Consider the following 57,671-nt stretch of genomic DNA (forward strand, 5'->3'; position numbering starts at 1 on the left):
ACCTGCTGGAAATACGCGCTCCGCTTGCGGGCAGAATAGAGTGGAAGGGAAGTTGCGGCTGCCCTCTTCTATCCTATTGCACCGCCAGCGCCGTCACTTCCCGCCGGAAAGGCAGGGCGTCACCAATATCGGCCTCGTCCAGCTCGCGGGCGAAGCGGTGGCCGGCATAGGTTGCCCAAGCAATCGGCCCCGGCGCTTCGGCATCGCCGATAACCTTGATCGAACGGATGCCGTTGCCGGCCCACTCGGTCTCCCGGGCTTTCAGCTCGCGCCAGACGGCATCGTCCTGATTGCGCGACGTGACCAGGACGACGGCGTCGGCGGCCAGTTCCCGCCGCCCGCCGGTATAGACGCAGGCCGTGACGACGCCGCCGGACGCGATGCTCGTGACGGTTCTGTTGAGGACGATATCAACGCCCAGGTCCGCCAGCCGGCGGTGGATAGCCCCCTGCTCCAGCGTGTTGCGGGTCCAGTCCGAGACATAGGCCGACGGCGTCACCAGCGTCACCTTCGCGCCCCGGCGCGCTATCAGCTCGGCAAGCACGCCGCCCATGTAGTAATGGTCGTCGTCGAACAGCACGACATTGCCGGAAGCCACCTTGCCTCCCATCAGATCGTCGGGCGTGTAGACCGGCATAGCGGCGTCGATCGGCATCGGCACGACATGGGCGCGCGCCACGCCGTCGCGCCGCCAAGTCGATCCGGTGGCGATGGCAACGTTCTGGAAGCCGAAGGACAGGACCTCGTCCGCCGACAGCCGGCTTTCAAAATAGATGTCGACATTCGGCATCTGGCTGAGCTGATACTGGCGATAGTCGCGCACCCTGCCCCAGGCCGAGAGACCCGGAAGCAGGCATTCGCGCGCCACGCGCCCGCCAAGCGCGGTGCCGGCTTCCGCTATCGCCACGTGATAGCCGCGCAGGCCTAGCGCGCGGGCGGCCTCCAGTCCAGCAGGCCCAGCGCCGACGATCAGCACGCTGTCGCTATCGCCTTTGGCCTGCATGCGCTCCGGATGCCAGCCCTTGCGCCATTCCTCCATGAAGGTCGGGTTCTGCGTGCAGCGCGAGATCGACATTGTCATGTCACCGGTGATGCAGATGTTGCAGCCGATGCATTCGCGGATGTCCTCGATGCGGCCCTCCTCGACCTTCCTTGGTAGGAAAGGATCGGCGATCGACGGGCGAGCGCAGCCGATGAAATCGAGCGTGCCTGATTTGATCATCCTCACCATCACGTCCGGCGAGGTGAAGCGGCCGACGCCGACGACCGGCTTCGAGGTAAGCTTTTTGATGCCAGAGACCAGGCTTTCCTGCGCCGCCTCTTCCTTGAAGCGCGACGGCCCGGAGCAATCCTCCCAGGCGCCGTGGGCGAGGTCCCAAAGATCAGGCAGCTCAGCATGCATCTCGATCATGTCACGGACTTCCGAATTGGCGAAGCCAAGCTCGCCGATCATCTCGTCCAGCGACAGCCTGAGCGTCAGGCCGCACGTGTCGCCGATCGCGTCGCGCCCTTCCTCGATCAGCTCGCGCATCAGTCGCGAGCGGTTTTCCAGCGAGCCGCCATATTCGTCGCTGCGCTGATTGGTGGCGGTCGACAGGAAATGCTGGATGATGCCGAAGCCATGCGCGCCGTAGAGGCACACTAGGTCGAACCCCGCCTGCTTGGCGCGCTTGAAGGCATTGCGGTGCCAACGGCGCAGGTCGCGGATATCCTGCTTGTCCATAGCGCGCGCCTGCACCGGATCGTTGGTGAAGGTGCGGATCGGCAAGGCCGACGGCCCGCGCGGCACCTCCTTGGTGTAGAGGTTGGGACCGTTGATGCCGGAATAGGCAAGCTGGATGCCAGCCAGCGCGCCATATTCGTGCATGGCTTTTGCCATCTTGGCCAGGGCCGGAATGTCGGCGTCGTCCCACAGCCTGAGCTCGATGAAAGGCGTGATCTCGGAGGTGTGGTGCATCTCTGTCTGCTCGGTGAAGATGACGCCCCATCCGCCTTCGGACTTCATGCGGCGCATCTCGGCCGCGGCCGACGGATCCCGATAGCCGCCGCCATTGCAATGCGGAACTTGGTAGAAGCGGTTCTTGGCGGTCACCGGACCGATCTTCATCGGCTCGAACAGAATGTCGTAGCGTGGGTCGCGCATAGTAGCTTCCTTCATGCCGGCTGCTCCGGAGATTACCCATAAGTTGGCGCGTGCGCGGGAAAACTACGGAATTCTTCTGTGCGGATTAGGGCGCGCCTAATCGCCCTTGCATGGATTAGCCTCAGGTGAAGCGAGGCTGAGAGAAATGCGACTTCAGGACCGCTGCGGCGCGATGTAGAGAGAACGGCTGCCGCAATGGGACCGGACAGGAATGGACAGCGTCAGAATACTCGAGCGGTTGATCGCCTTCCCGACGGTGAGCCGCGACTCGAACCTCGACCTCATCAGCTATGCGGTGGACCTGCTTCGAGCAGACGGCATCGCCTCCCAGATCATCCACAGCGCCGACGGGCACAAGGCCAATCTTTTCGCCACCATCGGCCCGGCCGATACGCACGGCATCATGCTCTCCGGTCACACGGACGTCGTTCCCGTCGATGGCCAGAACTGGACGCTGCCGCCATTCGCGATGACCGAGCGTGACGGCAGGCTTTATGGGCGCGGCGCGGCGGACATGAAGGGCTTTGTGGCCTCGGCTCTCGCGGCATGTCTCAAGGCCTCGAAGATGACGCTGCGCACGCCCTTGCATCTGGCGCTCTCCTACGACGAAGAAGTCGGCTGCCTGGGCGTCCGCGACCTGATCGAAATGCTAAGCGCGGCACCCCAACGCCCGCTGCTGTGCATCGTCGGCGAGCCGACCAACATGCAGGTGGCGACCGGGCACAAGGGCAAGCTTGCGGCGCGCGCCATCTGCAAGGGACGCGAAGGCCATTCGGCGCTTGCTCCGCTGGCACTCAACGCCATCCATCTCGGTTGCGATTTCGTGCGGGCGCTGCGCGACGAACAGGACCGGCTGGCCCGCGAAGGCGCCCGCGACGGCGACTACGACATTCCCTACACGACGGTGCATGTCGGCAAGATCAATGCCGGCGTGGCGCTCAACATCGTCCCCAACCTTTGCCAGGTCGATTTCGAGATCCGCAACGTCGCCGCCGACGATGCCGCCGGCATTCTCGACAGGCTGCGCGGTGCCGCGGCGCGCATTGCCGCCGACGCCGCTTTGATCGCGCCCGAAGCCGCGATCGACATCGAGGTCACCAACACCTATCCGGGTCTCGACACGCCGGCCGCTTCGGAAGCCGTCGCCTTCGTCAAATCGCTGACCGGCGCCAACAGCACCATGAAGGTCGCTTTCGGCACGGAAGGCGGATTGTTCAGCCGCGATCTCGGCACGCCCGCCGTCGTCTGCGGACCGGGCTCGATGGCGCAGGGGCACAAGCCGGACGAATTCGTCAGCGTCGAACAATTGCGGCGTTGCGACGAGATGCTGGAGAGGCTGTTGTCGCGGCTCGCCGACGGCTGGCCGTGACCCTCCTCATTTGACAATGCGTTCGGTGCCGAAGACGCCTTGCTCGACGACGAAGCGGCGGCAATGGTCGATGAAGGCCTGCACCGTCAGCGTGCGATGCTCGGCGTTCGGCAGCGCAATTCCCATGGTCAGCGGCCTGATGTCTCCCAGCAAGGGCACGAAGACCAGCAGCTTGCCGTCCGGCGACATGGTGTTGAGCGGCCGCATGTTGGCTATGCCGTAGCCGAAGCCATTGGCGACCATCGAGCGCATCACGGCGATGTCGCCGGTGCGCTCGGCGATCTTTGGCCGCAGGCCCTTGGGCTGGAAAGCCGACAGGAAATATTCGCGGCTATAGGGCAGATCGAGCAGCACCATCGGCTCATCGACCAGCTCCTCCGGCGTGATGCCCGCCCTCCCCGCCAGGCGATGCGCGGCCGGCAGCATCACATAGGCCGGCAGCTGCATCAGCGGCTCGAAGGTCATGTCCTGCGACAATTCGAGGTCGTAGGTCAGTGCTGCGTCTATTTCGCCACGCTGCAGCATCTCGAACAACTGACCCTGGTTGCGCTCGAACTGCCTGACGCGCACATCCGGATAGGCGTCCTCGAATTTCCGGCGCAGCGCCGGCAGCACGATCTGCGCGAAAGTCAGCAGGCAGCCGATCGCCAGCGGTCCGCGCACCTTTTCAGCGATATCGCCGGCAATGTCGTGCAGCGCATCCGCATCGTTGAGCAGCCGCGCGGCTTCCTTGAGGAACAGACGCCCGCCCGCCGTCAGGGCAAGCGCGTGCGAGTGCTTGCGCACGAAGAGCTGGACGCCGAACTCCGCCTCGAGCTGGGCGATCGAAGCCGAGATCGACGGCGGCGAGACATTGACCTGCTCGGCCGCCTTGGCGATAGAGCCCGCCTCGCCGACGGCGACGAAGTACTCGAGTTGTCTGAGTGTGAAACGAAGCGGCATGGGCTTCTATGATGCCCGTTTGGTCGCTGCAATCAAGTCGCGGCCGCTCCTCAGTACTTGATCCAGGTGGTCTTCAGCGCGGTGTATTTGTCGAGCGCGTGCAGCGACAGATCGCGCCCGAAGCCGGACTGCTTGAAGCCGCCGAAGGGCGTCATCGGGCTCAGCGCGTCGACGGTGTTCACCGAAACCGTGCCCACCCGCAGTCTTTCCGCGATACGGTGTGCCCGCGACAGGCTGTCGGTCCAAAGCGATGCCGCAAGGCCGTAGACGCTGTCATTGGCAATCCGCAGCGCCTCCTCTTCGCTATCGAAGGCGATGACCGACAGCACCGGACCGAATATCTCGTCGCGGGCGAGCGGATCCTCGGGCGAGACATTGTCGAAGATCGTCGGCTGCACGAAGCTGCCGCGCCCGTCGACGGCCACCCGGCGGCCTCCGGCGACCAGTCGGGCTGACTTCCTGCCGCCATCGATAAAACGCATGACCGTCGCCGCATGCCGCGCATCCACCATCGCACCCATCCTGGATGCCGGGTCGAGGGGATCGCCGGGTTGCGTCGCCGCCACGCGCTCGGCCAGTTTCTCGACCAGCGCGTCCTTGATGCCGCGCTCCACCAGAAGCCGGGAATTGGCTGAGCAGACCTGACCCTGGTTGAAGAAGATGCCGAAGGCGGCCATGTCGGCAGCCGCGTCCAGGTCGGCGCAATCCGCGAACACCAGATTGGGGCTCTTGCCGCCGGTCTCCAGCCAGACCTGCTTCATATTCGACTGGCCGGAATATTGCAGGAACAGCTTGCCGACCGCGGGCGACCCGGTGAAGGCGAGGCAATCCACATCCATATGCCGCCCAAGCGCCTGGCCGGCGGTCTCACCCAGGCCCGGCACCACATTGAGCACGCCGGCGGGCAGGCCCGCTTCCATGGCGAGTTCCGCCAGCCTGAGTGCCGAGGAAGGCGATTGCTCGGCGGGTTTCAGCACCACCGAATTGCCCGCCGCCAGCGCAGGCGCGCATTTCCAGGTGGCCATGTCGAGCGGAAAATTCCATGGCACGACGGCGCCGACGACGCCAACCGGCTCGCGCCGCACCAGAGCTAGGTCACCCTGGCCCGTCGGCGCCACCTCGTCATAGATCTTGTCGATCGCTTCGGCGTACCACTGGAAGATCGCCGCCGAGCCCGGCACGTCGATGGTGGCGGCATCCTTGACCAGCTTGCCCATATCCAGCGATTCCAGCAGCGCGAGCTCCTGCAGGTTCTCGCGCAGCAACTCCGCCAGCCGCAGCAGCACCTGCTTGCGATGCTGGGGACTCGTTCGGGACCAGACGCCGGCCTCAAAACTACGCCGCGCCGCCGCGACGGCGAAATCGATATCCTCCTCCCCGCAGGAGGCGACTTCGGCGAGCGTCGCTCCCGTGGCCGGATTGACGCTGGCGAAGGTCCGGCCGGAGCGCGCCGGCACCGGCTTGCCGTCGATGAACGCCTTGTCGCGGAAGCGAATCGCGGACGCCTTGCCGACCCACTCCTTGTGGCTGAGTTCGCTCATGCTCGCTCCAGAACTGGTCGGACTACTCGTCACCGGGGACGCCGTAGCTCGGCGCGTCGGACGGATTGAGGGCGCGGGTGACATAGGCATCGAGCTGTGGCTTGTAGATCTCCCACAGCGTTGCCAGCTGCTCGATCGGACACGCTTCGGTCCAGTCGCAACGCAGGTCGGCGACGGGCCAGGACACATCGCGGACCAGCTTCATGCCGGCGGAGCGGACAGGCCCCGCCTCGCCGCCGGCATGAAGCGCGGCGCGCATCGTGACGATCAGCCGGTCGCCGAGATGGCCTTCGGAAGCAAGGAAGGCGTCGACCATGGCACGCGAGATGCCGTCATTCGCGAGCAGGTTGCCTCCGCAGGCAACGTCCTCGCCGTGCGCCTCGGCCCAGATGCCGAGCGCTTTCGGCCCGGAGTGGATCGCGCTGACGCCTGCGGCGTCGACCGCCAGCACCTGACGGTATTCACTGAAGGCGGCCGTGCGCTTCAGGATCGCGACAGCCTCCGCGGCGGAGGCGCCGCGCGCCATCAATTCCAATGCCCGCGGCCCGAGTGTCGGGTCAGTGACGTTCTGGCTGGCGACCGCGCCGACGCCCGCCTGCGCATAGGCGCAACGCGCCGCGACCGCGGGAGACGACGACGACACCGCCACGCCGAACATGCCTGTGCGCCTGCAGCGCGCGACGATGGAGAAGGTCATGGCGCTTAGTCCGGAATGACGGCGGTGCCGTCGATCTCGACCAGCCATTCCGGCCGCGCGAGCGCCGACACGACCAGGCCGGTCGAAACCGGGTGGACGCCCTTGATGTACTCGCCCATCGTCCGGTAGACAGCCTCGCGATGGCGGACATCGGTGATGTAGACAACCACCTTCACCAGATGCTCCATCGTGCCGCCGCATTCCTCGATGAGCTGCCTGATGTTCTGCATGACCTTGTGGGTCTGCTCGACCGGATCGTGGCTGTCGATGTTCTTGGCCGTGTCGAGGTCCTGCGGGCACTGTCCCCGCAGATAGACGGTGCGGCCGCCGCGCGTGACGACCGCCTGGCAGAGATCGTTGTCGAGCTTCTGCTCGGGATAGGTGTCCTTGGTGTTGAATTTGCGAATTCGCGTATGCGCCATCTTGGTCTCCATCAGGGATCGGGCTCGCAGCTTTGATCAGGCGTCCACGGTCTCGCGCGTCGCGGCGGCGTGGTAGGCGAGATATTTGCGCTGCGTCGAAATACGGTCGGCCACGTGTTTGGCATCGTGCCAGACGCCCCAGATGAAGCTCGAGCCTCTGCGCGACTGCCAGGGCAGACCCAGGAAATAGATTCCGGGCTCTGTCGAGACGCCGCGCTGATGCCTTGGTCGGCCCCTCTCGTCGAAAGCGTCGACCTTCAGCCAGCTGTAATCGACGGCGAAGCCCGTCGCCCAAATGATCGTCGCTACCCCGGCTTCGGCAAGATCGAGCTTGAGGATCGGATTGGTCACGCATTCCGGGTCGGAATCGATTTTGCGAAGATCAGGTTCTTCCGGAAGGTCGAGACCATTGCGCTCGACATAGGCGTCGGCCTCGTCCAGCAGCGACATCAGGCTGGCATCGCCCCTGGCAATGTTCTTCGCAAGATCCGGCGCGAAACTCATCACGCCGTCCTGGTACGTCTTTGTCATGCCGACAAGCGTAAGCCCCTCCGCCGCCAGACGGCGGAAATCGATCGTCTCGCCGCCGCGCGCGCCGCTCACCGCGATCGTGACATGCTCCGTGCCGGGCCCTGGCGTTTCGAGATCCCATTTGCCGAGGACGCCCAGCCACCAGCAGAAGTCGCGCCCGCGATAGGCGCGCGGCGGACGATCGTGCGGGCCGACCGAGAGATAGACGCGCCTGCCTGAGCGCTGCAACTCATCGGCAATCTGCACGCCCGAGGATCCCGCTCCGACCACCAGCACCGCGCCCTTCGGCAATTGCGCCGGGTTGCGATAGGCGCTGGAGTGGATTTGCAGGATGCCGGCATCGGCAGGAACGAGCGGTGGGATGACCGGGACCTGGAAAGGCCCGGTCGCGGCCACGACGCTGTTGGCTTCGATCACCCCATCCGAGGTCTCGACACTAAATCCAGGACGGCCGACATTCCTTTGCACGAGCTTGACCTCCACGCCGCAGCGGATCGGCGCATTGATCTGCTTTGCATAGGCGACGAAATACTCGGCGACCTCCTCCTTGGGAGGAAAACCGTCGGGACCCGTCACCGGAAACTCCATGCCCGGAAACCGGTCATGCCAGGCCGGGCCATTGGCGACCAGGGAGTCCCATCGCTGCGAGCGCCAGCGCTCGGCGATCCGGCCGCGCTCAAGCACAAGATGAGGCACCCCGCATTTGCTCAGATGCTCGCTCATCGCCACCCCGGCCTGGCCGCCGCCGACGACGAGCGTGTCTACCTTCTCAACCGACATGCTCGGTCCTCTTCTGACCATCCGACAGCTTTCGCCGCGTGGGATGAAAACGATCTCCGGCAGTTGGTGGATGCAGCCAGGCTGCGCCATCCCACCGCTCCTCTGCTGGCGCTCACAAGTAGCAGCACGTGCCGGCGGGCGCCCATAACGAATCTCCGAAGTCACGCGTAACCATTTCCGAATTTCTCGCACCGATAGACGCACCTAGAGTCCCGGCGGTCGGATCGACAGCGCTGCATGAGGTGGCGGGCGAAGCCGGACATGTGTCCGCGCGGAACTGGTTCCGGAACAAGGATACGCCTTCGCGGCGGCCGGTTCTGCCATGCCTCGAGCGCCGGCATTCTCGAGGGGCTGGGCATGAAAACCGAAAGCTTTGACTACATCGTCGTTGGCGCCGGCTCGGCCGGTTGCGTGGTCGCCAATCGGCTGAGCGCCGATCCGTCGGTCACAGTGTGCCTGATCGAGGCCGGCGGCAGCGACAACAGTCTGCGCGTCAAGGTGCCGGCGGGCATCCTCTCGCTCTACGGCAACCCGAACTACGACTATTGTTTCGTCGGCGTGCCGCAGCCCCACCTCAACAACCGCAGCATTCCGGTCAACCGCGGCAAGGCGCTGGGCGGATCGAGCTCGATCAATTCGATGGTCTATATTCGCGGCGCCGCCCAGGACTATGACGAGTGGGCCGAACTCGGCTGCGCCGGCTGGGCTTATGACGATGTGCTGCCGGTATTCAAGAAATTGGAGCGCAACCTGCTTGCCCAGGACCCACGCTATCACGGCAGCGACGGCGAGCTTTTGGTCGACAATCCCCGTGATCCGAACGAGCTTTCCGCCATGTTCGTGAAAGCTGGCGCAAGCGCCGGTCTGCCTGCCAACACCGACTTCAATGCCGCAAGCCAGTTCGGCCTCGGGATCTACAACGTCACGCAGGATCGTGGACAGCGCTTCAGCAGCTTCAGCGCCTTCATGCGTCCCGTCCTCGATCGCAAGAACCTGACGCTGCTCAGCCAATGCGAGGTGATCGACCTTGTCATCGCCGGGGGTCGCGCCACGGGAATGCGCGTGCGGCACGAGGGCCAGCAGAAGCAGCTCTCGGCCAACCGCGAGATCGTGCTGTCGGCCGGCGCCATCAACTCGCCCAAGATCCTGATGGCATCCGGCATCGGGTCGGCAGCCGAGCTCAAGCAGATCGGCATCGCGCCGATCCTCGACCTGCCGGGCGTCGGCAAGAACCTGCAGGACCATGTCGATGGCATGATCACCGTGCGGTCCAGAAGCACCAGGACGCTCGGCCTCTCACTCGCCAACCTGCCGCGCATGGCAGCGGCGCCCTTCCAGTATTTCGCCCGCCGCAAGGGCATGCTCACCACCAACTACGTCGAAGCCGGTGGCTTTGCGAAGACCAAGCACGCGAACGGCCTGCCCGACATTCAGTTCCATTTCGTGCCGGGCTATCGCAGCCATCGCGGCAGGCTGATCGAATACGGCCACGGCTACGCCATTCACACTTGCGTGCTCAGACCGAAAAGCGTGGGCGAGATCAGGTTGTCGCGCGACAATTCTCGCCGCGACGTCCTGATCGACCACCGCTTTTTCACGCATGAAGACGACGCCATGGTGCTGGTGGAGGGCATCAAGATCGCGCGCCGGATTTTTGCCTCGTCCGAGTTCGACGCGGTGCGCGGCCAGGAGATGCTGCCGGGCAAGGATGTCCGAACCGACGACGAGATCCTGGCCTATCTGCGCGCCGAGGCGCTGACCGTCTATCACCCGGTCGGAACCTGCAAGATGGGAACGGACGACATGGCCGTCGTCGATCCGGCGACACTCAAGGTGCGAGGCGTGGACGGACTCCGGGTCGCCGATGCCTCCGTCATGCCGAAGCTGATCGGCGGCAACACCAACGCGCCAAGCATGATGATCGGGCAAAAGGCTTCGGAGATGATCCTCGGCCCGGCGCGCAACGGCGAAAGGTAGAGGCCGTCTCACCCTTCAACATCGGGGCAGATCGGCGTTCAGCACTGCTGGACTGCCTCGACTTTTGCTCTTGGAAATTGCGCTCAGTGATCCTCGTCGATCTCGTCGTGCAGAAGGCCAAGGATACGGCGCTTGAGCGCGATGAAGTCGGGTTCGAGGATGACGTCCATCGAACGCGGCCGTGGGATGTCGACTTTGATCTCGGCCTTGATCTTGCCGGGCCTTGCCGTCATCACCAGAACGCGGTCGCCGAGCACCAGCGCCTCGTCGATATCATGAGTGACGAAGAGCACCGTCTTCTGCTGCCGCTCCCAGACGCGCAGAAGCAGCTTCTGCATGGTGCCGCGCGTCTGGCTGTCGAGCGCGCCGAACGGCTCGTCCATCAACAGGACAGCCGGGTCATTGGCCAGGGCGCGCGCGATCGCCACGCGCTGCTTCATGCCGCCCGACAACTGGGCGGGGTAGTGGTCCGCAAAGGACGCGAGGCCGACCTCGTTGAGATACTGGTCGACGATCTGCTTGCGCTGCTCCGCAGGCAGCCCCTTGCGCTTCGGCCCGTATTCGATGTTGGCGCGCACCGTGAGCCACGGGAACAAGGTGTAGCTCTGGAAGACCATGCCTCTGTCGGCGCCGGGTTCGATCACTTCCCGGCCGTCGACCTTGATGCTGCCCGAGGTCGCGTCATTGAGGCCGGCGGCGAGGTAGAGCAGGCTGGATTTGCCGCATCCCGAAGGACCGACGATCACGCAGAATTCGTTCTTGGCCACCTTCAGCGACACATCGTCCAGCGCCAGCACGCCATTGGCATCGCCATAGCGCAATGTCACGTCCTCGATGGCCATCGTGGTGCCGGCCGAACGCGGATCGCCGGCCGCATGGGCCGTGCCGGCCAAATTGTTCGCCTTGACGGTTTCGGTCATCACTACCCTTGATCCGGCTGCGTTTTGCGAGGATGCGTTCAAGATCAAGGTGCCCATGGCGCGACCCTTGCCCGGAGAATGCGGAATGCCGTGTCGGTGATCAGGCCCAGAAGCCCGATTGCGGCGATCGCCATGAAGATCACATCCACCTGGAAGCCGCGCATTGCCTTGAGGCTGATATAGCCGAGGCCGCTCGACGCGGCGACGAGCTCGGCAACGACCAGATAGGTCCAGGCCCAACCCATGGTGACGCGAAGCGTGTCGAGGATCGCCGGAAGCGCTGCGGGGAAAATGACGTGCCACACCGCTTCTGAGCGCTTGGTGCCCAAAGTGTAGGAGGCGTTGACCAGGTCCCTGGAGACGCTGCGGGCGCAGTCGGAGATCATCACCAGCTGCTGGAAGAACGTGCCGAAGAAGATAACCGCTATGCGCTGTTCGATGCCGATGCCGATCCAAAGGATGAACAGCGGCACGAAGGAGGTCACCGGCAGGTAGCGGATGAAGTTGACCAGCGGCTCCAGCGGCGCCTGCACCGCCCGGTAGGTGCCCATCCACAGTCCCAGCGGCACCGCGATCAGTGACGACACGATGAAGCCCAGGATGACCACTTTGGCGCTGGTCAGCGTGTGGTAGAAGAGGCTGCCGTCGAGCGACATGCGGTAGGCCGTCTCGAGCACGGTTCCGGGCGTCGGCAGGAACATGTTCGGCACGACGCGGCCATAGGACAGCAAGGCCCAGCCGCCGATCACGACGACCCACATCGCCAAAGCGAGCGTGGTTGCCGTGCTGGCGGGGATATTGGCGAATGGAGTCGTCAGGCGCGTCCACGCCGTCCGCCTTTGTGCCATAAGATGGCCTCCGTGATTTAAGCGCGAAGCTGAAGCTTTCGGGAAAAGGGAGGCCGGCCCCGGAGAGGCCGACCAGATCCGGCTTTGGGAAGATGGGACCGGCCCGGCCGGGCGGGCCCCGCCATTCCGATGGCTCACTGTTCCTTGATGAAATCGGTGTCGAGGATGGTTTTCGAGTCGATCGTCATCTTGAGCTTGCCGGCCTTGCCCCAGACGTCCTGCGCGAAGTTCACCAGGTCGGCCGCTTCGCTCTTCTGCGGCGTGCCGAAGAATTCCAGGTTGCGGGCGCGGTCGTAGTAGCGCACGCCCTTGGCGCCGGCCGCGAAATCCTCAGGCTTCTCGAGATAGCCGCCAATGCCCTTGGCCATGATCTCATAGGCCTTGTCCGGGTTGGTCTTGATGTATTCGACCGCCTTGTAATAGCCCTTGACGAGGGCCTTCACGTCCTCGGGGTGCTTCTCGATCAGGTCGCATTTGAGCGCGATCACATCGACGATCAGGCCGGGCGTGGTCGTGGAGTCGATCAGCACCTTGCCCTTGCCGCCCTTGCGGACTTCGGTGAGGTGCGGCTCCCAGGTCACCGCGGCGGGAACCTGTCCGGCGATGAAGGCCGTCGCGGCGTCATCGGCGGTCATGTTGGTGACGCTGACATCGTCCTCGGTCATGCCTTCCTTTTTCAGGAGCACATTGAACCAGAATTCGGAAACGGAGCCCTCGTTCAGGGCGACGGGCTGGCCCTTCAGATCCTTGAGCGACTTGACGTCGGCCTGCGTGACGACGCCGTCGCCGCCATGGCTGTCGTCGAGCGCCACGACATATTTGAAGCAGAGCTCGTCGGAGCGGTATTTCATGAGCTCGTCGACGGTGGAGGCAGCGCCGTCGAGATCGCCGCCGGCAACCGCCGCCATGTAAAGCGCCGATTCTTCGATGACCTTCAGGTCGACATCGACGCCGGCCTCCTTGAAATAGCCGAGGTCGCGGGCGAGAAACAGTGGCCCATAACCCACCCAGGTGGTCATGCCGAGGCGAATGGCGCCGGCATTGGCGGGAGCGGCAAGCCCCAGGCTGAGCAGGCCTGCGCTGACCGCCGTCATCAGGCAATTGCGGAATGTCTTCATTGTCGTGGTTCCCCATGGCTGTTGCCGGCATCGGCCCCTTTCAAGCGGCCTATGCCAGGCGGCGTTTTGCGGCCGCTCTCTTGTTATGCGTCGCCTCCCGGGCGCGCCTTATGTGTTCTAGACCTGCAAAAGAGCATCCGGGCCGGATCGCCAAAAGAAGTCTTTTTCTGTCCTTTGCTTCGCCGAAACCGAAGCAGCGGCGATCTTGGCTCACTTGTAAAGCGAAGCAGCGAAGGAGCCTGGCCGACAGGCCGACATCATGACTGGAAGCTTTTGAGATGGATCAGCGACTTTCCAAGCGTCGCGGGTCTTGAGATGCCGATTGATTCCCTTGAGACGCCGACGCAGGCTTTTCGAGCAGCAATGTATTTTTTGCCGGTCATCTGTTCAACAAGATATCCGCTGCTGACGCTGGAGGCCTGGAACAAATCCATCGCCGTCAACCTGACCAGCGTGATGCTCAGCGTGCGCGCCTTCCGCCCGACAATGCGCGATGGCGGCGCGATCGTGCTCCTGTCAAGCCCGGCAAACCTTTCCCTAAGCGCCATGACAGTGGCTAGATCAGCTTCTTGAATCAACTTTGGCGAACTGCTTCGTAATCCCTTGGCGAATAAGATTTTGTCAGTCGCCGAGGGTCGTCGTTTTCTGCCGGAAATCAATCAGTTGGCGGGTGGTTCGCCCATCCGTTTCCTTCGTATGTTCTCGTATTCGGTGGCGAACCCAAGAACAATTGAGCTCGAATATGCCATGCGGACGTTTGGCTTCATGCGTCTGGTTGGGCATGGTCTCTATTGCAACTCCACACCGTATATTGCGCGACGTCGGACGTCCGCTAGCCGACGCATGAAATAATCGCGGGGCTTGCGCTGACGGCAGGTAGTGCGGCTAGTATGCGTCGCCCGATCGAACAAGGTCGGGAATGTCGTGGCGAGCAACGGTCCGACAAAAGGGATGTAGTTAAGCGCAAAGGCGATTGCCGCCCACGCGCTGGCGATCTCGAGCCCTGCGGCAAGCGCAAACACCCACACGACCAGGCCCGTCACAATGCAGGCAATGCTGCGCACAATCATGAAGCGGCGAATCTTGACGCCAACTTCCCGGCCGATATGCAAGAGGAGTTCGCCTTGCGGTTGGACCGGCGACGAACGCAGCCGACGCTCAAGGTCGTCGGCCTCCGACAGGCCCAGCATAACAAAAATGAAGGCCAAAACGGCAAAGCCGGCGACGCTGTTCAGCCGTGTGACCAAGCTATGGGTCAGGGCAATCAGCCGGGACATGCTGAATAGTTCGCCGAGCGGGCCGACGACCGCAATTCCATGATTATCCAGCCAATCCGCCCAGAGGGCGTAGGTCGCCTGCAATCGGCTAGCATTGTAGAACAACCATTGCGATAGTTCCCCGAGACCCCCGACAATCGCCGAGCCCACGACTACGATCACCAGAACGGTGAGCATAAGGGTGATCAACAGCGCTCCCGATCCGCCGTTGCAGGGCCGCCTGAATTGGCCATACCAATGCGATCACGAACAGCGAGAATGCAAAGGGCATGAGAATCGCTCTAGCGAAGTACAAAGCGGCGAGAACGAGGATGCCGGTCGCAACCGGGTTGACCACAAGGTGATCGCTCGTTTCTGCCACATTTGTCTTTTCGTTTCTCGAGCGCGACCGCTGCGATCTTGTTTCACTCGCGGGTGATGGCATTCCAACAGAGGCTCGTGCCCACATGCAGCGGACGTCCCTGCGAGGGGGAAAGCACTTCAATCCCTTTGGCTCAGCGACAGCGGCCTGCGTGAACAGGCCGGAAGCCGTCGGCACGGGCCAGGCATGCGTTGGAAAACGTACGAAAGCGTCCGCTGCTGGTCGCACAAACCGGAGCAAACTGGAGGGTGCAGGCTGCTGGCGGCGTAGGTCGCGACATGCGGCACTCACCCTTTCTGACGATTTGGTATCCTTGGGCGCGGGCCATGCAGGCGTTGCCAAATGTCCGCAGCCTGTCGCCCCGTCGGCCACAAACAGGCGTATGTACCAAGCTGCAAGCTTGCGGCCGCCTCGGAACAGGACGTGCCTGATCGACGGCGACGGTGCATGCCGACAACAATGCAACGACCAGCAACCATGTGCTAGGGCGGGCAAACAGGCCTCGTACCTGCGTCATCTCATTTCTCGTCCACGTTGTCAGGCGATCGCTCACGCGATTCCAGAGCGGCAACTGAGCTCATCTAGGCGGCCGCGGCTGCCTGGCTAAGCGCGTCGCGCAGGATCTGCTCCTTCGTCTCGTCCAACGATGTCTTGAGCACGACGCCACCAAATCCCTTGATCGCGTCCAGCACCTTGTCCGCTGTCATTCCGTGAGCGAGCACAAACAAGGCGGCATTTCCAGGCTGCAGGCTGGCCGAGAGATCTTTCATGAAGGCATCGTTTATTCCCACATCCGTCAACGCACCGCCGAGCGCGCCGGAAGCGGCGCCAATTGCAGCACCGATCACCGGGTTGAGAAAAATGACGCCGATAAGCAAGCCCCAGAAGCTGCCCGACACGGCACCGGCGACGGTCGTGTTCATGACTTGATTGAGCTTCACGTTGCCGGCTTCCGTTTTGGTTGCGATCACCGCATCACCGATGTTGATGAGGTATTCCTTCTGCAATGCAAACAGACGCTGGCGCACCTCTTCTGCCTTGGCCTCCGCAGGGTAGACTATGACGACGAGAGCGGACATGGGACCTCCACAATCGATGGCATCGAAATGCTTCCACAGACTTCCAGATTCCATTTTATGTCTCAGTCGCAGCGAAGAAATTAGCCGGAAATCCCGGGCCTTTGCGCTCCGTCTCTTTTTGATTGTAACTGAGGACCGCAGCAATTCTTCGACCTGCGCCGGTTGATCACCGTACGCAATTACTGCACCCCAATGGTTCGCAGTCGTCATGAAGCCGGCTACCTGGAGGTTTGCTGCCACGATATGCGCATTCGCGCCCGCCTCTCGGACCCGGGCTCGCCGCCGCCATACGCGACCACCCTCTGGTCAACGTGGCGGTCGCGTTGGGAGGACGGCAATTCGCATTAGCAGCGCTCTGACTTGGTTCCGTCAATTAAAGGGATGCCAGCGCTTTGGACATGCGCTCCAGCCCCCGACGCAGCAACGCACGCGGACAGCCGACATTCAGGCGGATGAAGCCTTCGCCGCCAGGACCATACACGCGACCGTCGTAAAGATTGACCCCAGCGTTATCGACAAGGAACTTCTGAACTCCACCCACTCTGCGATCGAGCTCGCGCGCATCCAACCACACCAGAAACGATGCGTCGGGCCGCATCGGCGTAATGCCAGGAAGGTATTGGTCCGCGAATTCACAAACCAGATCGAGGTTTCCGGCAATGTAGCCCGTGAGCTGGTCCAGCCATGGCGCACCGGTATCGTAAGCAACCTCCAGAGCAAGGCGGCCGAAGAAGTTCGCGTTCACCATGAATGTGGCCTGCATCGCGGCAAGAAGCTTGTCGCGGCGCTTTTTGTTCGCCACCGAAATCGTTGCCGAAGGAACCCCGGCCAGGTTGAAGGTTTTGGTCGGAGCGGTGCAGATGAAGGATTTCTCCGCGGCATCATCCGAGATGGAGGAGAAGACGATGTGGGGCCGATCCGACAACCTTATGTCGCAGTGAATGTCGTCGGATATCACCAAAACTCCGTGGCGCTCGCAAATGTCGTTCAGCGCCGTCAATTCTTGGAGTGTCCACGCTTTTCCGGCAGGGTTGTGCGGATTGCAGAGCAAGAACACTTTTGCGCCGCTAGCGGCCAGTTTCTCGAAGTCTTCCAGATCGAGCTCATATCTGTTGTCTTGCAGCGTCAGCCGGTTAGTGAGCAGGACACGCCCGTTTCCCTGAATCACTTCGAAATATGGGGAGTATACAGGCGACTGCACGATGACGCCGTCGCCGGGCTTCGTGAAGGTTCGCAGAATCGCAGCGACTGACGGCATGATCGCAGGGGCTGGAAGCAGGGTCCCCAGCGCGGGGGACCAATTGTGACGGCGTGTGAACCACGATTGCACGATCTCATAGTGGCGCGCATCGCGGCGGGTATAGCCGTAAATCCCATGGTCCGCGGCTTCGCGCAGCCGCGCGATGACGGTTTCCGGGGCACGAAAATCCATATCCGCTGTCCATAGAGACAGCAGGTCCCTGCCCTCGACGCGCGGAGAGAACTCATCCCATTGGTTGGCCCATTTAACGGATCCAAATTGCTGGCGGTCGTGGATTTGGTCGAAATCAATCCCCCCAACACTTCTTTGCCCAGCCGCTGATGCGGGCGTGTCTGCACAAGCCATTTGATAATCACCTGGGAAATCTGTTGCCACGATTACGGCCGCTTCGGCTTCGCGACCGTCTCTATTTGAGGATTTGCGCCAGAAACTGCCGCGTCCGTTCCGATCGGGAGTTGGTGAAGAACTGATGGGGCGTGTTCGTTTCAACGATCTCCCCGCGGTCCATGAACACCACACGATCGGCGACCTCCCGCGCGAAGCCCATTTCGTGCGTCACGCACAGCATCGTCATGCCCTCGCTGGCAAGCGTTACCATCGTGTCCAGGACCTCTTTGACCATCTCCGGATCCAAGGCCGAGGTCGGTTCGTCGAAGAGCATGATCTTTGGGGTCATGCAGAGAGCCCGGGCAATTGCAGCGCGTTGCTGCTGGCCACCCGACAGCTGCCCTGGGTAGCTGTCCGCCTTCTCCGTAATTCTGACGCGCTCCAGATAGTGGCGCGCCAATTGCTCAGCCGCTGCCCGCGGCATCTTCCTCACCCAAACCGGCGCAAGCGTGCAATGCTCAAGCACCGTAAGGTGCGGAAACAGATTGAAATGCTGAAAGACCATTCCAACATTGCTGCGGACTTCGTCGATCTGGCGCAGATCCTCACTTAGCGCATTGCCCTCGACGATGATCTCGCCTGACTGGTGCTCCTCGAGATGGTTGATGCATCGGATCATCGTCGATTTGCCCGACCCGGAGGGGCCGCAGATCACGATGCGCTGACCACGAGGCACCGAGAGGTTGATGTTCTTCAGCGCATGAAATGAACCGAACCATTTGTTGACGTCACGCAACTCGACGGCGATGGCCTGGTTATAGGGCGCTCTTTTCGTCGATGCGTACATTGGTTGGGACATCTTCGTCGCTTTCTAGGATTTGTGGCCGTGCGCCAATCGGCGCTCCATCGATTGCGAATAACGGGACATGCCGAAGCAGAAGCCCCAGTAGACCAATCCCGCAAAGAGGTAGCCGGTTGAGGAGATCGTCGGACCTGCCCAGTTCGGATCGACCCGTGCCGATTCGACGGCCCGCAAGAAATCCGCGATGCCAACGATCGCGACCAGCGTCGTGTCCTTGAACAGTCCGATGAAGGTGGAAACGATGCTCGGTATGACGATCGTCAACGCTTGGGGAAGGACGATCAGGCGCATCATATCGAAGTAGCTGATTCCGAGCGCCTTCGACGCTTCGAACTGGCCTTTCGGGATCGCCTGAAGGCCGGCCCTGACAACCTCGGCCATGTAGGCGGACGAAAAAAGCGCTATCGCGACGAGAGGGCGCAGGAGACGATCCGGCGTCAGGTAGTCCGGGACGAAAAGCGGCATCATGAAGTTCGCCATGAACAACACCGTGATAAACGGCACTCCCCGAACGACTTCGATGAATGTAAGGCAAACCGCCTTGACGAAAGGGAGTTCCGACCTGCGTCCGAGCGCCAGGATGATCCCGATAGGAAGCGAGAAGACGATGCCCACAATCGACATGAGCAACGTAATCAAGAGACCGCCCCAGAGTGTCGTGTCGACGGTAGGCAAATGGAGCCAAGCGACGCCGCGCAACAGAACGAATGCGACAACGGGATAGGCAAGGAAGAACAGCAAGGCCGCCAGCTTGCGCCGCGGCGCCTTCGTCCACAGCAGCCAAACGATCAGGATGGCGCCGATTGCTTGGGTGAGATTGACGCGCCACCGTTCTGAGACCGGATACGCGCCGTATCGCAGGTAATCGAATTTCTCGGCGATGAAGGGCCAGCAGGCTCCCTCGCTGTTCGCACGGCAAGCTTCGTGGCCGCCGCTCCAGACCGCGTTGAAGATTGCAAAGTTCAGAAAGTGGTGCAGCAGCCACACGGCGACCAGGACAAAGCATATTGTCAACGCGCCTGACGAAGGTGACGAGAACAGATTTCTTTTCATCCAGGTCACCGGACCTGGCCGAATGTCGGCGGGGGGCGCCATCGCCGCTATGAGCGTGCCACTGGCGACAACCGACAAATCCATGGGCTGGTCGCTCATGCGTCACCTCTCGACAATCGCAAAATGTCGGTTACATGCGTTCATGGCCAACGACGTGGCGATGGAGATCATGAGATAGACGGACAGAGTAATCGCCATGACCTGAACGGCAGCGCCGGTCTGGTTGAGCACCGTCCCTGCAAATATCTGCACGAGGTCCGGATAGCCGATGAACACCGCCAGAGACGAGTTCTTGGTGAGATTGAGGTACTGGCTTGTCAGAGGCGGTATGATGATCCGCAGCGCCTGCGGAATGACGACCAGGCGAAGCGTCTTGCCCGGCGCCAGCCCGAGCGCATACGCAGCCTCCGTTTGGCCCTTTGGCACCGCCTGGATCCCGCTTCTGACAATCTCGGCGATGTACGATGCGGTATAGACCGACAGACCGATCAGGAGCGCGACAAACTCCGGATAGAGCTGATGTCCACCTTGAAAATTGAAGCCGCGCAGCTCCGGCGCGACGAACGAGACCGGCTCGCCAGCCGCCAGGAACACGATCAGCGGAAACCCTATAAGCGTCGCCAGACTTACCCGAAAGACCGGCAGTTGCTTGCCCGTTCGTCTCTGGATGATCTTGGCGCGGGACCAGAATGCAATGCAGCAGGAGACGGCCGCCACGAATGCCAGGCCTACCAACCCCGCTCCCGCATGAAGCTGGATCTCCGGAATGATGAGGCCGCGATTGTTGAGATAAACGCCGCCGGGGATCGCAATTGACGCCTTCGGGGCGGGCAATGGCTTGAGAACGGCGTTGTACCAGAATAGCAGCTGCAGCAATAGCGGCACATTGCGCACAAGCTCGACATAGGCAGTCGCCACCTTCGAAACGATCCAGTTTGGCGAGAGGCGGGCAACGCCGATGAAGAAGCCAAGCAAGGTCGCAAACAAGATTGCGAGGGCGCTTACGTAGAGGGTGTTGGCCACTCCCACCCAGAAGGCTTGGCCGTAGGTCGAAAGCGCGTCATACGGTATCAGGGCTTGATTGATGTCGAAGCCGGCAGCGTCGTTCCAAAATGCAAATGAGAGTGGAATCCCCCGCACCCGCATATTCGACGCGGTCTGCATGCCGATGCCTACAGCCAAGGCCAACAGGCCGCAGGCAAGCAAGAGCTGGTAGAAAACGCCTCGCACCTTTGTATCGTGCAGCGATAGGCTCCTGCGCGGGGGCGCCGGAAGAGACAAGTCTGACATGGCTGTTCCTATCGGGATCTGTGCAAGGCCCCGGCGGCGATGCGCCGGCGCCCCGCAAACCATGCTTTGCCTAGCGGATCGGCGGGGCGTACTGAACGCCGCCTTTGTTCCAGAGCGCGTTTATGCCGCGGTCCATTTTGAGCGGTGAGTCTTTGCCGATATTCCGATCGAAAACTTCGCCGTAGTTTCCGACCTGCTTGATTACCTGAACCGGCCAGTCGTCAGCGAGCCCGATGTCCTTGCCTATGGTGCCGTCGATGCCGAGCAAACGGCGGATGCCGGGATTGTCCGACGCCTTCATTGCATCGACATTCTTGGAGGTGACCCCATATTCTTCCGCTGCCACCATGACGTAGAGCGTCCATTTCGCCACATTGAACCACTGGTCGTCGCCCTGCCGCACTGCCGGGCCAAGCGGCTCCTTCGAGATCAATTCGGGAAGAACGACGCTGTCGTCGGGCTTGGCCATGCGAAGCCGAGATGCGTTCAGGGTCGAAGTGTCCGCGGACAAGACGTCGCAACGTCCCTCCTCATAAGCCTTCACGACAGCCTCCTCGTCGGCGAAACCTACCGTGCTGTATTTGATCGATTGCGAGCGGAAATAGTCCGCAAGGTTCAACTCGGTCGTGGTGCCCTGGGTGACGCAAATCGACGCGCCCTCGAGCCCCTTAGCCGATGTGATGTTATCCGCCTTGCGCACCATAAATCCCTGGCCGTCATAGAAATATGTGCCAGCAAACAATATGCCGAGCGACGTGTCGCGCGAGGAGGTCCAGGTCGCATTGTGCGCGAGAATGTCGATCTCTCCCGACTGCAAGGCCGTGAAGCGATCCTTTGGCGTCAACGGGATGAACTTGACCTTTTGCGCATCGCCCAGCACGGCGGCGGCAACCGCGCGACAATAGTCGACCACAAATCCGGTCCATTTGCCTTCATTGTCGGGAAGGCTGAAGCCCGCCGTGGCCGAATTCGTGCCACAGGTAAGCACACCATTCTTCTTGACGTTGTCCAGGGTCGCGGACCACGCCGGGGCGGCTGTGCACGCGATTGCGAGGGCAGTAAAAACCTTAAACGTTGATCTCATTCCGGTATTCCCCTGTTATCGTTGAAGGGAATGTGCTCTTGAGTTCAACTATTCGTCAAATCGATTGTTCTCATTTCAAAAATGAGCATCATTCATAAAAAACCCGCCGCGCCAGACCCTTCGACGGACCGCCCTTGGCGTCTCGTCGCTCGCGAGCCGTTGTAGATACCCACGATAACGTCCCGAAGCCATTTGGTGCCCGGGTCGTTCGCCATCTGGCGATGAACGATCAGCCAGGCGTTTACATTGGATATGGCAAGAGGCGGCGGGACCAACGTCACCTCACTTTTCTCATCCAGAATCTGCAGGATGGCATCGCCGCAGTGGGTAATCAGTTCTGTGCCGCGTAGCGCCCAGGGCAGCACTAGATAGTTCGAGATGGTTGCAACCACGTTGCGCCGTAAACCCATCTGTTTGAGCGCGGCATCGGCCAGCCCTTCCGCTATGCCGTCTGCTGAAATCTGCAGGTGCGAACTGGCCAGATACGTTTCCAGCGTCATTGCGCTGCTTGCGATCTTGCTTCCGCTCCACACTGCGCAAAACAGCCGATCCTGGCCAAGTTCCACCCTCAAGAGGCTCGGATCGTCGCGTATTGCTGCTCCCGTCAGCGCACAGTCGACTTGTCTCAAATAGACCGATGAGCCGATTTCGGGTCCGTTTGCAGGAATGACATTTAGCGTCGCGTTGGGTGCCTGCCTGGAAAATTCCCGGATCAGCCCGGGGATAAGAGTCATGGCGTGGTAGTCCGTAAGACCAACGCGAAAATTGCGTCGGGTCGTCGCCGGATTGAACACCTGGTGACGGTCGATCGAGGCACGAATGGTTGCGAGCGCAGTAGAAATATCTGACAGCAACTCCATCGCCCGAGGCGTCGGCCGCATCTCGCCTCCATGCTTCGTGAACAATTCGTCCTGCAATAAGAACCGGAGCTTTGATAGCGAGTGGCTGATGGCGGATTGCGTTCTTCCTAGCTCGGTAGCTGCGCGCGTTACGCTCCTTTCACGCATCATCACATCGAAAACGCGCAACAAGTTAAGGTCCACGTCGACAAAGTTCATTGCGCTACCTCATTTGCCACGCCGCGAACCTGCGTCGCGCACCGACCAAATTGTAGCAACGTGACAGATGGACAGTGAAGATAGCTCCACTCGATCGGTGAACAATGTCACTGCATCAACCCCCTTCCGAGTGATGCACGAGCCAGCTTCAACGGCCGATAGGTGGGCGCAAAGCCGCCATTCGCTGAAAGTCGTTCAGACTGAATATCAGAAGCGCGCCGATTTCACCGAAACGCGACAACGGTCGCTCAAGTTCAGAACTCGCGATGGCTGGCTCGATTCGATGTCCTTGAAATGCGTAAAAAACGCTTCGAGGTTCTTCAAACCAGAGGGGGTTCGAGTCCACATTGTGGGCAACTCTCAAAAAAGGCTTACGGGGGTGTTTTGGTGGGCCCGGAGGGCGTGGTTGTGGCGTTGATTTCATTGCGTTTTTCGTGGGCCAAAATCACGAAGCTTCCCCTATCGTTCCGTATGCTTCCGCGAGCAACCAGCGAGCTACTTACCGAAAGTCTCCATCGCCTCGGCTGAAGAGTTGGCCCATAGTTCAAATCACGGAGCCGCAAGCGCTGGTCGTCGGCGGATCGGACTTCAGCGGCGGCGCCGGCATAGCCCGCGATATCGAGACGATTTTAGCCTCGGCGTGCGCACCTGCATCAACGCAGTGACGCCGCAGAGGCATGAAGCCGTCCTGGAAACCCATCATTTGCCACCCGGCCTGGTGGCCGATCAGATGCGCGCGGCTGCAGGCCAATAGAGTCGTAACCATCAAGATCGGCATGCTCGCCACGGAGCAAACGTCGCCGCCGTTACGGCTGTCCTGCGCGAAAATCGGCATATCGCGGCAGTGCTCGACCCGGTGCTAGCCTCTACCTCGGGTGCGTGCCGCACTCCGCCGGAGGCGGGCCAAACGGCAGTGACCCACTCGTCGAGTAGCCAGGAAATTAGATGACGATGACCAGTAGCGGCCAAGTGCGATTTCCATTGCCAAGCGGATGCAGATCGAGCTTTGATGAAAATCGCAGCGGGTCGGCTTGTCCCCTGAACTCTTGCCACCTCTATGGCCCCTGCGAACTGAAGGCCGGTCGGCTCCCTGATCGGCCTTACTTTTTGGCCGCGCCGCAGCATGGATTCCGTTATCCAAGCGAGCGCTAATGTGATACTACTCACGATAGGGCCCGCAGCTGCCTGGTGTCTGTCCCCTCACCCACTCCCGTCTCCGGACGCTGCTGCGAGGCTTCGCTGACAAGAGGGCCGGTCGTTGCCTCGGCCGACCCTCTTTCTCGTCGGCCATGATGCAGTTATCCTCAATATCGCAAGCCATGCAGCTGGTCCCCCAAGACTTTGCGCTGCGGGCTTCTTAGAGAGTCGGGTCGCCGGGTAGACGATTTGACCCTCATCATATTCCACACGGATTTTGATTGATTTCCCGTCAGCCTTGCCTCAACGATGGGGACTCGGGTTGTAGGGTGGAGTTGGGCTGGTGGACGGTCAAGTCGATCATAGGCCGGCAAACACCGTCAGAGCTTGTCCATGCAGCGCTCCTAACGCGCCGTTTGGCGAAACGGTCTCGATCAAAGCAACCATCGCGGCGGTCCGGCAACTCGGTCCCGAACTCACCGAGACGGGTTGCCAACTCACCGAACTCATCACGTTCGAGGCGGTATTCCTTGGCCGGTTCGTCGCCTTCGATCTGCATGAGTGATGCGCACCCACGGCACGCTATCGTTCTCGCCGCCGGTCTCAGTCAAGACGAGGCAGCCGGAGCCCCCGCTATGAGGTCAACAACGTCCGGGCAGCAGCCGAGAACCTACTTGAGTGGCCCAAGCATAGCCAAGGCTTGCCTAGCCGCACTAGCTGGCGACTTGACCCTCAAGGATGTGCGCACCGCTTTCGCGGCTGCGGCCAAGGAAGTAGGGATGCTGCTCGATTGATTGGAGCTAATGGCCCGGCTCGCGTATCGGTCTGATGCCAACGGCCAAGCTCTCCTCTTCGAGAATATCGGTGACATCACCGACGCTGGCCCCGGCGTTGGGGTGAGCCGTCGCCAATTCCTTTGCCTTGGCTTTCACGTCAAAGGAAGGTTGCCGCCGCATCTTTGCTGCTGCTATCGCGTCTGCAATCTCGACCGCCAGGGTGAGTGCCGGCATTGGATTTTCTCCTGAATGCTTCAGCCTCTACCCCAAATATGGCAGACATTCGGCCAACCTGACATACTCCGTCATCACAGCTTGGGTGGGTTCTAATTTGAAGTCGCCCGTCACCGGCGCCAAGCTAGTGAATCGTTGCTGGCCGCTTCTGCTCAATCCAATCGCGCCAAGTGGGTGTGATGAATATCGACTGGCACCCGGGTGACGGCATGCCTCCATCCCAATTCGGTCCGCTCACACGGAAACACAAGCGAGTGCGCGCCTTCGTCGTCCAGAACTGGTAATCGCCACCGGGCCGACGCACTCAGCACCGAGGACGAGCAGGTCCCGACGAACTGATCCGGCATCTAACCGCAACTTGCGCAGCGCTTCAGCGCAACCGGTCAGCCCACAATCGCCGGGAAGCGGCGCTGGCCCGCAATGACATGCGCACTTGGCAAATTGAGCGCCGCAAGCGCACCCGATACCTGATCGAACTCGGCGGCCTCGTTATCAAGACAGGCATCGTTGATCTGACTGCCGACGGTCGCGCAATCATCTACGGCGCTATGCTCTGGATGGCTGACATGCTCAAGAGCGATCAAGGCGAACAGATCCGACAAATCTGGTCGGCAAGCGGTCGAAAGGCGTTCACCGCGGAGCAAAGGCAAAATCAGTGAAAAGCTCCGGTGCCGGTGGCGGGCTGTGCGAGGGCCGGCGGTACGGTTGACTTTTGAAACGCCGAACGTCTTGTCGGGTCGCAAGCGGCCGTACATTCGGACTTGTTGAATGTCTCCTTGGCGCGCGACAACGGCCCTGCGATAGCGATCAATTTCTCCCGGCGGTCCTGCATTTCCGTTCTTTCCACCTGTTCCACGGCACTATCGGAACGAGTCGATTACATTCGGCCTGGAAGAACAGCCCCGGAAATCCTTGCATCAACCGACGCCTGCAGAACTGAAACGGCGCGATGAAAGAACGCGCTGGGGCTACACCAACGACCCTTGGCCCAAATATGACCAGTTTCCTTCCGGCCGGCTCACTATCGTAATCCACGCCAATCCATACTCGGGCCTTCGCCGCACATACTCCGACGGAAAAACGCAGGCCCTGGAAGGCATGCTGCCGGACATATTGGCCGGCTTCGCAGGACACGCAGCGTCCATCAGCGAACGGAGGAGAGAAAGTGAAGAGCGGGAGCGCCGCCGTCGAGATGCCGAGGCACGGCGCCGGCGTGAGGAAGCTTATGATGGCCGCGAGAAACGCCGTATGAAGTTTGTGGATGCAGTCCATGAGCAATTGATCGATCGGGACAAACTAAAAGCTGTGCTCACTCATCTCGAGAAAATGACGCCTGAAGATGCCGGCAAAATGAGTGCGATGGCGACCTGGATCCGGCTGCGCCTGAAGCAGATCAACGCCCTGATCAGTCCCGATTTCCTCGATATTTCGGCGACATCATCCAAGGCCGATTTCACCGAGCCCGACCCGGAAAAGGGAGCGGAGAGCGGTTACTGCTATTCGCCTCCCATCAAGCTCGAACTATGGTCTGTCGACGCCAAAAAAGGAGAGGCCACCTGCTCGCCATTGGAATGGGTCAATGCCAAAGACCCGCCGATTGAGTAAGCTCAGGCGGAATAGCGAATATAGCGCCTGTGGCGCGCGACAATCAGGGACGGCTCGAATCGAACCTTCGACGAGCGTCAGAACAATCTACGACCCCGCGCCAATGCGCATGCTGAAGCTGTCGCGTTCTGAATGCACGTGAAAGCGCGCTCCACAAGTCGCGTTTTGTTCGGACGCTGACGAGTCCGTGGAGATAGCGCCGCCGTCAGAATTCCTCGAGCAGCCAGCCAGGCAATTCGCCAGGCAGATTGCATAGACATGCCAGCACAAAGACCTGCGTCAGCTTGGACGCACGAAAGACCGGCGATCAAATTCAACTCTAAAACCGGCGAAAGGAGCGCTCCGTGTCGGTGATCCTGTCGTAGGAACCCACGTCCACTTGGATGCCCCGCATGGCCGAGGGCAAGGCTACCTTGCTGGAACGGTCATTTGGCGACCTTCTCCCGTTATACACGGAGACCGTCAACACCCAACAACTGGGGTCATCGAAATGCATATTGTCTGAGTGCGTAAGGTTTTTTATCGCGACGCCGAGGGCGTCAAGTTGAGGGAAATCTCCCAGCAAGGTTCCCCCATGATAGTTGTAAGGCCGCTTTCTGGCAGGGATGCGCTGGCCGAGTTGCTTGACAATCCTCGTCAGCGTCGCGCCGATCTCTGCCCGATCAAGTGAGCCGAGAAAGACCAACTCAAGATGGATGGGGCCCGTGATACCCTGGGGACTCATCACAACAAAATCCACGTCGATCTCGGAGGGAAGAACGAATCCCGGGACAACCGATTCCATCCAGCCGTACGGCCCAAGAATCAGATTGTGGTTCACCGAAAGAAAGGCCATCACGTCGGCGGCCGAACCTCCGCTGTCGAGAAGGTTTCGAAACTCGACCTGGGCACTTGCATAAACACTCTTAGATTGTGTTTCAGAATCTGTCAGAAAGGGGAGATCCTTCTTTCGCTTAGGAAAAGACGACGAAACTATCGAGTCGGCGACAGCCTGCAGCCCCCTGCCAGACGAGACCGCAAGGCGATCGGCTATAATGGGTGAATAAGACATCACCTCTGAAGCTGTGATGTCGTGCCAGACCGGTAGAATTTTCTTCCGTCCACTCTCCAATGAAAAGAGTCCCGAAAGTTCACTCCTGGGCCACTTCTTGGCGAAGAAATTCCGACTCAGGATCGCGATCCCGAAGTCCGAACGCGACAGGCCTAAATCGATGCTCTCCAACAGGGAATCGCCGATCTTCAATGAAAACTCATCATACCAGACTTTGAACCCGGCCCTTGAAAGATAGCTCGCTAATGGTTGCGCTATAGCGATCTTGTCTTCGCTGGCATGACTGATAAAATAGTTCCACTTCACACACGCCCCCCCGGATCTTGAGTCCCAACTTACGCCAAATTACGAGCTAACACTAGACTTACCTTCCAACTACCCGCCGACATGTAGCAACCAAGAGGTCGCTCGCGTGCGTTTGATATCACGCGACGTCTTGCACCGATCTCGGACCTGACAACCTGCGCGACAACGGTGGCACTCCACTGTGGCGGGAGCGGCCAGTCAAGCCGCTTCCCGGATGGCAAGCTGAACACCTCAACAACGGAAGGAGTGCCGCCTACCATTAATCAAAATCGATCGCGCTTCGGCTGGCACCCGTGCCCGCATGCTCCGTACGGATTGCCGAACTTGCCGCGAGCAACCAGCTGGATATCGGCCTGATGACGATGCCGGCAATCGACCCTGCGACAACCTGCGACCTCATATTCGACACTGCTTCGATCGTGTGCTGCCGGCAGGACAGCCCCTCAGCGAGGGGAAACGATCGACGCCTCCAACATCCGCGACGAAAGCTTTATACAGCTGGGGTGGGAAGACGGATCCCGTCAGGCTGTCGAGCGCAGCTTCGACGATGTAGGAGTCCGCCTCGAAACACGCTTCGACGCACACTTCAGCGATTCCGAGAGGCTTCCGGCGGCAGCGTTAGAAATTCCGCCTGCGCCTTCAGCTTCAGCCAACAGACCGCCCAAAAGTGCGTACCCGATGCCAGTTCCCTCAGGCGGATATCGATTTCCTCGTTAGTGAGAGGATCACCGGTCAACCGGAAAACGCCCAATGCGTCCACAAGTCTTCCGACTGCATCTTCGAAATTTGCTTAGTCCGAAAAGTCGAGAAAGAGCCGGTCCGCCAGCGAGCGCGGAATCACTGTTGCCTTGTGGATCGGGGAGATCATCCGATGTTCCTGAGCTTCGCGTATCGGCGCCTTGCCTGCCTGACTTCTTTGGCGACCCGTTCGGAGACCGCAGCATCAGGCGACCGGATCACACATATGGCATCTATGCTGTCCAGTGCCCGTCCTATGATTTCGGTCAACGAGTCGCCCGGCTTGATTTCTGGCTGGTCGATCCAGATTCGCAGCTGCCTGAACCGGCCCAGCCGCTGCGCCAGCTTAACCGCAAATCGCTTGTCTACGGAGCTGTGGCTCAGGAAGATCGTCATCGGCTCCATGCCAATCCCCGTTCTGTCCGACTGTGCCCGAGTCTTATGCTGGCCGGATACTTCTCCCCATTTCAAAGCTGGATCCATGTCCATCAGCTGTGCCTCACTGGCCTTTCGCCACTGAATCCTCTGCCAGCTCGGCTTGCTTACTGACCGGCCTGCCGGAAAACAATTGCCGATGTCTCTTCCCTGTTCCTGGAAAAATCCGCCGGAGGCCATGTGCGATTTTCGGGTTTCTGCTCTCGCGACAGTAGTGGCCGTTCGGGTATTCGCCCTATGGGGCCAGCACCAACCTTCAGTTCCAGCCACTCAAGAGTAGCAGCCAGACCCAGTTCGGACCCGGGAGCATCTGGAAATCTCTCCCGCACCTTCTGCAGCAGGTAGTCTCTCGCTCCATCCTCGACAGTCGGGTATTTGAGGACTTCAGTCATACCTGCGAGATAGGCCATTGATGTCTGTTTTTGCAAAAGCGCCTCGACCGCGCCCGCCCAGGCGATAGCCTGTCCCTCGGAGCCTGCCGATGCCAGCTCAGGCCGCGCTGCTTCGAGAGCGCGTTGTACTCTGCTGCTGTCGAGCCTTCCTGCAAGCGTCTGGATTGCCTGTGCAATAGCCCAGAGGGTAGCCTCATCGTCGCTAGCGCGAAGTGCTTCAAGTGCATTGTCCGCTACCGCATTGATTTGGCTGTCAACAAGACGAGAAGCCAGACGTCCCACCTTTCCTTCGAGGCCCCAGAGCTTTTCAACTCCCCCTGTGTAGATGGCTCCAGGTGGCTCGATAATCGCGACAAAATTACTTTCCAGAAGAGACGGCGGTGCTTTCTCGATCAACAGGTCCAGACCGGGATTGATCACATAGGCGGCTTCCACATTATCCCGGATGTGCCACGCCTCGAGCAATGCCGGGAGAGCCAACTCCAGCTGTCGGTCGGAAGCGTTCTCCACAATCAGGCGCAACGCAGCCGGGTATGACCAGAGCGAAGCCCGTGTGTCCCAAGCAGGCTGAAGAAAGCCCAAAATGTAGTCCAGTCCTGTTTTGGTCTGTTCGTTCGTGAACGCTCTGGACCTGAAGTCAAACAGGGCGGATATCTTTTTGTCCTGACCCGGATTGAGCGCATTCCGGATCCCCCGGGTGACAAAGCCGTCTTCCGGACCATCCCGAGGATCTATCCTGGCCACGAGGGTTCTCAGAATGCTCTGTACTTTTTCGAACTGGTCGGCATCAGCATTGAGGCTCAGCGGCAGCAGGGCGTAGACAAGGGGGAAAACGTCCCGCGCATTGTTCGGAGGAAGCCGGCTCGCCAGAAGGTCCATTGCTTCAAGCTGCGCAACCCGAGTGTTCAGGGCGGTACCCCCCGATTCATTCTGAACTGCCGCTATAAAAAGATCGGTAGCCTGTTCAGCTTTGATGGATCGCGTCAGCTTTTTTATAGCTTCCAGCAGATAGGTCCTGTTACCCAGGTCGGATGAAACGCCTAAGATTCTGATCGCGTAGCCCAGGGCGGCACTGGCCTGCTGGCTGTTTAACTTGTTTGCCAGAGACCCCAGTGCCTCTACAAGGAGCTCGCTGTCGGCCTGACTGCGGCTTTTGTCAATTGCATCAAAAATCGCCGCGAGCGGAATGTCCATCTGCCCGGGGGTTAGCGACGCCGGTGTGGCCTCCAGTGCTTTTGTCAGGACAATCAGATAGGCGCCGTCTTTCGCATTTGTGAACTCCTTCAGCAGAAGGCCGAGCGATGCCTGACCTGTTCCCGCCGGAAATGATTTCGCAAAAAGTGGCCGAAGCGTATCGCGAAGGATTTCTGGCGGATCGCCATGTTCGTTGTTTCGCACCTTCTCTAGCGTAATCGCCGTTAGGGCCCGCACCTGTTCGTCGTTTGGCCAGGCGGGCAGCACCTCGAGGATCTGGTTCAGCTCTCTTACGCGGAGCAGATCTGCCTTCTCGGTATAACCTGCGAGGATAGGAGCCAGCTCTGTCTGTGCCTGGGTCTGAGACAGCCTCCACGCCAGTCCCCGGCACGCGGCTGCAAGTGTCCATGCCTGTTCGGTGCCGGCCTTGACACCCAGAAGCCGATCCAGCATGGAGCTGAAGGCTGTTCCGGCCTGCTCGGCAGTGGCCCTTTGGGCCAGAGACCGCATCGCGGGCTCCACGGTTGAAAGCGTAGCAACGACAGGAGGGAAAGGCTTTGTGCCCTGCTCTTCGGATACCTTTTCCACGTGATCGACTGCGGCTGCAATCTGTTCGTCGGTCAGGGAAGCCGGCAGAAACGAAAGAGCCTTGGCAATATGCTGGATCATGTCCGGGTCGTTCTGCGCAGCCATTGCAGCCAGGAAGTCCCGACTTGCTGCCTTTACGCCCGGGCTGTCCGGCGCAATACCTAATCCGCGCACAATCGGCTCGGGACGACTCTCAAGCTTGCGGAGGGACGAGGTATTCTCGGTAAGCCCTTCAAAGAAGCGATCGCGGATCGCAGCACGCGAAGTCGCGAGGTCCCACAACGCGTTGATTTCACCTATACCCAGATTCTCGTTATTGAACTCGAGGCTGCTCCATATCCGGGTAACGCTGCTATTGGCCCACTGTTTAAAATAGTACCAGCCGGCAATGGTGGAAAATCCGGTAAAGACAACTGCAGCGACTGCAGCCATCATTTGCCTCTGCCGCCGGCGCATCTGCTCGCGCAGGACGAGATCATCGAACCGGCAGCCGAGCAGCGTCGACAGGAGCTTCAGCTTGGCGAGGCGCCATGCCGCCCGCCTGCCGAAGCCATTCACCCAGCGAAAATCTGCTGCGAGTGGCTGGATCAGGCGAACACCTTGCTCATCTTCCGCATTGACATAAAGCGCTGAGGGAAAAGACCCAGCCGGCTCGCCTTTGATCAGGCAGGCGAGTATCCGGTTGCTCCGGCCCATCCCCCGGTAGAGAAGTATCTCGTCGTTGACCCAGCGTGCTGCGGGAGTGCGCGGGGAACAGACGACTACAAGGAACTCAGAGCCTTTCAGAGCTTCCTGGATGTCGGCACTCAGATCGGGAGACGCCGCCAGGTCCGCCTCGTCGAGAAAAACCTTCCCTACCCGGCTGGGAATGCCCTCCTTCACCAGACGACTGGGCGTTCGGTAGCCTTCCAGGGCTGCCTGCAGCCATTTCGCAAACTTCCAGTCCACATCGGTGCGGTGGTAGCTGATGAATACCCTGAAGTGCCATTTACCTGCATCCTCTCCTCCGGATGCGATGGTGTTGTGTTCAGATCGGCTTGCGACAGCCGGTGTATCAATCGTCGTTACGGTCACTGCAGGTCCCCTGCGGAAAGACGGATCGGGTACGGCCGTTCAGGTGTCAGTTGTCTGCCACCTTGTTCTGTGTAGGTCAGAAATCCGCCCCGGATCCACACGCCGCACTCGTGGCCGCGTGAATGGCCGGCACACAGGCATCGCCACTGGCGAGACTGCGCTATACAGTATAGCGTAAAAATAGCACCTGGTTGAGCGTCGCAGATATGTTTTCTGTGAACTTGCACTTTCGTCGCCTGCTGACATTCGCTGATCTCGTGTCTGTGTGTGCAGAGCCAGGAACGTGTCGTTGGCGGCGCTGGATCAGCTCATCTGCACAGGCACGACAGCTGACTGCCCTAACCGGCGCACACCACGATATCCATCGACCCCGGCGGTGCGTTCGACTTCCCCTGACAGACTGCCGGGCGCCGACTTCCTCGCACGCGCTATGGTGAGGCTCATGGCTATTCTTCGCATTCAGGTGCTGTTCCATTGGGATTCCAAGGAAGCACGGGACCTCGCCGCGCAATTGTACAGGACGTTCTCGGCCAGGCCCACTGGGGAAGGTCCGCGGGTTCCGGTGCGTTACGGGTCAAGACAGGCGGACGATGGGCCACCCCCGACAATCGAATTAGGTGCGGCGCACGAAATCATAGTCGTTCTGGCGGATGAGCGGATGGCGCGTCGCGCGCGGCAGAAAGACCGGGAGATCGCCGATCGATGGGGGCGGCTGGCAGAAGACCTACTGCGTGATCATGGTCCGGGAAGTGGAAGCCCCCACAGGGTCCTCCCCGTCGCCCTTGATGCAGGTGCACTTGGTCTCTCGACCGCATTGGACAATATCAGCTTCATCCGGCTTGACGTCCGTAAAGGTGCGGAGAGGGACCGCCATCTGAACCTGCATATTGCTGCCCGCGCCCTGCGCGTGCTGCAGTCTCTACCGCGGGCACCCGGACAGGAGCTTGACGCTTTGCCGGAAATTCCGCTCCGCCTCTTCATCAGCCATGCCAAAAAGGACCTGCCAAAGGACCCTGCTGCCATTTCGGAAGGGCCGGTCAAAGCCATCCTGGCAGTACTGGCTCAACTGCCGGTCACGGGCTGGTTCGACAGTGCGGAGATTCCGCCCGGTGGCCGGTTTCCGGAAGAGATCGAGAGCGGTGTACTCAATTCCAGTGCACTGGTGGCCGTCCTGACAGACACGTGGTCCAGCCGCGAATGGTGCCGTCGCGAGGTCCTTGAGGCCAAGCTTGCCGCCCGGCCCCTGATTGTCGTGGACGCGCTGGAAGCGCGGGTGGTCCGACTGTTTCCCTATCTGGGCAATGCACTGACGCTACGCTGGCGCGCAGCGATCGCGACGACCAGCGCGTTCGACGACAAGGCCTGGGACAGACAGCGCTCTCTCTGGGAGGCTGAGGACGCAGCGCTGGTTATCGAAGCCGCACTCATGGAAGCCCTTCGCTACCAGCACGACCATCTGCGCCTGCTCGCACGGGCAGGCGAGCATGAGGTCGCCATGAGCGCCCCGCCCGAGTCTCTTACGCTTGCGCATCTCCCTACCGGAACGACCCGGGTCTGGTATCCCGACCCGCCACTTGGCCGTGAGGAACTCGACCGGTTGCAGCTAGCAACTGCGCAACAGCGCATCGATTTTACGACGCCGCTCAGCGAACTTGCGCTATGGCAGCGGCCCGCGGGCATTCAGACTGTGGGAGTGTCGCTGTCAAACGCGCCAGACAGCGACCGCTATGGGGGAAGTCCGGAACACCTCGCGACCTTTGCCGATGATCTTGTGCTGTACCTGCTGATCAGCGGTCTTCGTGTTGCGTATGGCGGCGTCCTCGGTCACGACGGGCTTCAAAACGGAACTGTCCAGGGCGACAGCATAAACTACGTCGAACGCCTGCTGGCGATGGTTCGAAGTCATTCGATGCTGTTGAGCGAGGTCGCCGGAAAGCCGCCGATACCCATCGAGAACTGGGTCGCCTGGCCGATACATTGCAGGTTTGGTGACAATGAAATCCGTCAGTACGGTCAGGAGGCTGTTCTCAGGGATCTGGACGCTCCGCCGGAGCTCAATGTCACCCCGGAAGAACTGGATCCGCTCGAGAACGGCTTCTTTGCTCCCGATACCCTGGCCCGGCGCTACGCCTGGGCGCGCTCGCTGACTTTCATGCGGGAATCCATGCAGAAAGAAACCTCCGCACGCGTGGTGATGGGAGGAAAACTTGAACACTACCAGGGGATCTGGCCGGGCGTGCTGGAGGAAGGGGTGATTTCGGTACGCACGCGGCAGCCTCTCTATATTCTGGGCCTGTTCGGCGGCGCTGGCCGGCTCCTTGTCGACGCCCTCCGCGGGTTCGAGCGCGAGGAGCTGACCAGCGCGTGGCTCGCAAGGAAGATGCCCAATACAATCGACCTTCTCGCCGAGTACCAGCGGCGTGGTCATCCTGCGGTTCAAACACCTGAAGAACTTGCCGCAGAACTGAAACGGGCCGGCGCGGCCGGCCTCTCCGCAGCGCTCAACAACGGTCTCTCCGAAGAAGAAAACTCGGAGCTGGTCGTGTCCGACGATCCACAGCGGATTGTGACCTTGATCCTCACAGGACTCAGCCGAAAGCTCGCTCGCTAGTACTAAAGACTGCAGGAGCCGCAGCCGGCAGGCACAATCGACCCGTATTTGGGCGTCCAGTCGAAATCACCTAGGTAAACGGCCTGCACCTCCCAGCGCCGGGTCGCTAGCCAATGTCGCCTCCGGCAGGAAACCTGGAAACCCTGTCTGATGAATCTGTCACGAGCGGAGATACCTCTCACATTCATAGTTCACGGTTCACGTGCACCCGAGCGGCTTCATACGGATCGCGTATATTTCTGATTTTCCGGTTCGTGATCCTACCTGACCCACACGCCCATCCCGCACAGCGGGTTCGTTCTGCGGCCCAAGGCTGCCTGTCAGCAACGCGACTCATGCCGGCCATCTAGAGGCAACGATATCTACGCCGGAAGCAGACGACGGCTGACAATGCTGCACAGTAGGTCCATCTCGCAGCGCGATAGCAACTCACGGAACCCTGTGCAATGTGCAATACATCGTCGCCGCCAGGATCGAGCGTTCGAGATCGCCGCCCGGTGATGCGCATGCCGGCTCGTTGCACGTGGCCGTGTACTTCGTGCGCGGATGTTTTGCATTGATCAGTCAGTGTGCCCCGGCCGGCCAGTCGAACGTCTGCGGGCACCCTCGACCGCCCCACTTCGGCCCCCCTCATAACCGGCCGTGCATCGGCTCCATATCCGACGAGCTGAAGTCCGCGGCGCAGAGACGCCGGGAATGCGCGCTCCTAAGGCAAACACCTTGTCGCCCGGGATCACGGCCGTCACAAACCGATAGGATCGGTTGACTTTGTAGCGCGGATCGCCCTTCACAAGCTTCATGAAATCCCGGTGCCCATCTCTGGTGCGGCCGACGAGGCAGCCAGCACTGCTCCGACCAAGATCGCCCACTGGTGCGTCGTATCCCCAATGCTGGTTGATGGCGAACAATCCGGTATCGAGCAGATCACCCGTCCGCTTGAAGTCCTGGTTCAGGTCTCTGTAGACGCTAACCGGCGCGACCTGCACCAACGCTTCATGCGCTGATGGTCTGGTCGGATGATGAATGCCCACCGACCACGACTTGTATTGATTGAAGGCTATCCTGGCAGCGCCTTTGGGGCTCATCGGCTGGATGGTCCAGTACTTGCCTGGCTCGGTCGTGCCTTCCCAGATCGAGTTCTCGAATGCCGGGTGTCCATTCGCTGCCACGCTGAACACGATGCGCAGATCGTTGAACTTATTCGGGGCATCGTCGTTGAGCGTTCCGTCGGGATTGACCCCTTCCAGATACACGATGTTCTTGCAGTCCGGGTGCCTGCAGATGAAGTAGTTCTGCGCCTTCATGTATGAGATGACCTTGTCGAACCAGCTTGCCGTCGGAACGATGTCGGCAAGTGGCTTCGTTGGCGACAGCAGGCGCTGGGCGACTTCTTTCGTCATGCCATTGCTCAGCGACACCTCGTTCAGATCGCAAAATTCGCCCAGCGCCCAGTTCGAAACCGGACCAAAAATCCCATCCGCGGGTGGATCCAGGTAGCCCAGTTCGTAAAGCCGCCATTGTATTGCCTTGACGAGCCCGGCCTTGCCGCCGAGTTCCGCGACCGGGATCGGCGCTCGATCGAACTGGGCCAGCGAATCCGACGTGGCAGCAGCCACGATCCTGCCTGCCGACCTGAATTTCGACGGCTGGATTCGCTGGTCCATGTAGTCGTTGAGCCAATTGCGGTAGGCGCGAGTCGCGTCGCCGCCGGCATCGTTCACATAGAGTTGCGCCTTGACCGGCCCGACCTGCTTCCGGAGGTCGCTGAACGTATAGGTGTCGGTTCCCTTCAGGAAAGCCTGGGCGCCGGCGGGGCCCTCGTGATGCGCGAGATAGATGGAGCGCGCCTTTTCGTCGTCGCCGACGTCGTCGTCGACGAGTCCCTGCCGAATCAGAACATTGAGGTTCAAGGAGCCGTATTCCGCGGCCGAGATGATCGAGAGATCCGGATCGAAGCGCAGTTGCAGGATGTCGCCGCGCTTTCCATTGACGATCTCATTCGCTGTCGACAGATACAGTTTCTCCTTGCAAACCTGGTTAAGTGTCATTCCATCCGTTCGGGAATGTGCCAGCCATGTGTCTTCGAGAAATTGTGTCAGCCCGGCGGCACTGCTTGAGTCGGCTTGCGAATTGCTGTTCCATTGACCGCTGGACAGCTTGGCTGCTTCAGCGTCGATAAGGGCGGCCAACGCCGCAGCGTCGATGCCGGTGATACGTTGCGCCTTGAGGAGCGCCGCGCGGTATACCTCATTTGCGCCGAGCGTCAGCGCAGCGTCCGTTTGCTCCTCAGCTGCTTCGGGCTCCGTTGTCCCGCTGTCGCCTGCCGTCGGCTGATCGATCTGGATCCAGCCCCTGATCACAGTTCCATCGGCAATCCTCACCATCACCTTCCGCCAGGGCGGCAGTTCCGGCCCCTTCTCCACGATCTCGCCGGTGACGCACGTCGCCGTGCCGAACGGTTCGTCAAACAGCTCGATCCCGGCTGCCGCGACCTCGCCCAGGAGTTCGGATGGCAACCATCCGAGGCGCTCCTGCCCCGCCTGATCGGTGCAAGTGATTTTGGACCAGCTCCCCAGTTCCTTGAGCCGGTCGACCCTGTCGCCGGCCTTCAACTCGGCCGAGGCTGGCGAGCTTTCGTCCGGATCAGGCCAAAGCTTACTCGGCGACTTCACCATCAACTGTGCCACGTTGACCCCCTCGTCATGCACATCAAACGAATTTTCGCTGTGAGCATCGCCCCGGCCTATGTGACCGTGATGCCCTGCGGCATCCGCTGCTCCCCCAGCTTCGGGTCCGTCAGGATCAACTGCCAGATCCCGGGTTGCTCTGTAGCCGGGATGTCCAACTTGAAACGGATCTGGCTTGCCGTCTTGTCTACGATCGAAGCTTTGGCGTCCCTGCCGTTGAGGCGCAGCTTCAGGCCGGAAACTCTTTCAAGATTGGTGCCCTGAATCGTGAAGTCCTGCGCACCGCTGCCGCGCGAGTAGTTCGGCGGGTCGATGCTCTCGATGCTGGGGAGGGAATTTGCGGCTGCCGCGCGGTCGGCGGATGGTGTGACCGCCTTCGATCCGAAGTAGAAGCTCGATATCGAGGTTACGAGGGTGCCGACCAGGACGAGCAGCTGCTTTGCGAAGTCGATGCCGTCCTGCGAGGCGGCGTCTCTGAACCACACGTTGAAGCTCTTGCCGCCTGCCTCGGGAACGTAGACGATGTTGCGCTCACCGAACTTCGAGATCAAAGCTGCGCGTTGCGCTTCATCGACGGCCCCCAGGGCGATCAATTGGCCCGTCGCGAGGCTGCCGAAGAGATAGATCGAAAGGATTGCGAAGAGCACGATCAGCATCAGCGCAATGACCGCCCGGATCGAGCCCTCGGGCAGCGCCAGCGCCTGGGTCTTGTCCTGCAGGTCAAAGGAGGCGAACACGACCGAAAGAAGGCAGAGCAGGATCACCAGCACGATCACGGCCCCGATCGACAGCATTGGCAGCCCGACGACCGCCGAGATTCCGGTGGCCCACAGAATAGAAACCGCGGCTCCGATCAACACCAGCACCACTGCCACGGCGCCGATCAGGATAAGGCTGTTGGTCTGTTTCGACATAACTTGTTCCTCAGGGGTAGAGGTTCACACTGCAGCTGCCATCTGCCGCGATGGAGCAGATCGGAAGCGGGATGTCGGGCTCTCCGCTTTCCGCGAGCGCGACGTCCACCGATCCGTCGCCATTCAGGTCGGCGAGCAGGAGCGGGCTGCGGCTGATCCTGACAAAAGCGGCCCTGCCCGATTCGAGGGGATCCGTCGTCTTGCCGCGTTCCGGCGGCGTAGGGATAGCGATCTCCGTTCCCCGCCAGGCGGGCATCGGGCAACTTCCGTCGGGAAGGATTGCAAGCGTGGCAAGCTGCAGCTCGGCGGCCGTCCAGTTTGCCGACACAAAGGGCCGGAGCCGTGAGAACACCACCAGCGCGCTCCCATCAGCCTGTCCGAGAACCTGCGGCGGCCGCACGAGCCATTCGGCCTCCAGACCGGGACGGCACCGGTCAGGATCCACAGCAACTGCGGGGACTTCGCGCGCTAGGTCATCGATATCCGGCGGCGGCAGCGGCCATTCCCGCATAGCCGCGGAACTCGCGCCGAGCGCCGCCGTGGTATCGCTGAGGCTAGCGAGTATGGGGTGCGTGCCAGAGCGGCCCAGCACGAAGGCCGGCTCGTCGGATTCCGCGAATCCTGAAAGGAGGACCGTGCCCTGCGAACGTGCCGTGTCGTCCCGCGTCCCCGTGCCGGTGCCAGCATCGACGGCCGCACGTCGAAGCCGCGCCTCGGTCTGGTAATTCGTGTCGCGACGCGTCCACGCGATGACCGGCGCTTCCGCGCCGGGCGGGTCCAGCACGAAGGGAAGCGATGCGAAGTTTCGATAGCGGTCGATATCCGTGTTGGCCGGCTTGCGGGAGAAGCGGTCGTTGATGCTGAGCGGTTCCTGCTCCTGCACCAGCGGCAGCCCCGTGTCCGTCCTGACCATCACGTGCACGAAGCATGGTGCGTTGCCAGGATCGAGGCAGTGATGATTGCGAAGGGTAACCAGGGACAGGACGTGCCCGGCCGCGGGACGGAGGTCCGCAGGTTGAAGCTGGTCGATCTGCGGATCCTCCCTGCGCTTCTCGTCCCGACCGATCTCGGCCTTGATGATGCGGGGCGCCGCGTCGACGGATTCCGTCAGGCCCCTGCAGAAAGTGTCGCCGCCAGATGCCTGCTTGGGCGCAATCGCGACGAGCCGGCCCACCGTCGAGTCTTCTCCGGCCCTTTGCCACCATACGAACCAGTCGGCCGCGTCGCTTCCCGCACCTGCATGAACGACGAGCGGGGCCGAGGTCACGTAGTGCGGGTCGCCCGGAATGTCCAAATAGTGCCAGAAGCGGCCGAATCCGACCGAATAGGAAACGACGATTCCTGATGGCCGTATTGTGAAGCGGTAGATCGCCTTTGCGGCCCAGGCCATACTCGAACAGGGCGGCGCATCCGCTATGCGGTAGACGGTATAGCCTGCCGATCTCGTCGGATAAGGATCGAACTCGAAGAAGGTCGAGGTATTTTCGTCCGACCCGCTACGTCTGGTTTCATTGACCGAAGGCACCGCGCGCGCTTCAAGCGTCCGAAAGGAGTCGCTCCCGCCGATCCGAACGCCCAACGTTACCAGGCGGGCGTCGCGCATGCAGTTCCCGTCCTTCACGTGCCCATTCGCATCCGGCTGTCCCGCAGTTTCGATGAAAGTGCAGAGCCGGAAAGCCTGCGCCTGCAAAGCGAAGTCGCAGTCAGCTTGCGTGAAGCCATAGGTGGCCGCGCCATGGCGGTAGCAATAGTCGTGATAGGCGCAGGCCTGCCGCATCCTCAGTCCGATCGGCGACTTGCCCGGGTCGGTCGGAAAGGCGAGCCGGTCGAGGAACGAGGGCAAGCTACAGCTTAGGCCCTGTCCCATGCCGCCGACGACTTGAACGTCTCCGGACCGATAAGGGATCGACCCGGCGGTGGCCGGCATCTCGCGACCGGCCGGGCGAACGGCATTGGCGAGGATTCGGTCGGCGGCGATGCGCGCGAAATCGTCCAGGTCCAGCACGAAGATCGCGGTGCCAACAAGAAGGGAGCCGCCCAGAACGGCGCAAAACGCCGCGAATACGCGGCGAACGAGCAAGCCGAGGCGCGAGGCAGCCACCGCTGCAGGGCGACCAGACGCTTGAAATTGTGTGCCGCCAATATCCGCGGCAGGGCTCTCTCCTGCTGACATCGCGCTTCCCCCGCGCCAGACAGTATAACCATCGGATTACAACAAATTTACCTTGGCACGACTTATGAATGTTTAGCAATTGGCTATCGGCAAAAAGGTGATGCGAATGATATGACTCAGACGGAAGCGCGACGTATGCCTGACAATGTTGGATCGCGTAGTCAAACGAGTATAACCCGTAATGGTCTGACCTGCGACAGAAGCAGACGAGGAGCGCGACGAAGAAGGCGGACTAACTACGAGACGCTTGCAACGGCGGTTATGACCGAGTTTTTCAAGTTGGTCGAGAATGCAGTCGATCCAACCCTGAGGGGGTGCTGGCGCGTGTCGCGGGTTGCCTCTGAACTGCGGGCGGATGCGCGTGCTGCGCTTGAGCAAACGCTCGCCAGGCCCGCGAGGAGCGCCAGGAAACGAACTTCCGAACACGTGGTGGCAAAGAGGGTATCCTCACCGGCGGCTAATGGCTTGCCCGACTTGAGAAGGCCGGGGCCGCCGCGGTCGATCAATCCAACTGTTGGGCCAGTTCGTGCCTGCATGTGCAAATAATAATATAGTCTCTACTGCTGTTACTTAATGCTTTTGCGGATGGACGCGAGGGACGTGCGGTCATGAATACGGAGCTGCTTAAAGTCGTTGGGAAAATAGCTGGTATTGGCGGTCTCGCCTTAGGGGTGTTCCTTCTGCTTTTTGGCGAGATCATCCGCAAGAAGATCTTTCCCATGCTCCCGCCGGCCGAGGCCTATCGGCTTTTGCAAATGATCATCGTCGCGGTCTGTTCCGTGGCGATCCTGGGGATTGCAGCCAGGGTCTACGTCGGTCAAGGGCCTGCGATATCCGCCGAGAACGGCGGCATCGCCATCGGCGGAGATGTATCCGGATCGACAATCGACAATGCAGGCGGTAGCGCCACCAACAAATAGGTTGGTCATGCGAAGCGCAATCTCGGCGCTGGCCGTCACGATCTGTTTCTGTCTGGGACCAGGCTTTGTGCCGCCTGCTGCGGTGCTGGAAGATGTCGAAGCGAAGAACTGCGCGATTGCGATTTCCGGCTCTGTCTAAGCCAGTCACATTTCCAATGTCTCCGGCGTTCGCCGGAGTTGCTTGCGCCATTGTCGAGGAGTTCAGGGAAACCAGAAAGGCATACCTGACTACCAATGAAACGCTTCAGAACCTGGCCAACGAGCGCGAACGGACCATCGAGACGGTGCGGCAAACGCTCAACCTGACCAACGGCCAGATACGGGCCGTCTTCCAAATCCTCGGCGAGAAAAACATCCCGCCCGAGCAGCTGCCAGCAAGCTGGTCGAGATCGCGATACGGTTCAGGGAAATGCAGGCGATGGCCGCTGCGAAGCCAAGCGATAGCGCGGAGATCGCCTCGCTCAAGAATGACGCGGCGGCGGCGGTGAAAGCCGGCGAGCTTGCCCCTGCTCGCAGAAACCGAAGCCAAGCAGGCACAGGCGCAGCAGAGCAACCGTGCCGCGAGGCTTGCCAGCCGCGGCGAGCTCGCGCTTGGCCGTCTGCGTTATATGGACGCCGCAAATCACTTCGCTAATGCGGCGCAGGCGCTCCCCTTGACCGACGATCAGTCCGGCGCGCGGCGGGATTACCTCAAGAGGGAGGCTTCGGCACTCCGCCAACAAGGGGACGAATTCGGGCACAATACTGCGCTCAAGACTGCGATCGAACGATGGCGGCAGGTGCTTGATCTCACTCCTCGAACTCAACTGCCGCTCGATTGGGCCGCGGCACAGCATGGTCTCGGCGTGTCGCTTCGACTTCTTGGTGAGCGCGAGAGCGGGACAGCGCTCCTGGAGGAAGCGATCACCGTATTCCGTGCGGCCCTGGAAGTCCGGACCCGTGCGCAGGAACCGCTCGACTGGGCGGCGACCCAAAGCAACCTGGGCATTGCGCTGCCGAGGGTCGGTGAACGCGAGACCGGGACGGCGAGGCTGGAAGAAGCCGTTGGCGTGTTGAGGTCTGTTGGCGAAGTGCGGACCCGCGAACGGGCGCCACTTGACTGGGCTGGAGCGCAACTCGATCTTGGCAACGTGCTTCTGTCATTCGGCGAGCGCGAGAGCGGCACCGGGCGGCTGGAGGAAGCCGTCACGGCCTACCATGCCGCGCTTGAGGAGCAGACCCGTGAGCGGGCGCCTCTCGATTGGGCCATGGTCAAGAACAATCTTGGCAATGTGCTGCATGCGCTCGGCCAGCGGGAGAGTGGAACGGTACGGCTGGAGCAGGCAGTCGCCGCCTAACGCGCCGCACTGCGGGAATGGACCCGCGAGCGCGTGCCGCGGCTGTGGGCGGCCACGCAGAGCGGTCTCGGGAGCGTCTGTGGAAACTCGGTCGAGAGGGAGACTGGTACAGCGCGGTTAGAGGAGGCCGTCACCGCCTATCGCGCGGCCCTGCAGGAATGGGCGCGCGAACGCGTGCCCCTCGATTGGGCAAGAGCGCAAACCGGTATGGCACCGCGCTGCTGGAGCTTGGAAAGCGCGAGGCCGGCACGGAGCGCTTGCAGGAGGCGGCCGCTGCCTATCGCGCCGCGCTGAAGGAAGGGACCCGTGACCGTTTGCCGCTCGATTGGGCCGCAACGCAGAGCAACCTCGGCAACGCCCTTTCAGCGCTTGGCGAGCGGGAGAGCGGCACCGAACGACTGGAACAGGCAGTAGTCGCTTTCCGCGCCGCGCTCGAAGAGCAGACGCGCAAGCGAGCGCCGCTCGATTGGGCCAGGACGCAGAGCAACCTTGACGCCACGCTTCTGACGCTAGGCTGGCGCGAAACGGGCACTGCGCGGCTGAACGAGGCCGCTGCCGCCTCTGGCGCCGCCTATCGTGCAGCCCTTGAGGAACGGACGCGAGAACGCCTTCCGCTTGGCTGGGCGCAGACACAGTACAATCTCGGCATCGCGCTCATGGTGCTCGGTGAGCGGGAGAGCGGCACGGCGCTATTGGAGGAGGCGGTAGCTACCTTTCGTGCGACGCTCCAGGAAGCGACCCGCGAGCGTGTTCCGCTCGACTGGGCCAAGGCACAGAACAATCTCGGTGTCGCCCTTGAGTTGCTCAGCAAGCGTGACGGCGGCACCGATCAGTTGCAGGAAGCAGTTGCCGCGTGTCGAGCGGCACTGCAGGAATGGACCGAAGAGCGGGCGCCACTGGGCTGGGCGAAGCACGGAAAAATCTGGCCGAAGCGCTTGAGGATCTGGGCAGGCGCGAGAGCGGGACGACGCCGCCAGTGGAGCGCTCAGCATCCCGACCACGGTCCAGTGAAGACGCCGCGGGCTGGCAATGCACTGGAAACACGATTCCGGACTCGAAATCTGGGCACCGTTTGGCCCCTGCCAGTTCAAGGCGATTTCAGGGATATTCCGCAGAAGGTGATAGCCCGCGGGGCGGATGGTCTCCGCTGATATGCTGGTGTCAAGGCCTTATTCTGGCAAGCAAGCCGACTGCGGCCGTCGGCGGGTTACCGCCGTAGTATCCGCCGAGCCTTTTCCTGCATTTCGGCGAGTGTCCTCTCGATGCACCAGACGTGGATGCTGCCGTCATCCGATGCGGACGCAAGCCAGCGTCCGTCGTGCGAAAAGTCAACTGCCTGGAGCCGCCCTTCGTGATCGCGCAGAACCGCAAGTGCATCTCCGCTGGTCGCATCCCAAAGGCGAACCGTGCCGTCGCGCGAGGCCGATGCAATGCGCGAGCCTTGCGGCTCAAATGCTAGCGCTTCTATCGGTTGTGTATGTCCTGAGAGCTTCATTGGGTCGTGACCACGCCGCCAGAGCCAAAGCGTGCCGTCTCCGCTGGCCACGGCGATAGCACTTCCGTCGGGTGCGAACTTGATCGGCGCGAAAAATGAAGCTCCGGCCTCGAACTGATCCTCCAGTCCCATCGTGTCCAGATTGATCAGGTAGATCATGCCGGCGGAAGTCATTATCGCCAACTGTTTTCCGTCAGCACTGACTGCGGTCCGGCCCAGCTTGTCCTGGCGCCAGACCACGTCCCTGCGGTTGTAAGGTGGCGCCAGATCCCACATTGCCACAGTACCATCTTCCGCAGCGGCGATCGCACGCCGATGCCGAGGATCGATCCACAAATTGAGCACCCATTCAGACAGCATGCCGAGCTGGACCTTTGTTCCCCCCGCTCCTTCAGGCCAGAGCCATACATCGTTCAGTGCTGCAGTCACGATGATCTGACTTTGGGAATCATAGGCGATCGCGTTGACCGGGGCGCCCTGCTTTGCAAACGACGCAATTTTCCGGCCGTCGGAAAACCCCCGCACATCGAGTGTACCGGCCATGTCAAAAGCCGAAAAAACAACGTTTGTTCCGTCCCTGTACCACCTGCACCAGCTCTGGATGGTAGAGCCGGTGCCGATAACCGAGAGCAAGCCACCGGTCGCCAGCTTCCACACGCGACAGGTATAGTCATCTGAGGACGAAAGCAGGTACGCGTCATCTGAGCGAAAACCGACGCTCGCAGCTGCGTCGCCGTGATCCAGCATCCAGGCCGGGTTCTCCGGCTCAACCCGCCACAGCCGCACCTCGCCGCCGGACGACGTCGACAGGACCATGCCACGCGAAGTCGCTATGATATTCGCTACGACATCGCGTTCCTTATGCCGGCCGAGAACCGCAATTTCCTTGCTGCTGTCGATCCGCCAGAGTCGCACGGCCTCGGCCGATCCTGTCACGACACTCAGGCTGTCAGGTAGAAATATCGCAGTGCCAACTGCCTGGGTGTGGGAAAGCGTCGCCAGAAGCCGGCCATCAGGAACACTCCACACCTTGGCCGTCCGGTCTCGCGAGGCGGTGACGACCCTGGTTCCCGCAGCGTCGAAACGGATGTCGTCCACAGGGCCGGTGTGCTTAAGCACAGCGAGGGGTAGTTGCGGGCCACTCCCTGCCAGCGCCCAGACAGCGCCTGTGCCATCCATCGACGCAGTGGCCAGAAACTTTCCTGAACGGTCTATGTCAACTGCCGAGACCCAACCGGTATGCGCGAACTCCTCCAGTTTCGTTCTGGTGGCAACCTCCCAAAGCCGGGCCGTATTGTCGTCCCCGGCAGCTGCCAGCTTCAGGCCATCGGGAGTAAAATGCACGGTACGGATTCTGTCCTTCTGCCGCGGCAGTTCGGCGATTAGTTCACCAGATGTCGTTTCGCGCACCTGCACAATCCCCTCGCGCGTGCCAAGGGCATATCTTTTATGATCGGGACTGAAGGCCGCAGTCTCGATGCGGAGACCCGTCCTGACCATCACGAGCTGGCCACCATCCGGGCGCAGAATGGCCACGTCGCCATCTAGTGAGGTAACCAGCACCAGCTTCCCGTCAGCCGACAGGCAAACGGACGTGATCCAGTCCTGAAATGTAAGGCGGGCAATCTGCCGGGGATGCTGCTCAGCGCGCCAGAAGACTACGTTCCCCTCGTCGGTCCCATAAACTACAAGGTTTCCGCCGGGACTCACGGCCACCGCCCGTGGCCAGTCCTGTTCATTGCCCACAGTATGCGCCAGCCGGTTGGCATTGACCGCTTCGATCAGTGCGCCGGCGGTTTCGGCAACAAGCCCGCGCGCGGGATTCAGCTCACTGCCCGGCAGGCCATCGAGCGCCAGCTTCAGAGCCATTCGATGGTCGCCGCGCTCGCTGGCTGCCCTGGAAGTCGATGCAAGGAGTTCCGACTCGCGACGCTCTGCCTCTCGGGTCTGGGCAACTGCTTCCCGCCGGTTTCGCTCGGCCACCGACGCAGCCACCGCAAAGGCAACGCTGCTTGCCGCGACCGCAGCGAACAGACCGTTTCTCAGCCGCAGATTGCGCCGGTGCTGGACCATCTCCTGCCCCGACATTTCGATCGGATCGATGTTCCGTAGTTTGGCTACTATCTGGTTGATCGCGCGACGGAATTCCGAATTGTCCAGCTTCTGGGTTGCAGGGTCTGCAAAGTCTCGGGCATCAACGAACAGCGGCACCTTTCGTATCGAGGCCTCAAGAATGGGAGGCAGGCAATTGGTCCGGTCCCAGTCAATTGCCTTTGTCAGTGGATCATACGCGATCTCCCCTTGCGTCAACACGATGATCAGCCGATCGCGACGGTCCAGCTCCAGGCACCATTGACGCAACTCATCAGTGACCCATTCCGATCCGGCGGCCTCGGGGGAGGCAAGATAGATCAGGTACTCGGATCTCCGGAGCGCTTCCCGGATGAGTTCGTCCAGTGGTTTTCCCGGAACAAGGTATTTCTCATCCCGGAACACATCCATCGGACGCTGCCACATCGGCTTGGCATACGACTTGATGGAAAGCTCGAGGTTTTCAGCGAAGGCGCTGCTCTTCTGGTGCCGGTAGGAGATGAACGCCTTGAACCGTCGATGCCGATTGATGGCCGCGGCGCGATGGCCCAAACGCTTGCGCCAAATCGATCTGGAACCAGCCAGCCACTCTGGCAGCCTCATGTTCTTAAGGTTCCTCAGCATCACCGGTCCAGTCACCTCGGGCAGCACTCACAAATCGTTCGGTCCAGGTATACGTACTGGCCGGCCGACATGCAGTCTGTCCTGCCCTGACAGTTTTCTGCCCGTCGCCAGAAAACAGGCGAGGCATCAACAAAGAGCCAGCACCTGCGCGCGGTTCGCGACCTAGTCTATCAATCCAGACTACCTTCGGTCCAGCCGAAGGATAGCGGGTCAAATTGCGTGGGCGAGGTCAATAAAACAGTTGGGGATAAATTCGACTATCGCTTGCCGCTGCAGTTTGACGGGACGATTATTAGCTTCGGCAAATATGCCAACCAGCCTGATGGGGCGGCGAATGATCAAGCATCCTTTGCTATACGCCGTAACCGCAGCTTTTCTGTTTATCACTGGCTGCAGCCAGTCGGATACGCAGTTCTCCAGGCACGGGATCGGTACTGAACTTGGATACGCCGGTCTTCCGTCGCAAACGCAGCTCCAGGATGAGTATGTCCGGCATATTTGCCGGCAGGCTGGAAGCGCCGGATGCTCACTCGACTGGAACACGTTCGTGCAGGCTGGCCTCAACGACATCGACCAGCGATGCGATGCGTATCTCGCATGGCTTGATGAAAGACGCCGTACGAAGGGACCTATTCTGCAGCAGATCGGCGACACCCAGAGCGCAACCGACGCGATCCTGCTGGCGACAAAGGTCAGTTCGGTCGCTATCGGCATAGTCGGCACCGCTTTCGGTTTTGCCCGCGACACGTTCAACAACGTGAATTCAAGCCTGCTGCTGGAAGTGAACCACTCAACGGTGCAGGCAATCGTGCTGAGCAACCAGACACGCTTCCGGACCGAACTCCGTGGAAAATCAGTTTCGACCCGACCGGAGGCACTCTACGCCCTGCGGCAGTATCTGCGGATCTGCATGCCATTTACGATCGAAACCGAGATCAACAACACGCTGACAACGCTCGCTTCCGGTGGCCCACAGGCGCTGGAGGACAGCGACCCGCTCATAGCAACCGACGTGATCGGAGCGCCGGTCGCGCCCCGGATGATCGTCGTCCCACGAAAATACGCGCCGGAGCCACCCCCGAGTGGCTATGCCCTGATACTCAGCAATCCGGGCAACGGACTTGGTGCTGCGTATGTCAGGAGGGTGCTCGGAAAGCTCTGCGTGCCCCCGGACGAGATTGAACATGTCTCGGCAAGGACAAAAGCCCGGATACTTGCGTACCAGCAATGGCGCCAGGCACTGGCCGGCGATAAGACCACAAAACTCACCGGCAGACTTACGGATCGTGAGCTGACGCTGGCCAATAGCGAGGCACAGTGCGACTCCGCAAGGTTTGCCAATTACTACGAAGAGGTGACGTTTCCGTCGGGCATAAACGATCCCGGTCTGGTCGAAATGATGAACGTGCTGCTCGGCGCTGGACGGAAACTTACCGAGGGCGCGACCCAGGCTGACGTCAGATCGAGGATTGTGGAACTGCGCAGCTCGCTTGCCGGGGATCTGGCGCTGAAAGATCCGGAACTCGTCAACCAGCTTACGTGGGATCTGGTGCAGGCGATTACGAAGAGGGCGCAAAATGGCCTATGAGCTGACCCGCCTGACAGTCGTTCGAGCAACACCCGCCAAGGATGCCGACGGGTTTGACACGCTCGGAAAAGGGGTTGTCCTGAGAGCAACCGGCAAGACGTTGCATGACCCGGCGACCAACGTGGACTGGGTCAACATACTGATACCTCCGGGTGTCCTCGACGGATGGGTGCCACTCTCGAACTGCACAGAGATACCCGATCCAGCTCCTCTGCCTCTTGATCCCGAGAGTTTTGTCCGTCAGTGCACGCTCACGGATCGCACTCTCAATAGTGATCCGGTGATCGGGCTGTGGTCCGTTACTGCCGACTTCATCATTGCCCGGGCGCTATTCGAGACAGGAATGGCCAATGTGCCTGCTGTGCTACCTGAGCACGACGGCCCATTCCGACTTTCGCAACCGGAGTGGGACGCATTCCTGAACAGCGGGCTGGCGGCCGCATCAGACTATCAGGCCGGCGACGTCGTCTACCCGATGGCCCAGGTCTACGCGGCGGCGTTCCGGATGCACGCAGATGGGAAGGCGGTGTCGCAGGCGATGACTGCCGGATTGCAGCCAGGAAGCGATCCTTACCTTCCCAGCTATCTTGACCTGTTTCACAGCTATCTCATTGATGCGGCGACCGTTCCTGCCGTGCGGCAGAATGAGACTAATACCGACAAAGCGGTGGCAGATATCCTGCCCGCCGGGAAACTGGACGCCATCAGGAAAAGACCACAGTTCAGCTCGATCAAGGATACAGCCACGGTCCCCCAGTTTGTCGCGCAGACCGAGTCTGTCCTCGCCGGGCTCCTCGACGCCGCCTTCGAAAAGATTCGCACCTTTGCGGCTGACGAACTGCCCAGAAGCTCAACAGCCGCAGTTCCCTGGCTCAACGTGGCGCAGGCGGAGCTGGCGGCAGGAGTGACGGAGGCCAACACGCCGGACAGGATAAAAAACTACTTCAAGGCAACAGACTTCGGCGCGGTCGGCGCAACCATTCCGAACTGGTGCGGAGCATTCGCCGCCTTCTGTATGAAGCAGAGCGGAGCGGGCGACAGCATACCCAAGGGCTCCGCCGCAGCCGTAAACTGGAAAGGTTGGGGTAACCAGAACATTCCGCTGGGCAGCCACGACATACCCTCAGGCGCAGTCGTAGTTCTCACCCCATTGCCGGGAACCGACACAAGCGGGCACGTGGGCTTTTTTGCCGGATTTTCCACCGACGGCAAGAAGGCGATCCTTCTCGGCGGTAACCAGTCAGACAGTGTTCGGGAAACCGGGTATGAGATCCCGCGGATCGCTGCTATCCGGATGCTCCAGTCGCCGATCGTGATCGGGGCAGCAAACCGCTTTGATCTTACGGCCGCCGGCGTGAAGAAGAAATTTCAGCAGTACGGTGATCTGATTGTGGACCGCTTCCAGCGCGCCGGCTTCACAAAGGACCAGCACCTTCTTGCGGCACTTGCAAATGCGATCGTCGAGTCCGGCCTTGATCCGACAATCAAGTCCCCCATTCCCGAGGAAAGTTACGGCCTGTTCCAATGCAACAGGACAGCTGGCCTTGGGAAAGGCTACTCCGTCGAGCAGCTCAAGGACCCCGAGATCAACATCTCCATCATAATTCGCGAGGCCAGAAAATACTCCGCTTTTACGGCCGCCTCTTCCACAGAATCGGCGATTGATGCATTCGTGCGATTTATTGAGCGGCCAAAGAATACGCCGGGAGCGATAAGCAAGAGAAATCAGATCGCCAAGCTTCTTGTGTGAGTTCCTGAGAGAAACAGATACCCAAGGGCTCGTCTGGACGGTTACGGCTTCGACATATGGTACGTTGGCGAACGAGGCCCAGACACCGGCATGTGTGGCAGATTTTAACAACTGCCGGCCGGGTCACCAATGGCATGGACAGGTTCGGCAGACGAAATGATAGCGTCTTCAAGGTATCCGAGAACACAATCACCGGGCGGCAGATTGACGAAAAAACTTTCTCCCGACCAGCTGGCTGCACATGATCTCCTTTCGGAGCTGCGCACCCGCATAGCAACGCAGCCATTGGCATATCAGTATGGAGTGGAAGCGCGGGCGCTCGAAAGCCTGTGGGAAGTCTTCGGGCTCGCGCGCAAGGCGATGAAAGATCATCCTGGATGCGCCAAGTTTGCCAGCGAAACGACCAGAATGCTCAACGTCGACCTGAGGCCGGTCACAGCGAAGTGGCACCGGGCCCACCAGGCGGGACTGCTTGACTCCAGAGACGGCGCCAACGAATTCCGTGCCGACCTGGCAGCAGTACAGGCGAAGCTCACCACGTTCTCGCTGAGATTGCAGGAGATAGCATACGGGACTGCAAGCCCAGACGAAATGACACCGGGTGCGGTGGACGACAGGGAAATTGAAAGCTGCTTCGTGCCAGTACCTTTCGGAATTGAAGAGAATTACCCGACAGCGATTGCCAATGCAAAGGCGATAAACGAGGCAGAGACAAACGAGATTGCCGCACGACGCGAGTCGTTCAACATCCAGACTGCAGCCGGAACCAATGCGGTCGGGCTTTCCCTGTCGGGTGGGGGTATGCGATCCGCCACTTTCTGCCTTGGTGTAGTCCAGGTTCTTGTCGACCGTGGCCTTATGCACGACTTCGATTATCTATCGACGGTGTCAGGAGGCGGATACACGGGCAGTTTTATCTCTTCCCGTCTTGGATCCGGCCTGCCCTTGACCGAAATCGGCAATCCACACGGTCCTGACACAGGATCAGTCAGATATCTCAGACAGAACGCAAAGTATCTCAGCGCCACCGACCTTAAACAACGGTGGCTGATGGTTACCGCCACAATGGCAGGCCTCCTGCTCAATTGGACTGCGCCCCTGTCCATTCTTGCCGGGGCAGCTTTTTTGGTAAATCTGGTAAACGCGGCCGAACCATGGCTCTGGCTGACCTACATAATGGCATTCCTTACGGCCATCTCTTTTGTTGCCTACGGGATACTGTTGAGGTCCAGCGTTGGCTCAAGAATTGGCGGAATGGTGTTTGCAGCAACTGCTGCGTTGGTATCGGCGTCCGTAATCATGTTCGCCGTCGAGACAGTCTATCAAGTTCTGGTTGGAGGCATCCACAAGGCTTGGACTTTTCCCGGGATCGCTGCGGCTTCAGTCGTGAGCGGACCCGCAATCCTACGTTTCGTGCCGCTCTTCAGGTCGCCCAGTGTTCAAAGGATAGCACTTAGGGTCGCTGTGGTTGCCGCAGGCCTGGTGGTGCCGCTGGTGGCGCTCGCATGTTTCTATCTTCTTCGTATGATTGGCTCACTGCCGTTTGACCCGGGAGCGACGGACTTGTCGCCACTCCATTACGTGACTGGAACATATATCCTGATCGCTATCGCAGTCGTATGTTTCGTGTTCGCGGCGTTCTTTCTGAACATCAATCTGACGGGCCCTCACAAGCTCTATCGCGATCAGCTCACCAGAGCGTTCGTGGACTTTGGAGCCAGAACCCCCACGCTGCCACTGAGTTCGCTCAACAGCAGCCATCGGGCTCCCTATCATCTCCTGAATGCAACCCTCAACCTTCCCTCCAGCACAAGTCCGGTCCTTCGCGAGAGGCGGGGGGATTTCTTTCTCTTTTCCAAACACTGGAGCGGTGCTCCGGCAATCGGATATCTCCGGACCAACCGCTGGAAAGGCACTCGCCACGAGATTGATCTTGCTACCGCAATGGCCATTTCAGGCGCCGCTGCTTCCCCGCAGATGGGGCTTGCATCCATGCCTGCCCTCTCGGCTCTTATGACGCTGCTTAACGTCCGTCTCGGTTTCTGGATCGCCGACCCGCGACGCCTCGTGAACAACGCGCCAGGTTTCCTTTGCCTGCTGCGGGAAATGACCGGCATTGCAATGTCCGAGAAAGAGGCTTGGTTCAATCTTTCGGATGGCGGTCACATTGAAAATATGGGCATCTATGAGCTGCTCCGCAGGCGCTGCAAGTTCATGGTCTGCGTCGACGGAGAGGCTGACCCAAGGTCCACATTTCATGGGCAGATGACCCTGGTAAGGCATGCACAGATCGATTTCGGCATACGGATCGAACCGCGGCTTGACGAGCTGCGCCCGGACCCGGCCTCAAAGTTCAGCCGGTCTCACGCCCAGATGTTCAGGGTACACTATCCCGACGAAGGCGTCGGACGACCGGCTGCGATGGGCCTGATCCTCTATCTCAAACTTTCACTTACCGGAGATGAAATAGAACTTCTGAAACGCTATCGGGCTATCCATCCCGATTTCCCCCATCAGTCAACGATAGACCAGTTTTATGACGAAGAGCAGTTCGAGGCCTATCGCCAGCTTGGCGTGCACGTGGCCGAAGGAATGTTCTCCCCCGCTCTGATGACCAAAGACCGTGCACCCAAGGATGTCGAGAACTGGTTCAGGCAGCTTGCGGCCAATATGCTGGAACCTGGCAAGGCCTGAGGTCGTGACAGGCATATGCGCTTTCGGCTGTAAAACCCTGGGAGATGCGGCTGCACCAGCCGGGGCAATATGGCTTTGCAGGCAGAAATTGGATTTTGACAGCTTCGCATTGGGCCATCTCCTGTTGACGGAGGATCTTCGACCGTGGACTATCAGTACGACATCTTTCTGAGTTACCCTCGAGCGGGGGCCACCGGCGAATGGGTCCGTAACCATTTCAGGCCGGTTCTAGAGGACTGCCTTGATCTCGAGATGCCGACGTCACCAGTAATCTGGTACGACGAAGACCAGCGCCCCGGCCTGAACTGGCCACTGAACCTCCAGCAGGCGCTGCTTCATTCACGACTTCTGGTCGCGGTCTGGTCTCCGCCTTATTTTCGTTCCCCTTGGTGTGTGGCGGAGTGGCAGAGCATGCTTGCCCGAGAAAAACAACTGGGGCTCTCCACAGCAAAGAATCCGCTCGGACTGGTTTACCCGGTGGTCTTCGCAGATGGAATTCACTTTCCGCAGGAGGCCCGTGACGTGCAATCGCGGATAGATCTCAGCACCTGGGGGACACCTTTTCCTCAGTTCAGGAAGACGGAGGAGTACCAGCAGTTCTGGGCCTCGATTCTAAGGGTCGCTAGGCAGGTAGCATCGCATCTGTCAACGATTCCACCGTGGGCTCCTGACTGGCCGATTTTAACGCCACCGCCAGCCGCAGCACCACAAGCGCTTCTGCCGAGGCTCTGACATGACAGGGGGATCTATAGTCACTTTTTACTCCTACAAGGGTGGCGTTGGTCGCAGCTTTGCCCTTGCCAACGTGGCAGTTATCCTCGCCCGCTGGCACTTCAAGGTCCTTTGTATCGACTGGGACATCGAGGCACCTGGACTGTCGTATTATTTTGCGCCCTATATGGCAGATAGTGCCCGAGGTCTCGGTCTTGTTGATATGCTGGCCGAATTCGCTGACACCCCGAACTCTGGACTACCATGGCGCAGCTACGCAACGACGATCAGCCTGCCGGGTGTTGCATTCATCGATCTAATTTCAGCTGGCCGGCGCGACGACACCTATACAGGACGGGTCCAGTCTCTCAACTGGTCGTCTCTATATGGACAGGGGCTGGGATCGGCGCTTGAGCAGATGTGCCTTGAATTTCGGGATGCCTATGACTTCATCTTGATAGACGGCCGAACCGGAGTCACGGATTTCGGTGGCATCATTACCGCGCAGCTGCCCGACGTCCTAGCATTCTTGTTTACAGCCAACGAACAGAGTCTTGAAGGAGCGGCAGAGATAGCCGAGCGCGCGGTCCGCTTGCGCAATGACCTGCCGTTCGACCGTCCGCGTCTGCTGCTGCTTCCGGTGCCAGCCCGCTTCGAGGCCAACGTGGATACCAGACCGCGCAGCACTGGAAAGGCCGTTATGTCGACAGGCTCAGCGGTTTCTACAGATCGTGGGCAGTCAAGGATACACCGGTGCGATCGCTAGTGGATCACACTACAATCCCTTACGTGGCCTACTGGAGCTTTGGCGAACGCCTTTCCGCCCTAGACGAGGCCACTGCCAGTCCGAGCGGGATCAACTATAATCTGGAGACGCTTGCCGCACTCCTTGCACATCGGCTGGACCGAACTGATCTGCTTGCCGAAAATCGGGACGCATTTGTCGATGCGGCGCGCCGCCTGGGAGCCCGGCGAAGTGAAGGCGTGTCAGCTGTCTTTGTAAGCTATGCCGCCAGAGATCGGCCGTTTGCCGAGGAACTCAAGAACGCTCTGCTGGACAGGAATATCACTACGACTGACGACAGCGACATCTCTTCAAGCGAGTTCTTCTCGGAGGCTCTGAACCAGGCAATCAACCGCGCCCAACATCTGGTACTTCTGATAGGCGCTAGAAGCGGCGATAGCAAGCATGTAGATCAGGTAATTCGCCGCTTTCAGCGCCAATCGGTCGATGAAGAGACTAGGACTCGCCTGCTATTGCCGGTGCTGCTTCCCGGTGTCTCTTCATTGGCTCTTCCGAAGAGCATCATAAACCTGCAATACATGTCCCTTAACGAGCTGTCACTTGACGATGTGGCAGATCGCCTTGCCAACATCGTAGCCGCTGAACCACCTGCCGTTGCTTGACCAAAGCCGGATCACCATTGCGGTCTGTTCAGGCTGGTTTCTGCGTATCAACGAATCTGAGTTTGAGATTTTCCAAAGCCGATACCGTATATTTTGAATTCACAACGCGGGACGCATCAACAAACACCTCCAACGTTGACCACCAGTCGGCCAGTGCTTTGCCGAAGGCTTCAGATGCAGGATTGAGGGGAACAATTGCATTAGCTGATTTTTCGACCTCCTGCCGGGCGGCCTCATAGGCTGCCATATGCCTCGAAACCTCCTCCATGTCCGCGTTGCGATCAACGATCGTCAGCATTGCCTTGGCTCCGTCAAGTTTTAACGCGCGAGCTTCCTCCTCAATAAGCACAAGTTCACGTAATGTCGATATTATCGTTTCCTTAATTTCATTCATATCTGATAACTTCTTGGCTCTTTCTATTGCGTATTCGCTCTTTTCTTCCAAAAAAAGAAATCGATATTTCGCCGCGAGCACGATAAATCCCAGAAGCATACTTGTCTCTTCGTTACCCAGCCAACGCCAGCTCAAAATTGGAATAAACCATAAGTATACAGCTCGCCTCCCGTCATAGTATTCTGTCTGCTCTGTTACGATAACCCTGTAGAGCTTCCCATCGGTCGGAGACCTGACGACCTGCTCATTGTCAACAGGCCTTCCGACCTCTACTGCGCTTTCCAACGCTCTCTCAATTGCGAACAGAATGGTTCCAAAAGGCTGATCAATCTTCCTTGCCTGCTGTTTGAATGCACCCCAGGTAGTGGCAGCCTCGTCGTCACTTCCGAAGAGGGAGCCGAGCGCACTGCTCCCCTTATGCGTCAACAAGGCATCGTCTGGGAGGCCGACCGCCTGGGCCTCTGACCTCGGTAGCTCAAACTTGATGAGGAGTTGCTCGACTTCACGAATTGCGATGCGGCTGGAAATACAGTCGTAAATATCTCCCTTCAGCGCCGGATAGATTTCTTCCTTGATTTTCCGGATCCGCTCCGCCCCGCGCAGCATTGAAGTGTTCGGATCTACCGAACTCGGTGCTCGCTTTTCGGCGAGCTGCGTAACCTCAAACAGAAACTTCGTGATCGGATTGTCATCAATCCGTTCGGGCAATTCGGACATAACTTTCGTTAGATAGGCGACCTTCCCAAGAGAAAGCTCATCCCTTTCCAAGCCGATCGAAATACCGAGAACAGCTGCAGTGACTGCCGGCGGTCGGTCGACAAAGAAAGACACGATACGTCTGGAAGACTCCCCGCGCTCCTTGATGTCCCGAGAGATGAGCGCTTGAAAATACCCGACCTCCCAACCGGTGTAAGAATAGCTTTTTTTTGAGATACCTGTATATAGTATAACCAATATATCTGATTGCTCCAACGCCTTCTCTATTGAGTCATTTATGCCCAAACCGAAGCCAATATCTTTATCATAAAATGATATTATATTATGATTTACTAATTCATTTATCCCCGAAAATCCCTTCAGAAACGCTTGCAGGAAATCGGCGTCTTCTCTCGCATAAGAGCAAAATATGCGAACCTGCTCCTGCATCACACCCTGGTCCGACATAACTGCTCCCCGATATAGTTGATCCCGCGCAGATTGCCTTCCAACTATAATTTACTATCGCTTCCAGAGCAATGGCGGTCGCTTGAGGTTGCACTGTTACAGTTGTCTCTGGAAACTTTCATCTTTCACGGATCAGTCCGACCTTGATGGTAGCCCGATCTCAGCCACTCGAAATCTGGCTTCCGGAACTCTTTCTGGTATCCCGATCATGCGGAGCTCTATTCGCGCGAGGCATCGCAGGTTCGCCTAGCCGTACAGGGGATGGCAGAGTCGTGCGTCTCGTGACGCGCAAGCCGATGCTTGGCGAACCTATTGGCGAACCTCGTGGCGAACCACCCTATAAAGCATTGATAAATAACGATAATGGTGGGCCCGGAGGGACTCGAACCCCCAACCAAGCGGTTATGAGCCGCCGGCTCTAACCATTGAGCTACAGGCCCCACGCGGGCTGGCTTAGTGTTTTTCTTGTCGTCGCACAAGGCTTTCGAAAGCTCTGGCGCAAAACGCCAAAATCAGCCCATATTCGCGCCGTAGAGCGGCCTGCGCCCATATGGCGCGAGAAAGGTCCAGCCCTTGCACCGCACTGCAGGAATCGGCGCCCTTTGCGGGTCGAGGCAGATGCAGCACGGGGGGGCGGACCG

At 60.1% G+C, this 57,671-nt stretch carries 43 protein-coding genes and 1 tRNA gene; 16 read left to right on the forward strand and 28 right to left on the reverse strand.

Annotation, left to right across the window (positions count from 1 at the left end):
* Positions 1 to 73: 73 nt before the first annotated feature.
* Positions 74 to 2,143, reverse strand: a complete 2,070-nt coding sequence (locus LB552_RS13435; protein ID WP_318012037.1) for an NAD(P)-binding protein — start codon at positions 2,141 to 2,143, stop codon at positions 74 to 76.
* 211 nt (positions 2,144 to 2,354) lie between these two features.
* On the opposite strand from LB552_RS13435, the gene argE reads away from it, so the two are divergent.
* A complete protein-coding gene (argE, locus tag LB552_RS13440) occupies positions 2,355 to 3,512 on the forward strand; it encodes an acetylornithine deacetylase (protein ID WP_224606625.1) in 1,158 nt (385 codons plus the stop codon).
* 6 nt (positions 3,513 to 3,518) lie between these two features.
* On the opposite strand, the gene LB552_RS13445 is transcribed toward argE, so the two are convergent.
* The 5 genes from LB552_RS13445 to LB552_RS13465 are packed head-to-tail and all read right to left on the reverse strand — an operon-like array spanning position 3,519 to position 8,425.
* A complete protein-coding gene (locus LB552_RS13445; protein WP_224606628.1) occupies positions 3,519 to 4,454 on the reverse strand; it encodes a LysR family transcriptional regulator in 936 nt (311 codons plus the stop codon).
* A 50-nt stretch (positions 4,455 to 4,504) separates the two neighbouring features.
* Positions 4,505 to 5,995: an aldehyde dehydrogenase gene (locus tag LB552_RS13450; protein ID WP_140839360.1), complete on the reverse strand. Its 1,491-nt coding sequence runs from the start codon at positions 5,993 to 5,995 to the stop codon at positions 4,505 to 4,507.
* Between the two features lie 22 nt (positions 5,996 to 6,017).
* Positions 6,018 to 6,692, reverse strand: a complete 675-nt coding sequence (locus tag LB552_RS13455; protein ID WP_224606631.1) for a DUF1028 domain-containing protein — start codon at positions 6,690 to 6,692, stop codon at positions 6,018 to 6,020.
* A 5-nt stretch (positions 6,693 to 6,697) separates the two neighbouring features.
* Positions 6,698 to 7,114, reverse strand: coding sequence for a RidA family protein (locus LB552_RS13460; protein WP_201410929.1), 417 nt, complete (start codon positions 7,112 to 7,114; stop codon positions 6,698 to 6,700).
* A gap of 36 nt (positions 7,115 to 7,150) precedes the next feature.
* On the reverse strand, positions 7,151 to 8,425 hold the full coding sequence (locus tag LB552_RS13465) for a flavin-containing monooxygenase (protein WP_224523316.1): 1,275 nt from the start codon (positions 8,423 to 8,425) through the stop codon (positions 7,151 to 7,153).
* Positions 8,426 to 8,782: 357 nt separating this feature from the next.
* Here LB552_RS13465 and LB552_RS13470 point away from each other — a divergent pair, with 357 nt between their 5' ends.
* On the forward strand, positions 8,783 to 10,402 hold the full coding sequence (locus LB552_RS13470) for a GMC family oxidoreductase (protein WP_140839368.1): 1,620 nt from the start codon (positions 8,783 to 8,785) through the stop codon (positions 10,400 to 10,402).
* An 83-nt stretch (positions 10,403 to 10,485) separates the two neighbouring features.
* Here the strand turns inward: LB552_RS13470 and LB552_RS13475 are convergent, their stop codons facing one another.
* The 3 genes from LB552_RS13475 to LB552_RS13485 all read right to left on the reverse strand — a co-directional run bounded on the left by LB552_RS13475 (position 10,486) and on the right by LB552_RS13485 (position 13,288).
* A complete protein-coding gene (locus LB552_RS13475) occupies positions 10,486 to 11,244 on the reverse strand; it encodes an ABC transporter ATP-binding protein (protein WP_210239545.1) in 759 nt (252 codons plus the stop codon).
* A gap of 122 nt (positions 11,245 to 11,366) precedes the next feature.
* A complete protein-coding gene (locus LB552_RS13480; RefSeq protein ID WP_140839372.1) occupies positions 11,367 to 12,170 on the reverse strand; it encodes an ABC transporter permease in 804 nt (267 codons plus the stop codon).
* Positions 12,171 to 12,304: 134 nt separating this feature from the next.
* Complete coding sequence (locus LB552_RS13485; RefSeq protein WP_224523321.1) at positions 12,305 to 13,288, reverse strand: ABC transporter substrate-binding protein; 984 nt, start codon at positions 13,286 to 13,288, stop codon at positions 12,305 to 12,307.
* 315 nt (positions 13,289 to 13,603) lie between these two features.
* On the opposite strand from LB552_RS13485, the gene LB552_RS13490 reads away from it, so the two are divergent.
* Complete coding sequence (locus tag LB552_RS13490) at positions 13,604 to 13,861, forward strand: SDR family oxidoreductase (protein WP_224606633.1); 258 nt, start codon at positions 13,604 to 13,606, stop codon at positions 13,859 to 13,861.
* 215 nt (positions 13,862 to 14,076) lie between these two features.
* On the opposite strand, the gene LB552_RS13495 is transcribed toward LB552_RS13490, so the two are convergent.
* From LB552_RS13495 to LB552_RS13535, 9 genes are all read right to left on the reverse strand, one after another.
* On the reverse strand, positions 14,077 to 14,754 hold the full coding sequence (locus LB552_RS13495) for an AI-2E family transporter (protein ID WP_263481603.1): 678 nt from the start codon (positions 14,752 to 14,754) through the stop codon (positions 14,077 to 14,079).
* 753 nt (positions 14,755 to 15,507) lie between these two features.
* Positions 15,508 to 16,005: a DUF1269 domain-containing protein gene (locus LB552_RS13500; RefSeq protein WP_224606636.1), complete on the reverse strand. Its 498-nt coding sequence runs from the start codon at positions 16,003 to 16,005 to the stop codon at positions 15,508 to 15,510.
* Positions 16,006 to 16,378: 373 nt separating this feature from the next.
* Complete coding sequence (locus LB552_RS13505; RefSeq protein ID WP_224606639.1) at positions 16,379 to 17,641, reverse strand: MalY/PatB family protein; 1,263 nt, start codon at positions 17,639 to 17,641, stop codon at positions 16,379 to 16,381.
* Between the two features lie 31 nt (positions 17,642 to 17,672).
* Positions 17,673 to 18,440 (reverse strand): amino acid ABC transporter ATP-binding protein, encoded by a 768-nt coding sequence (locus LB552_RS13510; RefSeq protein WP_224606642.1) that lies wholly within the window; start codon positions 18,438 to 18,440, stop codon positions 17,673 to 17,675.
* Between the two features lie 24 nt (positions 18,441 to 18,464).
* Entirely contained in the window at positions 18,465 to 19,607 is a 1,143-nt protein-coding gene (locus LB552_RS13515; protein ID WP_224606659.1) for an amino acid ABC transporter permease, read from the reverse strand.
* A gap of 3 nt (positions 19,608 to 19,610) precedes the next feature.
* Positions 19,611 to 20,798 (reverse strand): amino acid ABC transporter permease, encoded by a 1,188-nt coding sequence (locus LB552_RS13520; RefSeq protein WP_224606662.1) that lies wholly within the window; start codon positions 20,796 to 20,798, stop codon positions 19,611 to 19,613.
* A 70-nt stretch (positions 20,799 to 20,868) separates the two neighbouring features.
* Positions 20,869 to 21,882, reverse strand: coding sequence for an amino acid ABC transporter substrate-binding protein (locus LB552_RS13525; RefSeq protein WP_224606665.1), 1,014 nt, complete (start codon positions 21,880 to 21,882; stop codon positions 20,869 to 20,871).
* A 92-nt stretch (positions 21,883 to 21,974) separates the two neighbouring features.
* A complete protein-coding gene (locus tag LB552_RS13530) occupies positions 21,975 to 22,940 on the reverse strand; it encodes a LysR family transcriptional regulator (protein WP_224606668.1) in 966 nt (321 codons plus the stop codon).
* A gap of 544 nt (positions 22,941 to 23,484) precedes the next feature.
* Positions 23,485 to 23,775, reverse strand: a complete 291-nt coding sequence (locus tag LB552_RS13535) for a hypothetical protein (RefSeq protein WP_224606671.1) — start codon at positions 23,773 to 23,775, stop codon at positions 23,485 to 23,487.
* A gap of 645 nt (positions 23,776 to 24,420) precedes the next feature.
* Between LB552_RS13535 and LB552_RS13540 the strand changes: the two genes are divergently transcribed.
* On the forward strand, positions 24,421 to 24,642 hold the full coding sequence (locus LB552_RS13540) for a hypothetical protein (RefSeq protein ID WP_224606674.1): 222 nt from the start codon (positions 24,421 to 24,423) through the stop codon (positions 24,640 to 24,642).
* A 235-nt stretch (positions 24,643 to 24,877) separates the two neighbouring features.
* Here LB552_RS13540 and LB552_RS13545 read toward each other — a convergent pair whose 3' ends face one another.
* Positions 24,878 to 25,087: a hypothetical protein gene (locus LB552_RS13545; protein WP_224606677.1), complete on the reverse strand. Its 210-nt coding sequence runs from the start codon at positions 25,085 to 25,087 to the stop codon at positions 24,878 to 24,880.
* Positions 25,088 to 25,512: 425 nt separating this feature from the next.
* Here LB552_RS13545 and LB552_RS13555 point away from each other — a divergent pair, with 425 nt between their 5' ends.
* Both LB552_RS13555 and LB552_RS13560 read left to right on the forward strand, forming a co-directional pair.
* The gene (locus LB552_RS13555) at positions 25,513 to 25,746 is read left to right on the forward strand and encodes a conjugal transfer protein TraD (protein WP_224606680.1); all 234 of its coding nucleotides are present in this window, start codon (positions 25,513 to 25,515) and stop codon (positions 25,744 to 25,746) included.
* Positions 25,747 to 25,999: 253 nt separating this feature from the next.
* Complete coding sequence (locus LB552_RS13560; RefSeq protein ID WP_224606683.1) at positions 26,000 to 26,692, forward strand: hypothetical protein; 693 nt, start codon at positions 26,000 to 26,002, stop codon at positions 26,690 to 26,692.
* Positions 26,693 to 27,011: 319 nt separating this feature from the next.
* Here LB552_RS13560 and LB552_RS13565 read toward each other — a convergent pair whose 3' ends face one another.
* The 3 genes from LB552_RS13565 to LB552_RS13575 all read right to left on the reverse strand — a co-directional run bounded on the left by LB552_RS13565 (position 27,012) and on the right by LB552_RS13575 (position 32,470).
* Complete coding sequence (locus LB552_RS13565; RefSeq protein ID WP_224606686.1) at positions 27,012 to 28,049, reverse strand: toll/interleukin-1 receptor domain-containing protein; 1,038 nt, start codon at positions 28,047 to 28,049, stop codon at positions 27,012 to 27,014.
* Positions 28,050 to 28,913: 864 nt separating this feature from the next.
* Entirely contained in the window at positions 28,914 to 29,276 is a 363-nt protein-coding gene (locus LB552_RS13570) for a toll/interleukin-1 receptor domain-containing protein (protein ID WP_224606689.1), read from the reverse strand.
* Positions 29,277 to 29,329: 53 nt separating this feature from the next.
* Positions 29,330 to 32,470, reverse strand: a complete 3,141-nt coding sequence (locus LB552_RS13575) for a toll/interleukin-1 receptor domain-containing protein (protein ID WP_224606692.1) — start codon at positions 32,468 to 32,470, stop codon at positions 29,330 to 29,332.
* A 442-nt stretch (positions 32,471 to 32,912) separates the two neighbouring features.
* Here LB552_RS13575 and LB552_RS13580 point away from each other — a divergent pair, with 442 nt between their 5' ends.
* Entirely contained in the window at positions 32,913 to 35,081 is a 2,169-nt protein-coding gene (locus LB552_RS13580) for a TIR domain-containing protein (RefSeq protein ID WP_224606695.1), read from the forward strand.
* A 560-nt stretch (positions 35,082 to 35,641) separates the two neighbouring features.
* Here the strand turns inward: LB552_RS13580 and LB552_RS13585 are convergent.
* From LB552_RS13585 to LB552_RS13595, 3 genes are read right to left on the reverse strand one after another with little or no spacing between them, the layout of a single operon-like run.
* Entirely contained in the window at positions 35,642 to 37,768 is a 2,127-nt protein-coding gene (locus tag LB552_RS13585) for a peptidoglycan-binding domain-containing protein (RefSeq protein ID WP_224606697.1), read from the reverse strand.
* Between the two features lie 56 nt (positions 37,769 to 37,824).
* Positions 37,825 to 38,682, reverse strand: a complete 858-nt coding sequence (locus LB552_RS13590) for a hypothetical protein (protein ID WP_224606701.1) — start codon at positions 38,680 to 38,682, stop codon at positions 37,825 to 37,827.
* A 10-nt stretch (positions 38,683 to 38,692) separates the two neighbouring features.
* Complete coding sequence (locus LB552_RS13595) at positions 38,693 to 40,855, reverse strand: hypothetical protein (RefSeq protein ID WP_224606704.1); 2,163 nt, start codon at positions 40,853 to 40,855, stop codon at positions 38,693 to 38,695.
* A 608-nt stretch (positions 40,856 to 41,463) separates the two neighbouring features.
* On the opposite strand from LB552_RS13595, the gene LB552_RS13600 reads away from it, so the two are divergent.
* The 3 genes from LB552_RS13600 (at position 41,464) to LB552_RS13610 (ending at position 44,263) form a co-directional block, all read left to right on the forward strand.
* Positions 41,464 to 41,775 (forward strand): hypothetical protein, encoded by a 312-nt coding sequence (locus LB552_RS13600; RefSeq protein ID WP_224606707.1) that lies wholly within the window; start codon positions 41,464 to 41,466, stop codon positions 41,773 to 41,775.
* A gap of 500 nt (positions 41,776 to 42,275) precedes the next feature.
* Positions 42,276 to 43,112: a tetratricopeptide repeat protein gene (locus LB552_RS13605; RefSeq protein WP_224606710.1), complete on the forward strand. Its 837-nt coding sequence runs from the start codon at positions 42,276 to 42,278 to the stop codon at positions 43,110 to 43,112.
* A 185-nt stretch (positions 43,113 to 43,297) separates the two neighbouring features.
* Positions 43,298 to 44,263 carry a tetratricopeptide repeat protein gene (locus LB552_RS13610; protein WP_224606713.1) on the forward strand — a complete coding sequence of 322 codons (966 nt, stop codon included), beginning with the start codon at positions 43,298 to 43,300 and terminating at the stop codon, positions 44,261 to 44,263.
* A 56-nt stretch (positions 44,264 to 44,319) separates the two neighbouring features.
* On the opposite strand, the gene LB552_RS13615 is transcribed toward LB552_RS13610, so the two are convergent.
* The gene (locus tag LB552_RS13615; protein ID WP_224606716.1) at positions 44,320 to 47,349 is read right to left on the reverse strand and encodes a TIR domain-containing protein; all 3,030 of its coding nucleotides are present in this window, start codon (positions 47,347 to 47,349) and stop codon (positions 44,320 to 44,322) included.
* Positions 47,350 to 47,656: 307 nt separating this feature from the next.
* Here LB552_RS13615 and LB552_RS13620 point away from each other — a divergent pair, with 307 nt between their 5' ends.
* The 6 genes from LB552_RS13620 to LB552_RS13645 all read left to right on the forward strand — a co-directional run bounded on the left by LB552_RS13620 (position 47,657) and on the right by LB552_RS13645 (position 55,472).
* Positions 47,657 to 48,910 carry a hypothetical protein gene (locus LB552_RS13620; RefSeq protein WP_224606719.1) on the forward strand — a complete coding sequence of 418 codons (1,254 nt, stop codon included), beginning with the start codon at positions 47,657 to 47,659 and terminating at the stop codon, positions 48,908 to 48,910.
* Positions 48,900 to 50,660: a hypothetical protein gene (locus LB552_RS13625; protein WP_224606723.1), complete on the forward strand. Its 1,761-nt coding sequence runs from the start codon at positions 48,900 to 48,902 to the stop codon at positions 50,658 to 50,660. Before LB552_RS13620 ends, LB552_RS13625 begins: the two co-directional genes overlap by 11 nt.
* Before the next feature lie 204 nt (positions 50,661 to 50,864).
* Complete coding sequence (locus LB552_RS13630; protein ID WP_224606726.1) at positions 50,865 to 53,354, forward strand: patatin-like phospholipase family protein; 2,490 nt, start codon at positions 50,865 to 50,867, stop codon at positions 53,352 to 53,354.
* A 144-nt stretch (positions 53,355 to 53,498) separates the two neighbouring features.
* Positions 53,499 to 54,086 (forward strand): TIR domain-containing protein, encoded by a 588-nt coding sequence (locus LB552_RS13635; RefSeq protein ID WP_224606730.1) that lies wholly within the window; start codon positions 53,499 to 53,501, stop codon positions 54,084 to 54,086.
* Position 54,087: 1 nt separating this feature from the next.
* On the forward strand, positions 54,088 to 54,831 hold the full coding sequence (locus LB552_RS13640; protein ID WP_224606732.1) for a tyrosine-protein kinase family protein: 744 nt from the start codon (positions 54,088 to 54,090) through the stop codon (positions 54,829 to 54,831).
* A 23-nt stretch (positions 54,832 to 54,854) separates the two neighbouring features.
* Complete coding sequence (locus LB552_RS13645; protein WP_224606734.1) at positions 54,855 to 55,472, forward strand: toll/interleukin-1 receptor domain-containing protein; 618 nt, start codon at positions 54,855 to 54,857, stop codon at positions 55,470 to 55,472.
* Positions 55,473 to 55,500: 28 nt separating this feature from the next.
* Here LB552_RS13645 and LB552_RS13650 read toward each other — a convergent pair whose 3' ends face one another.
* The gene (locus tag LB552_RS13650) at positions 55,501 to 57,030 is read right to left on the reverse strand and encodes a toll/interleukin-1 receptor domain-containing protein (RefSeq protein ID WP_224606737.1); all 1,530 of its coding nucleotides are present in this window, start codon (positions 57,028 to 57,030) and stop codon (positions 55,501 to 55,503) included.
* 364 nt (positions 57,031 to 57,394) lie between these two features.
* Positions 57,395 to 57,470: transfer RNA gene (locus LB552_RS13655), tRNA-Ile, on the reverse strand.
* Between the last annotated feature and the right edge of the window lie 201 nt (positions 57,471 to 57,671).

The sequence above is a fragment of the Mesorhizobium sp. CA7 genome, assembly GCF_020165015.1.
Lineage (GTDB): Bacteria > Pseudomonadota > Alphaproteobacteria > Rhizobiales > Rhizobiaceae > Mesorhizobium.

Coding starts and splice junctions, on each gene's coding strand:
- LB552_RS13435 (WP_318012037.1), bottom strand. CDS start 2,143: ATGCGCGACCCACGCTACGACATTCTGTTCGAGCCGATGAAGATCGGT.
- argE (WP_224606625.1), top strand. CDS start 2,355: ATGGACAGCGTCAGAATACTCGAGCGGTTGATCGCCTTCCCGACGGTG.
- LB552_RS13445 (WP_224606628.1), bottom strand. CDS start 4,454: ATGCCGCTTCGTTTCACACTCAGACAACTCGAGTACTTCGTCGCCGTC.
- LB552_RS13450 (WP_140839360.1), bottom strand. CDS start 5,995: ATGAGCGAACTCAGCCACAAGGAGTGGGTCGGCAAGGCGTCCGCGATT.
- LB552_RS13455 (WP_224606631.1), bottom strand. CDS start 6,692: ATGACCTTCTCCATCGTCGCGCGCTGCAGGCGCACAGGCATGTTCGGC.
- LB552_RS13460 (WP_201410929.1), bottom strand. CDS start 7,114: ATGGCGCATACGCGAATTCGCAAATTCAACACCAAGGACACCTATCCC.
- LB552_RS13465 (WP_224523316.1), bottom strand. CDS start 8,425: ATGTCGGTTGAGAAGGTAGACACGCTCGTCGTCGGCGGCGGCCAGGCC.
- LB552_RS13470 (WP_140839368.1), top strand. CDS start 8,783: ATGAAAACCGAAAGCTTTGACTACATCGTCGTTGGCGCCGGCTCGGCC.
- LB552_RS13475 (WP_210239545.1), bottom strand. CDS start 11,244: ATGGCCATCGAGGACGTGACATTGCGCTATGGCGATGCCAATGGCGTG.
- LB552_RS13480 (WP_140839372.1), bottom strand. CDS start 12,170: ATGGCACAAAGGCGGACGGCGTGGACGCGCCTGACGACTCCATTCGCC.
- LB552_RS13485 (WP_224523321.1), bottom strand. CDS start 13,288: ATGAAGACATTCCGCAATTGCCTGATGACGGCGGTCAGCGCAGGCCTG.
- LB552_RS13490 (WP_224606633.1), top strand. CDS start 13,604: ATGCCGATTGATTCCCTTGAGACGCCGACGCAGGCTTTTCGAGCAGCA.
- LB552_RS13500 (WP_224606636.1), bottom strand. CDS start 16,005: ATGTCCGCTCTCGTCGTCATAGTCTACCCTGCGGAGGCCAAGGCAGAA.
- LB552_RS13510 (WP_224606642.1), bottom strand. CDS start 18,440: ATGTACGCATCGACGAAAAGAGCGCCCTATAACCAGGCCATCGCCGTC.
- LB552_RS13515 (WP_224606659.1), bottom strand. CDS start 19,607: ATGAGCGACCAGCCCATGGATTTGTCGGTTGTCGCCAGTGGCACGCTC.
- LB552_RS13520 (WP_224606662.1), bottom strand. CDS start 20,798: ATGTCAGACTTGTCTCTTCCGGCGCCCCCGCGCAGGAGCCTATCGCTG.
- LB552_RS13525 (WP_224606665.1), bottom strand. CDS start 21,882: ATGAGATCAACGTTTAAGGTTTTTACTGCCCTCGCAATCGCGTGCACA.
- LB552_RS13530 (WP_224606668.1), bottom strand. CDS start 22,940: ATGAACTTTGTCGACGTGGACCTTAACTTGTTGCGCGTTTTCGATGTG.
- LB552_RS13535 (WP_224606671.1), bottom strand. CDS start 23,775: ATGCCGATTTTCGCGCAGGACAGCCGTAACGGCGGCGACGTTTGCTCC.
- LB552_RS13545 (WP_224606677.1), bottom strand. CDS start 25,087: ATGCCGGCACTCACCCTGGCGGTCGAGATTGCAGACGCGATAGCAGCA.
- LB552_RS13555 (WP_224606680.1), top strand. CDS start 25,513: ATGCGCACTTGGCAAATTGAGCGCCGCAAGCGCACCCGATACCTGATC.
- LB552_RS13570 (WP_224606689.1), bottom strand. CDS start 29,276: ATGGACATGGATCCAGCTTTGAAATGGGGAGAAGTATCCGGCCAGCAT.
- LB552_RS13580 (WP_224606695.1), top strand. CDS start 32,913: ATGGCTATTCTTCGCATTCAGGTGCTGTTCCATTGGGATTCCAAGGAA.
- LB552_RS13590 (WP_224606701.1), bottom strand. CDS start 38,682: ATGTCGAAACAGACCAACAGCCTTATCCTGATCGGCGCCGTGGCAGTG.
- LB552_RS13595 (WP_224606704.1), bottom strand. CDS start 40,855: ATGTCAGCAGGAGAGAGCCCTGCCGCGGATATTGGCGGCACACAATTT.
- LB552_RS13600 (WP_224606707.1), top strand. CDS start 41,464: ATGAATACGGAGCTGCTTAAAGTCGTTGGGAAAATAGCTGGTATTGGC.
- LB552_RS13620 (WP_224606719.1), top strand. CDS start 47,657: ATGATCAAGCATCCTTTGCTATACGCCGTAACCGCAGCTTTTCTGTTT.
- LB552_RS13625 (WP_224606723.1), top strand. CDS start 48,900: ATGGCCTATGAGCTGACCCGCCTGACAGTCGTTCGAGCAACACCCGCC.
- LB552_RS13640 (WP_224606732.1), top strand. CDS start 54,088: ATGACAGGGGGATCTATAGTCACTTTTTACTCCTACAAGGGTGGCGTT.
- LB552_RS13650 (WP_224606737.1), bottom strand. CDS start 57,030: ATGTCGGACCAGGGTGTGATGCAGGAGCAGGTTCGCATATTTTGCTCT.